Below are 56,044 nucleotides of genomic sequence, written 5' to 3'. Positions count from 1 at the left end.
TTGCTGGCGGCCACGCCGGGCAACCTGCAACCGGCGCTCGACTGGCTCACCGCCACTCTGGGCCTGAACCTGGCCAGCGCCGAACAACTGCTGGATTACCTGGCGCGGGCGCGGCTGGCATTGAGCGCGTTGCCGTCCCAGGACACGTTGATCATGGAGCGGTTTTTCGACGAGTCCGGCGGCACCCAATTGATCATCCACACGCCGTTCGGCAGTCGCATCAACCGCGCCTGGGGCCTGGCATTGCGCAAGCGTTTTTGCCGCACCTTCAACTTCGAACTGCAAGCCGCCGCCAGCGAGGACGCGATTGTATTGTCGCTGTCCACCAGCCACAGTTTTGAGCTGGACGAGGTGTGGCGCTACCTGAACAGCAACACCGCCGAGCACATCCTGACCCAGGCGGTGCTGGATGCGCCGCTGTTCGGTGTGCGCTGGCGCTGGAATGCCGGGGTGGCCCTGGCGCTGCCGCGTTACACCGGCGGGCGCAAAGTGGCGCCGCAGATCCAGCGCATGAAGAGTGAAGACCTGATCGCCAGCGTATTCCCCGACCAGATCGCCTGCCTGGAAAACCTCGCAGGCGAGCGCGAAGTGCCCGAGCATCCGCTGGTGGAACAAACCCTCGACGATTGCCTGCACGAGGCCATGGACAGCGAAGGCTGGCTGGCCCTGTTGCGGCGCATGGAGCGCGGTGAAATCCGCCTGATCAGCCGCGACCTGCCGGCGCCCTCGCCACTGGCGGCGGAGATTCTCAGCGCCCGCCCCTACACCTTTCTCGATGACGCGCCGCTGGAAGAGCGCCGCACCCAGGCCGTGCTCAACCGGCGCTGGAGCGACCCGCAAAGCACCGACGACCTCGGCGCACTGGATGCCGAAGCGATCGCCGGTGTGTGTGAGGAAGCCTGGCCGGCGCCGAATGGCCTGGACGAAATGCATGAAGCGTTGATGAGCTTGGCGTGCATCGCCCAATCCGAGGTCACGCCGCAGTGGGCGCAATGGCTGCAAGCCTTAGCCGAAGGCGGTCGCGCCAACCGCTTGCAGATCGGTAGCGACCAGGCCATTTGGGTGGCCGTGGAACGCTTGAGTTGTTTAAAGGCGATCTACCCGAATGACCTGCCGCTGCTGCCCGGTTTCGATCAGCCCTGGACGTTCGACGAAGCGCTGGTGGAAGTGCTGCGGGCGCGCCTGAGCGGCTTTGGCCCGCTGACGTTGATCGAGATCGCCGCACCATTGGCTTTGCCGGTGGCCGAGGTGTCACAGGCACTCGCGCGGCTGGAAAGCGAAGGCTACGTGCTGCGCGGCCGTTTCAGCCCTGGCGTCAGCGAAGAACAATGGTGCGAACGTCACCTGCTGGCGCGTATTCACCGCTACACGGTCAAGCGCCTGCGTCGGGAAATCGAGCCGGTGGCATTGCAGGATTTCATGCGGTTTCTGTTTGACTGGCAACACCTGTCGGACGGCACTCGCGGCCAGGGCAGTGCGGTGTTGCCGCAGATCATCGCGCAGTTTGAAGGGTACGCCGCGGCCACGTCGGCCTGGGACAGTGATTTGCTCAGCGCACGGATCAAGGATTACTCGCCGAGCTGGCTGGACGACTTGTGCCGCAGCGGCAAGGTGGTGTGGACACGCCTGAGCAACAAGGCTGGCGCAACGGCCTTGCGCAGCACGCCGGTGGTGCTGTTGCCCCGCAGCCAGGTGCCCTTGTGGAGCGGACTGACCGAGGCGCCTGACAGCACTGAGCTATCGCCCAAGGCGCAGAAAGTCCATCAAGCACTGCGGGACAACGGCGCGCTGTTTTTCGATGAGTTGATCCACGAAGCCCACCTGTTGCGCAGCGAACTGGAAACCGCCTTGCAGGAACTGGTGGGCGCCGGGCTGGCGAACGCCGACAGCTTCGCCGGCCTGCGCGCCCTGACCACGCCGGCGAGCAAACGCCAGGCCCGCAGCAGCCGGCGTGGGCGTGGCGCGTTTATCGGCGGGATGGACGATGCCGGGCGTTGGGCGCTGGTCAGGCGTGCGCCGGTGGCAGACGGCACACGCCCGGCGGCACACTCGGCCGAAACGCTGGAGCATGTGGCGATGACCTTGCTGCGCCGCTACGGCGTGGTGTTCTGGCGCTTGCTGGAGCGTGAGGCGGACTGGTTGCCCAGTTGGCGGGAACTGCTGCGCACGTTCCATCGGCTGGAAGCCCGGGGCGAGATTCGCGGCGGGCGGTTTGTGAGTGGTTTGGCGGGGGAACAGTTTGCATTGCCGGAAGCGATTCCATTGCTGCGGGAAGTGCGGCGCAGGCCCCACGATGGAAGCTTGATTGCGGTGTGCGGCGCCGACCCGCTGAACCTGGTGGGCACACTGTTGCCGGGCAGCAAGGTGCCGGCGTTGAGCGGCAACCGGCTGGTGTATCGGGATGGCGTGCCGGCGGCAGTAGAGATTGCCGGCAAGCAACAGGTGTTGTTGGAGCTGGATCAGCAGGAGGCCGGGTTGGTGCGGGAAAAACTGATCAGACACTGAGCCCCGTAGCAGCTGTCGAGCCCAAGCGAGGCTGCGTGGGGCGCGACTCGATTCAGCGCCAGGCTGAGTTTTGGTGTTGCTGCCAACGCAGCCTCGCTTGGGCTCGACAGCTGCTACGGGGTTCGGGTGGTCTGGGCTATTGGGTTCTTGGCTGCTCCGTCAGCACCACCGACGAAGGCGCCTCTTCTTCCGGCTCATCCACCTGCTGCCCGACCCGCTGCGGCAGCATCACCTGCTGTGGATAAGTTTGCGCGAAGTGAACAAAGGCGCAGTTATCCACAAGCTTTTTCAGCCGCTGGTTAAACGCGCGACTCACCGCATATTGCCCGCCCGACACCGTCCGGAACTGCGCCGTCAGCACCACGCCGTTAAGGTCCATCTTGTCGACACCAAACACCTCCAGCGGCCCTTGCAGGTTGTACTTGAGGAACACGTCATCACGGATCGACTGCCCCGCCTCGCGGATCAATTCCACGGCCTTGTCGACGTCGGTGTCATAGGTGAACTGCACCGAGAAGAACGCATAGGCAAATTGCCGCGATTGGTTGGTAACCGCCTTGATCTGCCCGAACGGCACCGAATGCACAAACCCCTTGCCGTCGCGCAGGCGCAGGGTACGGATGGTCAGGCCTTCGACGGTGCCGGCGTGGCCGGAGTCGAGCACCACCCAATCGCCGATCGACAGGGTGTCTTCGATGATGATGAACAGGCCGGTGATCACGTCCTGCACCAGTTGCTGAGAACCAAAGCCAATCGCCAGGCCGACCACCCCGGCACCCGCCAGCAGCGGTGCGACGTTGATCCCAAGATTGGCCATGGTGGTGATCGCGCAGATCACCACCAGGATGATTTTCACCGCGTTGCGCAGCAACGGCAGGATGGTTTTTACCCGCGTGCTGGGCTGGCGGCTGGAGCGTTTGTTGACCGGCGGTTTCAGGGCTTCCTGAATCGCCGTGTCGAGTACCACCCAGAACAGCCAGGTCACCAACAAGATCAAACCAATGCTGCTCAGGGAATCACTGATGGCCCGGCCCACCGAGTTGCGCTGGGCAAATTCAAACAACGACACGCCCCAGATCCGCCCAAGGATTTCGATAAAGGCGATGGCCATCACGATGCGCAACAGCGCGTGCAGCAGGCTAAGGAACCGCTCCTTGTAGGCGCTGCTGCGCTGCACCGCCACTGTGCTGCGGGACTGGAACAGGTGCTGCAATACAGTGCTGAGGAACACCGTACCGATCAGCAGGATCGTGGTGAACAACGCGCAGCGCAGGGCTTTCTGGCTGTCGTCGCCGGCGCCGATCAGGTTGATCGCCGACACCAGCACCATCAGCAGAATCGGCCAATACCACAGGCCGGAAAACACCCGCAGTGATTGCTGCACCGCCGGATGTTTCAAGCGTTGGGCCAGGGGCCGGTTGCGGATCAAATGCGCCACCGGACGACGCAGGCGAATCACCAGCATGCCGAAAATCACCGAGGCAAACAGCCCGGTGAAAATCGCCACGCTGGCGGTGATATTGCCCCCCAACTGGCGGGCAATCTGCGGGCTGGTCAGGGCATCGCTGAGGGCGGCGAGGAAGCCGATCAGGAACAGCGGCTTGGGGCAGTAGTCACGAATAATCCGCACGGCCGGGCGCTTGTGGCCGACGTTGAACATGACAATGACGCACAGCAGGATCGAGGTGGAAAAAATGCCGCTGCTGGTGGCGTAGGCAAAACACAGCGCCAGCGCGCGGCCCACCGAGGTGGGCAGGAAGTGGCTGACGTAAAGCGTTAACGGCAGGCAGATCAGGGCAGGAATCGTGTAGGGAATCAGGTAGCCCAGCAATGCCTGAAGGCGCTGGCGCGGTGCGATATGCCGCTGCTGGCTCAGGCGCCTGACGATAAACCGCCCAAGCAGGGTCAGCACGGCGAAGGCGCCGATCCACACCCCGGACAACACCAGGAAGTCCCCGGCCACGCTCCATGAGGAACGTTCGGACGGCTGGTTGACCAGTTTGTCCACCTCGTCTGCCGCCCGATCGGCCCGCAGGCGCCAGGCGTCGATCAGGTTCTGGTTGAGGTCTAGTTTGTCTTGCACACCATCGATGCTGGAGCTGATGGCGCCGAGCAGGCCGCCTTCCACCAGCAGCTCCGGCTTGGCCGGGGCGGCAGGCGCTGGAGCCGCGGGGGCGGTGGCCGCTTGCAGCGCGCCATTGCCGCAGAACAGCAGCGTGCCGAGCAGTAGCACAGTCTTTAAATTCAACAAAACACCGGGCTCCTTCAGAAGGGTCTGTAAGGAACTGACGGGTTTGGCGGCTGATCGTTCCCCCCGCCCATCGATCCGTGCGTGCCAGGCAAATATCAAATGCCAATACCTGTCTTTTTCCGCACAAGCCGACACCCGAGACTGCGCGCCTGATTGAAACCCACCGGAGTTGCAGCCATGCCCATTGCCTTGCTCGCGCTGACCCTCAGCGCTTTCGCCATCGGGACGACCGAATTCGTCATCGTTGGCCTGTTACCCACCATCGGCGCCGACCTTGGCGTAAGCCTGCCGTCCGCCGGCCTGCTGGTCAGCCTCTACGCCCTGGGCGTGGCCATCGGCGCGCCGGTGCTCACCGCACTGACCGGCAAAGTGCCGCGCAAATTACTGCTGTTGTCGCTGATGGTGCTGTTCACCCTCGGCAACCTGCTGGCCTGGCAAGCGCCGAGTTATGAGTCCCTGGTGTTGGCGCGGATCGTCACCGGCCTGGCCCATGGGGTGTTTTTCTCGATTGGCTCGACCATCGCCACCAGCCTCGTGCCCAAGGAAAAAGCTGCCAGCGCGATTGCGATCATGTTTACCGGCCTGACCGTGGCGCTGGTGACCGGTGTGCCGCTGGGCACGTTTATCGGCCAGCACTTCGGCTGGCGCGAAACCTTCCTAGCCGTTTCGGCCCTGGGCTTGATCGCGTTTATCGGCAGCCTGCTCTATGTGCCGAAAAATATCGCCCACAGCAAACCAGCGTCGCTGTTGCAGCAACTGCAAGTACTGAAACAACCACGGCTGCTGTTGGTGTACGCCATGACCGCGGTGGGGTACGGCGGCTCGTTCATCGCGTTCACCTACCTGGCGCCGATTCTTCAGGACATCAGCGGCTTCAGCGCCAGCACCGTCAGCCTGGTGCTGCTGGTGTATGGCATCTCGGTGGCCATCGGTAACATCTGGGGCGGCAAACTGGCCGACAAACGCGGCCCGATCAGTGCGCTTAAAATCATCTTCGCCCTGCTCGCCGCCGTGTTGTTCGTGTTGACCCTCACCGCCGGCAACCCATGGCTGGCCCTGGCCACTGTGCTGGTGTGGGGCGCGGTCGCCTTCGGCAACGTGCCGGGCTTGCAGGTGTACGTGGTGCGCCAGGCGGAACACCACACGCCGAACGCGGTGGACGTGGCTTCGGGCCTGAACATCGCAGCGTTCAACCTGGGGATCGCCGGTGGTGCATGGGCCGGTGGTTTGATCGTCGCCCACATGGGCTTGATCCACACCGCGTGGATTGGTGCCTCGGTGGTATTGGTGGCCCTGGCGCTGACGGCCTGGAGCGGTCGACTTGACCGCCTGGGGCCGGTGCATGCCGAGAGTTCGACCCGCGTGGTTGGTGGGCACTGATCCGCCGGGATAAAACAAAACAACTGTGGGAGCCGGGCTTGCCCGCGATGGCGGTGGATCAGTGAGATAACTCTCTGCTGACACTCCGTCATCGCGGGCAAGCCCGGCTCCCACATTGGAGTGTGGTGTTGCCCAGCGCCAAACCGTCTGTAGGACCGTCGAAACTTTCTTCCAATCATCGCAGTCACCCTAAAACGGAGGTCACCACACAGCTAACCCACGGGAGTCATCATGGCCGCGATTCATATCGGCATTTCCGGCTGGCGCTACACGCCTTGGCGGGGGGATTTCTACCCCGAGGGCCTGACCCAGAAGCGCGAGCTGCAGTTTGCCTCACGGGCGGTCAACAGTATCGAGATCAACGGCTCGTTCTATGCACTGCAAACACCCAAGCGCTACGCCGAGTGGTATGGCGACACGCCCGAGGGATTTGTGTTCAGCGTCAAGGCGCCGCGCTATATCACCCACATCCTGCGGCTGCGGGAGGTGCACAAGCCGATGGCGAATTTCTTTGCCTCCGGCGTGCTGGAACTCAAGGAAAAGCTCGGGTCGATCCTCTGGCAGTTCCCGCCCAGTTTCAAATTCGACGCGCCGTTGTTTGAGGCTTTTCTGGCCGAACTGCCCACCACTACCGCGCAAGCCGCCGCCCTCGCCCGCCAGCATGAACCCCGCCTGAACGGCAAGGCGAGCATGAAGGCCTACGGCAAAAAGCCGCTGCGTCATGCGGTGGAAATTCGCCATAAAAGTTTTGCCGTACCGGAGTTCGTCGAGCTGCTCGACAAGTATGGCGTGGCCCTGGTGGTGGCGGACACGGCCGGCAAGTGGCCCTATCTGGAAGATGTCACGGCGAACTTTGTCTACCTGCGGTTGCACGGGGACAAAGCGCTGTACGCCAGCGGCTATACGCCCGAAGCGCTCAAGCGCTGGGGTGATCGTATCGAGCGCTGGAGCCAGGGCAAGCAACCGACCGATGCGCAGTTGATCGACCCGCAGCACAAGCCCCGTGCCCGCAAGCAGCGCGAGGTGTTTTGTTATTTCGATAACGACATCAAGGTGCGTGCACCCTTCGATGCGCGCCAGTTGCTGCAGCGTTTTGGCCTGGACCAGCAATTGGCTACCGAACCCGGCAAGCTGCCGGACGCTGGGGTGTTGCCATGACGCACCCAGAGCTGATGCCGACCGCGCCCACCGAAGCCATCACCCGGTTCAGGGTGCTGACGGTCAATACCCACAAGGGTTTCACCGCGCTCAACCGGCGCTTCATCCTGCCCGAGTTGCGCGAGGCGATCCGCAGCGTGGCCGCCGACGTGGTGTTCCTGCAGGAGATCCACGGCACCCACGAGCGCCATCCCAAGCGCTACAGCAACTGGCCGAGCATGCCGCAGTACGAGTTCCTCGCCGACAGCATCTGGCCGCAGTTCGCCTATGGCCGCAACGCGGTGTATCCCCACGGCGACCACGGCAATGCGTTGCTGTCGAAATTCCAGATCATCCGCTATGACAACCTCGACATTTCCCAAAGCGGCCATGAAAGCCGCGGGCTGCTGCATTGCGTGTTGCGCCTGCCGGGTAATGTGCAGGACGTGCACGCCATCTGCGTGCACCTGGGGCTGCGGGAAGTGCACCGCCAGCAGCAACTGCGCCTGATCGCGCAGCGGATCGCCGAGATCCCCGCCGACGCGCCGGTGATTGTCGCCGGTGACTTCAATGACTGGCGCCAGCAGGCAGACCTTGCTCATTGCGGGCTGCGGGAAGTGTTTATCGAAACCCTGGGCAAGCCGGCCCGCACCTTCCCCGCGCGCCTGCCGCTGCTGCCTCTGGACCGCATCTATGTGCGCAACCTCAAGGTGCATCAGCCGCAGGTGCTGACCAGCCGCCCGTGGTCGCATTTATCCGACCACGCGCCGCTGTTGGTGGAGATCGAATTATGAACAGCGCGCCCCTGGAAAAGCTTGCGGTGGAGCATATCGCGACCGACCAACCGCCGGACGATGCAGCAGCCCGGGACCCGGATTATGGCTGGCAGGGAAGCAACCAGATTGAGTTGCTGGAGAACGGCGAGGCTTACTTCCCCAAGGTGTTCGAGGCGATGCGCCAGGCCCAGCGGGAGATCCTGCTGGAGACCTTCATTCTGTTTGAAGACAAAGTCGGCCATGAACTCAAAGGTATTTTGATCGAGGCCGCGCAGCGTGGCGTTAAGGTGGTGGCCAGCCTCGATGGCTTTGGCTGTGGCGAGCTGACGCCAGGGTTTCTCAGTGAGCTGAGTCAGGCCGGCGTGACCGTGCAGATGTTCGACCCGGCGAGCAAGACGCTGGGCTTTCGCACCAACTGGTTTCGCCGCCTGCACCGCAAGATTGTGGTGGTGGATGCCACCGTGGCATTTATCGGTGGGATCAATTTTTCGGCCGACCACCTGGGGGATTTTGGCCCCGAGGCCAAGCAGGATTATGCGGTGCAGGTGCAAGGCGCGGCGGTGGCTGACTTGCACCATTTTGCCCTCGCGCAAAGTGGCCGGCGTGTGCGCAAGCGTCGCGGCTGGCGGCGTGAGCAACGCCCGTCGCCCTGGGCTGCGGGCGAGGGCGATGGTTTGGTGCGGCTAATTTACCGGGACAATCTGCAACACCGTTCCGACATCGAAGAAGCCTACCTGCATGCCTTGCGCAAGGCCCAGCGGCGGGTGGTAATTGCCAACGCTTACTTCTTCCCGGGTTACCGTTTGCTGCGGGAAATCCGTAATGCCGCGCGGCGCGGGGTGCAGGTGCAATTGATCATGCAGGGCCAGCCGGATGTGCTGCTCGCAAAGCTTGCGGCACGCATGCTGTATGACTATTTGCTCAAGGAAGGCGTGGTGATCCACGAGTACTGTCAACGTCCGTTGCACGGCAAGGTGGCGTTGGTGGATGAGCAATGGAGCACGGTGGGATCAAGTAATCTTGACCCGTTGAGCCTGTCGCTGAACCTTGAGGCCAACGTGCTGATTCGCGATCGCGGGTTCAATCAGCAACTGTTCGAACGCCTGGAATACCTGAGCCAGAACCACTGCAAGACCATGCCGGAAAACCGCTCGCCTCGCGGCTGGTTCTGGCGGGTAACCGTGGGCTTCGTGGTGTTCCACGTGCTGCGGCATTTTCCCTCGTGGACCGGCTGGCTGCCGGCCCACAAGCCGAGGTTGAAACCCTTCGTTCATGAGGAGCGTGCGGACCATGACCCAAGCTCACACAGCTGAACAGAACGCCCGCCCGGGGTTTTTCAAACGCTGGAAAAAACCGCTGACCGTGGTGTTTTTCCTGGTGCTGATCGTGCTGTTCACCCTGCTTGCCCGGCGTATCGACTGGAGCGAGGTGTTCGACACCCTCGGCAGTTTCAAGCTGCGCACCTTGCTTATCGCCGGCGCGCTGACCCTGTGCAGTTTCCTGGTGTATTCGTGCTTTGACCTGATCGGGCGCACCTACATCCGCCAGCCTTTGCGCTGGAAGCAGATCCTGCCGGTGGGCATCATCAGCTATGCCTTCAACCTCAACCTGAGTGCCTGGGTGGGTGGCATCGCCATGCGCTACCGGCTGTATTCCCGGTTGGGGGTGAGCAGCGGGAACATCGCGAAAATCCTCGGCTTGAGCCTGGCCACCAACTGGTTTGGCTACATGGCGATTGCCGGCGCGGTGTTCAGCAGCGGGCTGGTGTCGCTGCCGCCGGGGTGGAAGCTCAGCAGTGGCGCGCTGCAAGGCGTTGGCGTGCTGCTGGTACTGGCGAGCCTGGGTTATCTGCTGGCGTGCCGGTTGTCGAAAAAGCGCGCGTGGTCGGTACGCGGGATTGAAATCAACCTGCCGTCGCTGCGCATGGCGGTGTTGCAGCTGGCACTGGGTGCGCTGAACTGGTCGCTGATGGCGGCGGTAATCTTCACGCTGCTGCCCAAGCAACTGGATTATCCAGTGGTGCTCGGCGTGTTGCTGATCAGCAGCATTGCGGGGGTCGTCACGCATATCCCGGCAGGGCTTGGGGTGCTGGAGGCGGTGTTTATTGCCTTGTTGCAACACGAAGCGTCCCGCGGCAGTTTGCTCGCGGGCCTGATCGCCTATCGCGCAATCTACTTCATCCTACCGCTGCTGGTGGCCCTGGTGATGTACCTCGCGGTGGAAGCCAAGGCCAAGGCGCTGCGCGTGAAAAAGACGCCTAAGACTGAATAATGCTCAAGCGTTCGCCCACCACCATCTCGGTGATCCAGTCCACCAGGATCGAGGTGTAGGCCTGCTGCGACACCGGGTCACTCAGGGAGTGATCCGCACCGTCGATAATCCGATGGGTCAGCGAGTGCGTCTGCTGGCAGGCCGCGCGGTAGCTCATGATGGTGGCGTGGGGCACGTGATCGTCGGTTTCCGATTCAACAATCAGCACATCCCCGGTAAATGCCGCGCAGGCGTGCAAGGCGCGATTGGTTTGGGCGTGCACAAACGTGCCGCGGTAATCCATCAGGTCGGCCTTGTCCAGGTCGCGCTTGGGCTTGAGCCACTTCTGGTCGCGGTACAGCGCAGGTACCCGCAGCGCCAGCCAGCGCACGGGGCGCAGCGAGGTGAGGATGGCGGCCAGGTAACCGCCGTAACTGGTGCCCACCACCGCCACCGCCGAGGTGTCGATGGCCGGGTGTGACAGCAGGCGGTCGTAGGCGGCGAGCAGGTCGCGCAGGTTGTCTTCGCGGGTGACGCGCGACAGTGGAATGCCGTTACCAGCATGGCCGCGCAGGTCAAAGGTGAGGCACACGCAACCCAGCCCGGCGATGCCCTTGGCGCGTTCCAGGTCACGCTCCTGGCTACCGCCCCAGCCGTGCACAAACAACACCCCCGGCACTTTCGATTTGGGACTCAGGAACGTCCCGCTCATCTGTTCATCGTCGATATCAATGGCAATGTTTTCGCTTCTAGCCGTCATAAGATTTGACCGTCACATACTTGAGAAGAAAGTCGCTGTTTTCGGCCGGGCCGCGGTACACCTCAATCGCGTCAGCCGGCAGTGGCTGGTCGACGTAGGTTTCTACCGACGAGACGTAAATCGCCCGCAGCCCGGGGTTATTGACGAAGCTTTGCAACGCCGCGACTTCCGCGCTGCTGGCCCCGCCCATACGCCAGGATTGCTCCAGCACACCGCTGCGGCGCTGGCCGTCGCTGTCCAGGCCTTGGGCGATGTCGTAGTTGCGCCGCGAAGCGTAGAACCCCGGGTAGGCTTCATCCGCCGCAGTATCAAACGCCTGCGCTTGCTCGATGGCCAAGCGCACATCGTCAGGTAGCTCGAGCTCAAGCAGGTCTTCGTAGTAGCCCGGTACCACCAGCAGGTTAGAACCACCATAGACCTCCTCGCCCTGCCCGTCCTGGGTCAGGTACTGATCACCGCAGTAGCTGATGACGTGATCGCCGATAAAGCTCTGGCCTACACTGTGAGTGACCACCTGGTGCAAATCCTGCTCCAGTACCACACCGTCAGTGAACAGTTGCGCCGCGTCAGGCCGGGCGAGGATGGCGTCGAATTCGTCGAGGCTGCGGATCACTTCCTGGCCGCGACCGGCGCACGCGTGCACGGGCTTGAGGCGGATCGGCCCGGTGTAGAGCAAGTGGGTGGCCGCCGGCCGCGCGTCTTCCAGGGCGTGCACACTCAGGCCATCAAGTACCACGTTGCGAATACGCTCGGAAAACAGCGGCGACCAGCCTTCAGGGGCCACCGCATTTTTATTCAGCAGCCCGTGGCTGATGGCCTTGGTGCAGATGAAGTCGTGATCGACGTAACCGCCCCACAAGTCTTCGGGGCCTTTGATGCCCAATTGCCGCGCCTGGGCCGCACCGACCAGGGTTTGGGTAGGTAACAGATAAAGGTCGCGCCCACTGTGCAACTCAGGGTCATAGCTGCCGCCATATTTGAGCCCGAGGATCTGCGCCAGCCAGCGGGCCAGGGCGCGGTTGGTTTCGACTTCGTGCAACGGCGCGCCCGGTCGGACCGAGTGTGCCACTACGATTTTCTTGCGCTTTATCGGGGTCATGCGTCCCCCTTGGCTGTCCTGCCATGTGTGTAGGGAGAAGGTTGCAGGGATCAAGCCAAGGCGAGGTTTGTTTAAACTCCTCGATAATCAATCAGTTGCGAGGAAAGCGATAGCACTTGGCCTGTTTTATTCTGCACGAAGTGCTCTGGCAGTCGCGGCGTTCTGCACGATTCAGGCTTGGGCCTTGCTGGGCATTACACCGAAACGGCTGCGGTAGTCGCTTGGCGCCAGCCCAGTGATTTTCTTGAAGGTAGCGCGGAAGGCGCCGGGGTCTTGATAACCGACAGTCCAGGCGATGTGATCAATGGTGCCGTTGGTGAACTCAAGCATCTGCCGCGCCTTGCCCACCCGCAGGTGCTGGCAGTATTCGGTGGGTTTCAAACCCGTGGCGGCGCGGAACCGGCGCAGGAATGTGCGCTCCTCAAGCCCAGCCTGTTGCGCCATCGCGGCCAAGGAAACATCCACCGCGCCACTGGCCTGCAGCCAATGCTGCACCTTTAGAATCGCACCGTCGCCATGGGCCAGGATCGGCGCAAAGTTACTGCCACACTCACTGGCGCTGTCGCTGTGTTCGATCACCAAAAAGCGCGCGGTGCTGGCGGCGATGCTCGGGCCGAGTAAGCGGTCTACCAGGCGCAGACCAAGCTCGGACCAGGCCATCAGCCCGGCGGTGGTGATCAGATCGCCGTCATCGACGATGGGTTTGTCGGCCTCAAGGCGAATAGCCGGGTAACGGCCAGCGAAAGATTTGGCTGACGTCCAGTGCGTGGTGGCGCTACGACCGTCCAACAGGCCGCTTTCCGCCAGCAGGATCGAACCCACGCACACCCCACCCAGGATAGTCCCCGTGCGGTGCTGCTGGCGAAGCCAATCGAGCAACTCGGCAGAAGCCTGCCCCTCGGAGAAGCCCGCGATGGACGGCGGAATCAGCAAGGCGGTCAGCGCCTGCCCGGCGCCCGGCTGGCTGTCGAACACGCGGGCCGGCGCACTGCCTGCCTCGGCCTGCCAATGACTGATACGCAGTGCCGGCAGTTGCTCGGACTGATGCTCGGCGGCAATCCGGCTGGCGACGGCGAACAAGTCAGTCAAGCCATGCACGGCGGCCATTTGCGCACCGCTGTAGATCAGCACGCCAAGTTCGACGATCGCCATTGTCAGTTTTCCCTCTGGTATTGTCGGTGCGGCCAATCCCCAGGCGCTACGCCAGCCACGATACTGGACGCATCAACCATCACAAGGAAACCAAACATGGCCAAGCAAGCGCTCATCCTAATCGATATCCAGAACGACTACTTCCCCCAGGGCAAGTGGCCGCTTGACGGTGTGGACGCGGCGGCAGACAAGGCGCAGCAAGTGCTCCAGGCGTTTCGCCAGGCGGGCGATGCGGTGATTCATGTGCGCCACGAATTCAAATCCGACGATGCGCCCTTCTTCACCCCGGGTTCGCAAGGCGCGCAGTTGCACCCCAAGGTCCTGAACCGGGCCGATGAACCGGTGGTGCTCAAGCATTTCGTCAATGCGTTTCGCGAGACCAACCTGCGGGAGCTGCTGGAACAACGCAGCATCACCGAGTTGGTGGTGGTGGGCAGCATGAGCCATATGTGTATCGACGGCGTGGTGCGCGCGGCGGCGGATCTGGGCTACAGCGTGACCGTGATTCACGATGCCTGCGCCACGCGGGACTTGGAATTCAACGGTACCACCGTACCGGCGGCCCAGGTGCATGCGGCGTTTATGTCGTCGCTGGGGTTTGCGTATGCGAGCGTGGTGTCGGCGGCCCAGTTCCTGGCTGCCGACTGATTACGCTGCTTACCGGGTGGCGATGATGAACAGGCGCGGAAATGGCAGCAGCACGGTGCCATCGCCCAGCGCAGGATAAGCCTTGGTGATCCGCGCCAGGTACTCATCGAGGAAGGCGCTTTTTTCTGCTTCAGTCAGGGGCGCCAGGAACGGACGCAGCGCCGACCCTTTGAACCACTCCACCACCGCAGCAGCGCCTGCGAGCGGATGGTGGTAAGTGGTGCGCCATACATCCACGGTGGAACAGTGTTTGTTCAGCAGCTCAAAGTAGTAGCTCGCGGTATGGCGTTCGTTGTGTTTCACCGCGCTGATCTTGGCAGCCCATGGCCCGTGCGCCGCCACTTCCCGCGCCAGCGTGTGGGCCGGCTCATCGAGGTTGTCGGGCGTTTGCACTGCCAATGTGCCGCCGGGGTTCAACTGATTGATCAGGTGCGGGTACAACGCGGCGTGGTCCGGCAGCCATTGCAGCGAGGCATTGGCGAGGATGACGTCGAACTTCTGCGCGGGGTTCCAGGCGCCGATGTCGGCCAATTCGAAGTTCAGCGTGGGCAGGCGCGTGCGGGCGTCGACCAGCATGTCATCGGAGCTGTCCATGCCAGTGACCAATGCCTGCGGGAAACGATCAGCCAATACTTCAGTAGAGTTGCCCGGGCCGCATCCCAGGTCGACGGCGCTGCGCACATCGCTATCAGGGATGGCCGCCACCAGGTCGCGGACGGGACGGGTGCGCTGTTGTTCGAACATCGAGTATTGCTTGGCTGACCAGGTCATCGCGGCATGCCTTCTTCTGTGAGGAGTGACGACAGCCTAATTCTTGTGATCCATGAGAACAAACGCCAGCATTCATCACCTCCCATACCTCAAAAGTATTCCTATGCTGGAACTCAGGCAGCTCGGCCGTTTGTACCCAGCGTGCTACGCCTGTTCCGGGAAACCCTTGTCGGCGTTTCAGTGGTGCAGGAGGCGCCGCGTATGACCGCGACCCTGAGCCTGGTAGCTGCAGGCCTTGGGGTGTCCATACACGGTTTGCCAAATCCGACTAAAATTATTGTCGACCTGCGCAGGCGTCAGCCCTGCATGGGCGCTCAAGCCAGCCGTGGGATGGCAATGATATGGACCACTATGCCGACGATCTGGCGGAGTTGATCGAGCATTTGGATCTGAGAAACGTGATCCTCTTCGGCTTTTCCACCGGAGGTGGCGAAGTAGCACGTTATATCGCTCGCCACGGCATCGCGCGCGTGGCCAAGGCGGGGCTGGTCTGCTCGGTAACTCCACTGATGTTGAGAACTGAACAAAGAGCGAGCCAATGCTGAATGCTCAGGTTCGCGCAGCAATGAGCACCGCCAGCCCAAAAAAAACCGCGCGGCCCTGTCAGGCGGCGCGGTTTCTTATATTTGCAGCGTGTTGCGTGACTATATCCTAGAACGGAATATCGTCATCAAAGCTGTCGAAGTCGGCCGCTGGCTGAGGAGCTGCCTGCTGTGGCGCTGGACGCGACTCACGCTGTGGCTGCTGGGTTGGCTGCGGACGGGACTGCTGCTGTGGACGCGGTGCCGAGTTGGACATGCCGCCCTGGCCCTGTTGGTCGCCCTGTGGACGGCCGCCCAGCAGTTGCATGGTGCCTTGCATGTCGACCACGATTTCGGTGGTGTAACGCTTGATGCCGTCTTTTTCCCACTCGCGGGTTTGCAGTTTGCCTTCGATGTAGACCTGCGAACCTTTGCGCAGGTACTCACCGGCGATCTCTGCAACCTTGCCGAACATCGACACACGGTGCCATTCGGTTTTCTCGACCTTCTGGCCGGTTTGCTTGTCGGTCCACTGCTCGCTGGTCGCCAGACTCAGGTTGGTCACGGCGTTACCGTTCGGCAAGTAGCGAACTTCGGGATCCTGGCCGCAAGTACCGACCAATATGACTTTGTTAACCCCACGGGCCATAACGTTCTCCTAGGCTGGGCGCGCTGTCGGCACTGGGTTGACCAGTTGCTCGAGCGTCGCGCGATCCAATAATTCGGTGTCCAATTTGATGTAGATGGCGGCTTCTTCAGTGACAACCACAGCATCCGTAACCCCAACGACGGCCTTCAGGCGCTCGACCAGACCGGCTTCGCGGATCGCTTCGGGCGATAACGGCAGGCGCAGGCTCGTCACATAGGGAGGTTCGCGCATGGTAACAGCAAAGGCCAGCCAGAGGGCAGCCAGACCTGCGCATCCCAGGAACACAACCGACAAACCGCCATGCTGGAACATCCAGCCACCCATGATCCCGCCCAGTGCAGAACCGAGGAACTGGCTGGTGGAATACACGCCCATCGCCGTGCCTTTGCCGCCGGCCGGTGAAACCTTACTGATCAGCGAAGGCAATGAAGCCTCCAGCAGGTTGAACGCCGTGAAGAACACCACCGTGCCGATCACCAGTGCCCGCAAGCTGTCGCCGAACTGCCAGAAGAATAGCTCAGTGAGCATCAATGTCGCGACGGCGCCCAAGAGAACTCGTTTCATTTTGCGTTTCTTTTCGCCATAGATGATGAACGGGATCATGGCGAAGAACGAGATCAGCAGCGCGGTAAGGTAGACCCACCAGTGCTGCTCCTTGGGTAACCCGGCTTTTTGCACCAGGGCCAGGGGCAAGGCGATGAAGCTGCACATCAGCATCGCGTGTAATACGAAGATACCTAAATCCAGGCGCAGCAGGTCCGGGTGCTTGAGCGTGGGCAGCAACGCCTGTTTTGCCACGCCCGACTCACGGTGCTGCAACGGCCCCGTGGAGCGCGGCACCATAAAGGCGACGATCACGATGCCGAACAGCGCCATGCCGCCGGTGGCGAGGAACAGGCCATGCAAGCCGAACGCACGGGTCAGCAACGGGCCCACCACCATCGCAACGGCAAACGACAGGCCGATGGTCATGCCGATCATCGCCATGGCCTTGGTGCGATGTTGCTCGCGGGTCAGGTCGGAAAGCAGCGCCATGACGGCGGCGGAAATAGCGCCCGCGCCCTGCAGGACGCGCCCGGCGATCACGCCCCAGATCGAGTCGGCATTGGCCGCGAGCACGCTGCCCAGGGCGAACACGATCAGCCCCAGGTAGATGACCGGCCGGCGGCCGATGCGGTCGGAAATGATCCCGAACGGAATCTGGAACAGCGCCTGGGTCAGGCCATAGGCGCCAATCGCCAGGCCGATCAGGGCTGGGGTCGCTCCTGCGAGATCCATTCCATAGGTCGCCAATACTGGCAACACCATAAACATGCCTAGCATACGGAATGCGAACACCAGGGCCAGACCGCTTGCTGCGCGGGTCTCGCTGCCACTCATGCGTTCGCTGTGGGGATCGTGCATGGATAAACCTCGTGTGAACCGGCGGCGATTCTACCAGTCCCATCGATTGAGAGGGTATATGCGGCGCTTTGCCGCGCAGCTTTCATGTAAGGCTGCACCCGGCACTTTGACAGTGTATATTCATCCAGTCTTTAGCCGTATACTCCTGCATTATTTACGCCCGCCGTGCGAGGCCATCTTGGACAAGATCCTGATTCGTGGGGCTCGAACCCACAACCTGAAGAACATCGACCTGACCCTGCCACGGGACAAACTGATCGTCATCACCGGCTTGTCCGGGTCCGGCAAGTCGTCCCTGGCGTTTGACACGCTGTACGCCGAAGGCCAGCGCCGCTATGTGGAATCCCTGTCGGCCTATGCCCGGCAGTTCCTGTCGATGATGGAAAAGCCTGACGTCGACACCATCGAAGGCCTGTCGCCAGCAATTTCCATCGAACAGAAATCGACGTCGCATAACCCGCGCTCCACCGTGGGCACCATCACCGAAATCTACGACTACCTGCGCCTGCTGTATGCCCGCGTGGGTATCCCCCGCTGCCCGGACCACGACATTCCGCTGGAAGCCCAGACCGTCAGCCAGATGGTCGACCTGGTGCTGGCCCAGCCGGAAGGCGCCAAGCTGATGCTGCTGGCGCCGGTGATTCGCGAGCGCAAGGGTGAACACCTTTCGGTCTTTGAAGAACTGCGTGCGCAAGGTTTCGTACGCGCCCGGATCAACGGCAAGCTCTATGAGCTGGACGAAGCGCCGAAGCTGGATAAACAGAAGAAGCACTCGATTGATGTAGTGGTCGACCGCTTCAAGGTACGCGCTGACTTGCAGCAGCGCCTGGCGGAGTCTTTCGAGACCGCACTGAAGCTGGCGGACGGCATTGCCCTGGTGGCACCGATGGACGACGAGCCCGGGGAAGAAATCATCTTCTCTGCGCGCTTCGCCTGCCCGATCTGCGGCCATGCCATCAGCGAGCTCGAACCGAAGCTGTTTTCCTTCAACAACCCGGCCGGCGCCTGCCCGACCTGTGATGGCCTTGGAGTTAAGCAATTCTTCGACATCAAGCGCCTGGTTAATGGCGACCTCACGCTGGCGGAAGGCGCGATACGTGGCTGGGACAGGCGTAACGTCTATTATTTTCAGATGTTGGGTTCGCTTGCGTCGCACTACAAGTTCAGCCTGGAAGTGCCGTTCAACGAGCTGACGAGCGAACATCAGAAATTCATCCTGCACGGCAGTGGTTCGCAGAACGTCGACTTCAAATATTTGAACGACCGTGGCGATATCGTCAAACGCTCCCACCCGTTCGAAGGCATCGTGCCGAACCTGGAACGCCGTTACCGCGAGACCGAGTCGGCCAGCGTGCGCGAGGAGCTGGCCAAGTTCCTCAGCACCCAACCCTGCCCGGATTGCCGTGGCACGCGCCTGCGCCGTGAAGCGCGGCACGTATGGGTTGGCGAGAAGACCTTGCCGGCGGTGACCAACCTGCCGATTGGCGATGCCTGTGAGTACTTTGGCACGCTGAAGTTGACCGGTCGCCGTGGGGAGATTGCCGACAAGATCCTCAAGGAGATTCGTGAGCGGCTGCAATTCCTGGTCAATGTGGGGCTGGACTATCTGTCGCTGGATCGCAGTGCCGATACGCTTTCCGGCGGTGAAGCCCAGCGGATTCGCCTGGCGAGCCAGATTGGTGCCGGCCTGGTGGGCGTGCTGTACATCCTCGATGAGCCTTCGATCGGCTTGCATCAACGGGACAACGACCGACTGTTGGGAACGCTGAAGCACCTGCGGGACATCGGGAATACGGTGATCGTGGTCGAGCACGATGAAGACGCGATTCGCCTGGCCGACTATGTGGTCGACATCGGCCCGGGAGCGGGTGTGCACGGTGGGCATATTGTCGCCGAGGGCACCCCGGCAGAAGTGATGGCGCATCCTGATTCGCTGACCGGCAAATACCTGTCGGGCCGTGTGAAGATCGCCGTGCCGGCCAAACGCACTCCGCGCAACAAGAAGATGGCACTGCACCTCAAGGGCGCGCGTGGCAACAACTTGCGCAATGTCGACCTGGAAATCCCGTTGGGCCTGCTGACGTGCGTGACCGGTGTATCCGGTTCGGGCAAGTCGACGCTGATCAACAACACACTGTTCCCGTTGAGCGCCACCGCGCTGAACGGCGCGACGACTCTGGAAGCCGCCGCTCACGACAGCATCAAGGGGCTGGAGCTCCTGGACAAGGTGGTCGATATCGACCAGAGCCCGATTGGCCGCACACCGCGGTCCAACCCGGCAACCTACACCGGGCTGTTCACACCCATTCGCGAGCTGTTCGCCGGCGTGCCGGAATCGCGCTCCCGTGGCTACGGGCCCGGCCGGTTCTCGTTCAACGTCAAGGGCGGGCGCTGCGAGGCTTGCCAGGGCGATGGCCTGATCAAGGTGGAGATGCACTTTCTGCCGGACATCTACGTGCCATGCGACGTGTGCAAGAGCAAGCGCTACAACCGCGAAACCCTGGAGATCAAGTACAAGGGCAAGAGCATCCACGAAACCCTTGAGATGACTATCGAGGAAGCCCGGGTATTCTTTGACGCCGTACCGGCCCTGGCGCGCAAGCTGCAGACGCTGATGGATGTTGGCCTGTCGTACATCAAGCTGGGGCAGTCGGCGACCACGCTGTCGGGTGGTGAGGCGCAGCGGGTCAAGCTGTCTCGTGAGCTGTCCAAGCGTGATACCGGCAAGACCCTGTACATCCTCGATGAGCCGACCACAGGCCTGCACTTCGCGGATATTCAGCAACTGCTGGACGTGCTGCATCGCCTGCGTGACCACGGCAACACGGTGGTGGTGATCGAGCACAACCTGGACGTGATCAAGACCGCCGACTGGCTGGTGGACCTGGGGCCGGAAGGCGGCTCCAAAGGTGGGCAGATCATTGCGGTCGGCACACCGGAGCAAGTGTCGGAGATGAAGCAGTCTCACACGGGCTTCTACCTCAAGCCGCTGCTTGCCCGCGATAAGGACTGATCGTTCTGTGCATGAAAAAGCCCCTGTCACTGTGTAAGTGGCAGGGGCTTTTTTGTAGCCGGCGGAATCAGAACTGCGATTGCAGGTAATTCTCCAGGCCAATCAACTTGATCAGGCCCAACTGCTTTTCCAGCCAGTAGGTGTGATCTTCTTCGGTATCATTCAACTGCACCCGCAGGATTTCCCGCGTAACGTAGTCATTGTGCTGCTCGCAGAGCTCGATGCCCTTGCAGAGCGCGGCACGCACCTTGTACTCCAGGCGCAAGTCGCTGGCGAGCATGTCAGGCACCGTGGTGCCGGTGTCCAGGTCGTCGGGACGCATACGTGGCGTGCCTTCGAGCATCAGGATACGGCGCATCAGCGCATCGGCGTGCTGTGCCTCTTCTTCCATTTCGTGGTTGATACGCTCGTAGAGCTCGGTAAAGCCCCAGTCTTCGTACATCCGCGAGTGAATGAAATATTGGTCACGAGCTGCCAGTTCGCCCGTCAGCAACGTGTTGAGGTAATCGATTACGTCGGGGTGACCTTGCATCGTCCTACATCTCCCTGCTTGAAAGTCTGTAGTTTGAACCATGATGACCCGGAGGTCACGGGACCAACGGCAGAAAAGTGAACATTTCCGGTGAAAAGTAGCTGAAATAACGCAAAAACCGCCCAAATGAGGGCGGTTCTGCTTATCGTTTAGAGTTAGTTAAGCGATACACCCAGTGCAGATGCGATCCCTTCTCCATAAGCAGGATCTGCCTTGAAGAAGTACTGCAACTGGCGCTGCACCACATCACTGGAAACACCTGCCATGGCGCCGGCGATGTTGTTGATCAGCAGGGCTTTCTGCTCATCGCTCATCAGGCGGAACAGCGCACCGGCGTGGCTGTAGTAGTCGGTGTCTTCGCGGTGATCATAGCGATCAGCCGCGCCGCTCAGTGCCAATGCCGGTTCAGCGTACTGAGGAGCCTGCTTCGGTGCGTCAGCGTAGCTGTTTGGCTCGTAGTTGGGAGCCGCACCGCCATTAGTGCCGAATGCCATCGAACCGTCACGCTGGTAGCTGTTGACCGGGCTGCGTGGCGCGTTCACCGGCAGGTGCTGGTGGTTGGTGCCTACACGGTAGCGGTGGGCATCAGCGTACGCAAACACACGACCTTGCAGCATGCGGTCTGGCGACAAGCCCACACCTGGAACCATGTTGCTTGGACCGAAAGCCGCCTGCTCAACTTCAGCGAAGTAGTTCATCGGGTTACGGTTCAGTTCCAACTCACCCACTTCAATCAGCGGGAACTCTTTCTGCGACCAAGTCTTGGTCACGTCGAACGGGTTCTCGTAGTGAGCGTTGGCCTGGGCTTCAGTCATGATCTGTATGCACACGCGCCATTTCGGGAAGTCACCGCGCTCAATAGCACCGAACAGATCACGTTGGGCGTAATCAGGGTCAGTACCCGCCAGGCGTGCAGCGTCAGCCGGCGCCAGGTTCTTGATGCCTTGCTTGGTCTTGTAGTGCCACTTAACCCAGTGCCGCTCGCCGCGGGCGTTGATCAGGCTATAGGTGTGGCTGCCGAAGCCGTGCATGTGACGGTAACCGTCCGGGATGCCACGGTCCGAGAACAGAATGGTGACCTGGTGCAGCGCCTCGGGGGAGTGCGACCAGAAGTCCCACATCATCTGCGCACTTTTCAGGTTACTTTGCGGCAGACGCTTTTGGGTGTGGATAAAATCCGGGAACTTGAGCGGGTCACGGATGAAGAACACCGGGGTGTTGTTGCCAACGATGTCCCAGTTGCCTTCTTCGGTGTAGAACTTCAACGCGAAACCACGTGGGTCGCGTTCGGTATCAGCCGAACCACGCTCACCGCCCACGGTGGAGAAGCGCAGGAACGTCGGGGTTTGTTTACCCACGGACTCAAACAGCTTGGCGCTGGAGTACTGCGTGATGTCTTGAGTGACGGTAAAGGTACCGAAAGCCCCCGAACCTTTGGCGTGCACGCGACGCTCAGGAATGTTTTCGCGGTTGAAGTGGGCAAGCTTCTCGATCAGGTGGAAATCGTCGAGCAGCAACGGCCCACGCGGGCCGGCAGAACGGGAGTTCTGGTTGTCGGCAACGGGAGCGCCGCTGGCGGTCGTAAGGGTTTTATTCTGGCTCATGCTCAATCTTCCTCAGGTCAGTCATGGAACTGCCGGCTAATCGGCCTGGGGGGAGTATTGACCAGTAAGGTGTCACCATCAAATTCATTAAATCATGAGCTTCAATAGAATTTAACTAACGAACCATCCAAACAGATAGCCATGACAGTTTTATGAGTTGAGACGTGTTTGGCCGGGGTGTTTCCGGTTTTCTAACGCGCACAAAAAACCGGGCACTAGGCCCGGTTCTTCGTTACAGACTGACGTCTTACTCAGCGGATACAGCTTCACCGCCAACTGGACGATCGATCAGCTCAACGTACGCCATAGGCGCGTTGTCACCAGCGCGGAAACCGCACTTGAGGATGCGCAGGTAGCCACCCTCACGGGTAGCGTAACGCTTGCCCAGGTCGTTGAAGAGCTTACCAACGATAGCTTTCGAACGAGTACGGTCGAAAGCCAGACGGCGGTTAGCCAGGCTGTCTGTCTTGGCCAAAGTGATCAGCGGCTCAGCAACGCGACGCAGTTCTTTAGCTTTCGGCAGTGTAGTTTTGATCAGCTCGTGCTCGAACAGCGACACCGCCATGTTCTGGAACATAGCCTTACGGTGCGAGCTGGTACGGCTCAGGTGACGACCACTTTTACGATGACGCATGGTTCATTCCTTACCAAACTCACGTTCGGTGATTACGACGATCAGGCAGTCGCCTTGTCGTCCTTCTTAAGACTTGCAGGCGGCCAGTTGTCGAGGCGCATGCCGAGGGACAGACCGCGGGAGGCCAGAACGTCCTTGATTTCAGTCAAGGATTTCTTGCCTAGGTTCGGAGTCTTCAACAGTTCTACTTCGGTGCGCTGAATCAGATCGCCGATGTAGTAAATGTTTTCCGCCTTAAGGCAGTTAGCCGAACGTACAGTCAGTTCCAGATCGTCAACCGGGCGAAGCAGGATCGGATCGATCTCGTCTTCCTGCTCGATTACCACTGGTTCGCTGTCACCCTTGAGGTCGACGAACGCAGCCAACTGCTGTTGCAGAATGGTTGCAGCGCGGCGGATAGCCTCTTCAGGGTCCAGAGTACCGTTGGTTTCCAGATCAATAACCAGCTTGTCCAGGTTAGTACGCTGTTCGACACGGGCGTTTTCCACCACGTATGCGATACGGCGAACCGGGCTGAACGAAGAGTCAAGCTGCAAGCGACCAATGCTGCGGCTTTCATCTTCATCGCTCTGACGCGAGTCGGCCGGTTCATAACCACGACCACGAGCTACGGTGAGCTTCATGTTCAGGGCGCCGTTAGACGCCAGGTTAGCGATTACGTGATCGGGATTAACGATCTCGACATCATGATCCAGCTGAATATCGGCAGCGGTAACCACCCCCGAACCCTTCTTCGACAAGGTCAGCGTAACTTCGTCACGGCCGTGCAGCTTGATAGCCAGACCTTTAAGGTTCAACAGGATTTCAATTACGTCTTCCTGTACACCTTCGATGGCGCTGTACTCGTGGAGCACACCGTCAATCTCGGCCTCGACTACTGCACAGCCGGGCATTGAGGACAACAGGATGCGGCGCAGCGCGTTGCCCAGGGTGTGGCCAAAACCACGCTCGAGAGGCTCGAGAGTGATCTTGGCGCGGGTTGGACTGACAACCTGCACATCAATGTGACGGGGTGTCAGGAACTCATTTACCGAAATCTGCATGGATGCACCTATTTTCTAGCCCTTACTTGGAGTAGAGCTCGACAATCAGGCTTTCGTTGATGTCGGCGGACAGATCACTGCGAGCAGGAACGTTCTTGAAAACGCCCGACTTCTTCTCAGTGTCTACTTCTACCCATTCTACGCGGCCACGTTGGGCACACAGATCGAGAGCTTGGACAATGCGAAGTTGATTTTTTGCTTTCTCGCGAATCGCGACCACGTCACCAGCACGAACCTGGTACGACGGGACGTTAACGGTTTGGCCGTTTACGCTGACGGATTTGTGCGATACCAGCTGACGGGATTCGGCACGAGTCGAACCAAAGCCCATACGGTATACAACGTTGTCCAGACGGCATTCGAGCAGTTGCAGCAGGTTTTCACCGGTTGCACCTTTCTTGCCAGCAGCTTCTTTGTAGTAGCCGCTGAACTGACGCTCGAGAACGCCGTAAATACGACGGACCTTCTGCTTTTCACGCAGTTGGGTGCCGTAATCGGACTGGCGACCGCGGCGTTGGCCGTGGATGCCAGGTGCTGCTTCAATGTTGCACTTCGATTCGATCGCGCGCACGCCGCTCTTCAGAAAGAGATCGGTGCCTTCACGACGAGCGAGTTTGCATTTTGGACCAATGTAACGAGCCATTCTTTACAATCTCCTGGATTACACGCGGCGCTTCTTCGGCGGACGGCACCCGTTGTGCGGGATTGGCGTCACGTCGGTGATGCTGGCGATCTTATAGCCACAGCCGTTCAAAGCACGGACAGCAGACTCACGACCTGGACCTGGACCTTTGACGTTGACGTCGAGGTTTTTCAGGCCATATTCCAGCGCAGCTTGACCAGCACGTTCAGCAGCTACTTGAGCAGCAAACGGGGTGGACTTGCGAGAACCGCGGAAACCCGAACCACCGGAGGTAGCCCAAGAAAGCGCGTTACCTTGACGGTCGGTGATGGTCACGATTGTGTTGTTAAAAGATGCATGGATGTGGGCGATGCCATCAACCACTGTCTTTTTAACTTTTTTACGAGGACGAGCAGCAGGTTTTGCCATGATTAATTTCCTGTCGATTCGCGTGGGCGATTACTTGCGGATCGGCTTACGCGGACCTTTACGGGTACGCGCGTTAGTCTTGGTACGCTGACCGCGTACTGGAAGACCACGACGATGACGCAGACCACGGTAGCAACCGAGGTCCATCAAACGCTTGATTTTCATGTTGATTTCGCGACGCAGGTCACCTTCAGTGGTGAACTTCGCCACTTCGCCACGCAACAGCTCAATCTGCTCGTCGCTCAGATCTTTGATCTTTGCGGCTGGGTTTACCCCAGTGTCTGCGCAAATTTTCTGCGCAGTAGTGCGACCAACACCATAGATGTAGGTCAGCGAGATAACAGTGTGCTTGTTATCTGGAATGTTAACGCCTGCAATACGGGCCATTCAGTGGGACTCCAATTGACAGCTACCTACGCCCCGGAAGCCAAGAAATAGGGCGCGAGATAATATCGCTGTAATAACAAATAATCAACCCGGCAGCGCACTAGCTGCCGGGCTTCAAGCGGATCACACTCAGCCTTGGCGCTGTTTGTGACGCGGTTCCGCGCTGCAAATTACTCGAACAACACCTTCGCGGCGAATAATTTTGCAGTTACGGCACAGCTTTTTCACCGATGCACGAACTTTCATCACCAACTCCTCGAACCTTATGGGTACTCAGCGCAACATGCCGCTGCCGTAACCCTTCAGGTTGGCTTTCTTCATCAGGGATTCGTACTGGTGCGAAACGAGGTGCGATTGTACTTGGGACATGAAGTCCATCACAACCACGACGACGATCAGCAACGAGGTCCCGCCAAGGTAGAACGGAACGTTTGCTGCAACCACCAGGAACTGGGGCAACAGGCACACGGCCGTCATATATAGAGCACCGAACATGGTCAAGCGAGTCAGAACGCCATCAATGTAGCGCGCAGACTGCTCACCTGGACGGATACCCGGAATAAAGGCACCGGACTTCTTCAGGTTTTCCGCTACGTCTTTCGGATTGAACATCAACGCCGTATAGAAGAAGCAGAAGAAAATAATCCCTGCACTAAACAGCAGAATATTCAACGGCTGACCAGGAGCGATCGACTGCGAGATGTCCTGCAACCAGCCCATACCTTCAGACTGACCGAACCAGGCACCCAACGAAGCCGGAAACAGCAAAATGCTGCTCGCGAAAATGGCAGGAATAACCCCGGCCATGTTCACTTTCAGCGGCAAGTGGCTGGTCTGCGCAGCAAAGACCTTACGGCCCTGCTGACGCTTGGCGTAGTGAACAGCAATACGACGCTGGCCACGCTCAATGAACACCACAAAACCGATAATCGCTACTGCCAACAAACCGATGGCAACCAGGGCGAAGATATTAATATCACCCTGACGTGCAGACTCGAAAGACTGCCCAATCGCTCTCGGAAGACCGGCAACGATACCTGCGAAAATCAACATCGAGATACCGTTACCAACACCACGCTCAGTAATCTGCTCACCCAGCCACATCATGAACATCGCACCAGCCACAAACGTGGATACCGCGACGAAATGGAAGCCAAAGTCACCAGTGAACGCAACACCCTGCCCGGCCAGGCCAACGGACATGCCGATAGCTTGAACCAGGGCGAGGATGACAGTGCCGTAGCGGGTGTACTGGCTTATCTTGCGACGGCCAGCTTCACCTTCCTTCTTCAACTGCTCCAACTGCGGGCTGACGGCGGTCATCAGTTGCATGATGATCGATGCCGAGATATACGGCATGATCCCCAGTGCAAAGATGCTCATCCGTTCCAGCGCGCCGCCGGAAAACATGTTGAACAAGCTAAGAATGGTCCCCTCATTCTGTCGAAACAGGTCTGCGAGTCGGTCCGGGTTGATACCTGGAACCGGGATGTGTGCGCCTATTCGGTAGACGATAATCGCCAGGAACAGAAAACGCAGACGAGCCCAAAGTTCAGACATACCGCCTTTGCCGAGCGCTGAGAGAGCACCTTGCTTAGCCATTTATTCCTCGAACTTGCCGCCAGCTGCTTCGATAGCCGAACGCGCACCTTTGGTGGCGCCGATTCCCTTGCCGATAGTGACAGCGCGAGTCACTTCACCGGACAGCATGATTTTCACACGCTGTACGTTGACGTTGATCACGTTGGCATCTTTCAGGGTCTGCACGGTAACGATGTCGCCTTCCACTTTGGCCAGCTCGGACAGACGCACTTCTGCGCGGTCCATGGCTTTCAGGGAAACGAAACCGAACTTCGGCAGGCGACGATGCAGCGGCTGTTGACCGCCTTCAAAGCCTGGAGCGATGGTGCCACCGGAGCGGGAAGACTGACCTTTGTGGCCACGGCCACCGGTCTTGCCCAAACCACTACCGATACCACGGCCCGGACGATGCTTTTCGCGACGGGAACCCGGCGCTGGACTCAGATCATTGAGTTTCATCGATTAACCCTCGACACGCAGCATGTAGTAAGCCTTGTTGATCATCCCGCGATTCTCGGGAGTATCAAGTACTTCTACAGTGTGACCGATGCGACGCAGACCCAAACCCTTAACGCACAATTTGTGGTTAGGGATGCGGCCGGTCATGCTTTTGATCAGCGTTACTTTTACGGTAGCCATGATCAGAAGATCTCCTTGACGCTTTTGCCACGCTTGGCGGCAATGGATTCAGGAGACTGCATAGCCTTCAAACCTTTGAAAGTGGCGTGAACCACGTTTACCGGGTTAGTCGAGCCGTAGCACTTGGCCAGAACGTTCTGAACGCCAGCAACTTCGAGGACAGCACGCATAGCGCCGCCAGCGATGATACCGGTACCTTCAGAAGCAGGCTGCATGTACACCTTCGAAGCGCCGTGAGCGGACTTCATTGCGTACTGCAGCGTGGTGCCGTTCAGATCAACTTGGATCATGTTGCGACGAGCAGCTTCCATTGCCTTCTGGATCGCGGCAGGCACTTCACGTGACTTGCCACGGCCGAAGCCAACGCGCCCTTTACCATCACCAACCACGGTCAACGCGGTGAAAGTGAAGATACGGCCGCCTTTAACGGTTTTGGCTACGCGGTTAACTTGAACCAGCTTCTCAATGTAGCCTTCGTCGCGCTTTTGGTCGTTATTTGACATAACTTAGAACTCCAGCCCAGCTTCACGAGCAGCATCAGCCAGCGCTTTCACGCGGCCGTGGTACTTGAAGCCAGAGCGGTCGAAAGCCACTTGCGAGACGCCAGCGGCCTTAGCACGCGTAGCGACCAGCTGGCCAACCTTTGTGGCCGCGTCGATGTTGCCAGTGGCACCATCACGCAGTTCTTTATCCAAAGTCGAGGCGCTTGCCAGGACTTTGTTGCCGTCGGCCGAGATGACCTGGGCGTAGATGTGCTGCGACGAGCGGAACACGCAGAGACGCACGACTTCGAGTTCGTGCATTTTCAGGCGTGCTTTGCGAGCGCGACGCAGTCGAGTAACTTTTTTGTCGGTCATTTGCTATGCCCTACTTCTTCTTGGCTTCTTTACGACGGACGACTTCGTCCGCGTAGCGCACACCTTTGCCTTTGTACGGCTCTGGTGGACGGAAGTCGCGGATCTCAGCGGCCACCTGACCTACCAGCTGCTTATCAATACCCTTGATCAGGATATCGGTTTGGCTTGGGGTCTCAGCGGTGATGCCTTCCGGCAGTTCGTAATCCACTGGGTGCGAGAAGCCAAGGGCCAGGTTCAGAACCGTGCCTTTTGCTTGCGCTTTGTAACCAACACCGACCAGCTGGAGCTTACGCTCGAAGCCTTGGCTTACGCCTTGGACCATGTTGTTTACCAACGCACGAGTGGTACCGGCCATTGCGCGAGTTTGTTGATCGCCATTGCGAGCAGCGAAACGCAGCTCACCAGCTTCTTCAACGATCTCAACGGACGAATGGATGTTCAGTTCCAGAGTGCCCTTGGCACCCTTCACCGAAAGCTGTTGGCCTGCGAATTTTACTTCGACACCGGCTGGCAGCTTAACGGGGTTCTTAGCGACGCGTGACATGCTTATCCCCCCTTAGAACACAGTGCAAAGAACTTCGCCGCCGACACCGGCAGCGCGCGCAGCACGATCCGTCATCACACCTTTGTTGGTGGAGACGATAGACACACCGAGACCGCCACGAACTTTTGGCAGATCATCGACGGACTTGTACTGACGCAGGCCTGGACGGCTAACGCGCTTCACTTCTTCGATGACCGGACGGCCTTCGAAGTACTTCAGCTCGATGGACAGCAGTGGTTTGATTTCGCTGCTGATCTGATAACCCGCAATGTAGCCTTCGTCTTTCAGGACTTTGGCAACAGCTACCTTCAACGTGGAAGATGGCATGCTTACGACGGACTTTTCAGCCATCTGGGCATTACGGATACGAGTTAGCATGTCCGCTAACGGGTCCTGCATACTCATGGCTAGACGCTCCTAATACAAAAAAATTAGCCTTGCGGCCATTACGTTTCGCCGAGAATCTCCGAGCACAAAACACACGGGCTCAGGCGAGCCGCGTATTTTAGACACACTCCGGAAATGAAACAAGCCCCAAAAGGGGCTTGTTCCAGATTCTAGGCCACCGGCGGTCAGTATCTTGCGATCCTGGCCACCGAGACTTCGAAAGTACTTACCAGCTGGCTTTAACCAGACCTGGTACGTCACCACGCATTGCCGCTTCACGCAGTTTGTTACGGCCGAGGCCGAACTTGCGGTAAACGCCGTGTGGACGACCGGTCAGGCGGCAGCGGTTACGCATGCGCGAAGCGCTTGCGTCACGTGGCTGCTTCTGCAGAGCAACTGTCGCTTCCCAACGTGCTTCTGGACTTGCGTTCAGATCAACGATGATTGCTTTCAGTGCTGCACGCTTCTTGGCGTACTTGGCAACCGTGAGCTGACGTTTCAGCTCGCGGTTTTTCATGCTCATCTTGGCCATGGTCCTACTCCAATCAGTTGCGGAACGGGAATTTGAACGCACGCAGCAGAGCGCGGCCTTCATCATCGTTCTTGGCAGTGGTGGTCAGGGTGATGTCCAGACCGCGGAGAGCATCGATCTTGTCGTAGTCGATTTCCGGGAAGATGATCTGCTCTTTAACGCCCATGCTGTAGTTACCACGACCATCGAAGGACTTGGCATTCAGGCCGCGGAAGTCGCGGACCCGAGGCAGGGAGATCGACAGCAGACGATCCAGGAATTCGTACATACGCTCACGGCGCAGAGTCACTTTGACGCCGATCGGCCAACCTTCACGGACTTTAAAGCCAGCGATGGATTTCCGAGCGTAAGTCACAACGACTTTTTGACCGGTGATCTTTTCCAGGTCGGCAACAGCGTGCTCGATGACTTTTTTGTCACCGACTGCTTCGCCCAGACCCATGTTCAGGGTGATTTTTGTAACGCGTGGAACTTCCATCACGTTCGAAAGCTTAAGTTCTTCCTTAAGCTTCGGTGCGATTTCCTTCCAGTAAATCTCTTTTAGTCGTGCCATGGTCTTCTACCTAGCAGTGTTCAAGCATCAACCGCTTTTTGGGTCGACTTGAAGACACGAATTTTCTTGCCGTCTTCTACTTTGAAACCAACGCGATCAGCCTTGTTGGTTTCGCCGTTGAAAATGGCGACGTTAGAAGCGTCCAGTGGAGCTTCTTTTTCGACGATACCGCCTTGTACGCCCGACATCGGGTTAGGCTTGGTATGACGCTTAACCAGGTTCAGACCACCGATAACCAGACGGTTATTGGCGAGAACCTTAAGCACCTTACCGCGCTTACCTTTGTCTTTGCCGGCGATCACGATGATCTCGTCGTCACGACGAATCTTTTGCATGTCGGATCTCCTTACAGCACTTCTGGGGCGAGCGAGACGATCTTCATGAACTTCTCAGTACGAAGTTCACGGGTCACTGGCCCAAAGATACGGGTGCCGATCGGCTCTTGCTTGTTGTTCAGAAGAACAGCAGCGTTGCCATCAAAGCGGATAATGGAGCCATCAGCACGACGTACGCCGTGACGAGTGCGGACTACAACAGCAGTCATCACTTGGCCTTTTTTCACTTTACCGCGAGGAATTGCTTCCTTCACGGTAACTTTGATGATGTCACCGATACCAGCGTAACGACGATGGGAGCCACCCAGCACCTTGATGCACATAACGCGGCGTGCGCCGCTGTTATCGGCCACATCGAGCATGGATTGAGTCTGAATCATATAATTTCTCCGACCCCTAGTCCTTAGACTTCCACAGCGCGTTCGAGAACATCAACCAGTGCCCAAGACTTGGTCTTGGCCAGCGGACGAGTTTCACGAATAGTGACTTTGTCGCCGATGTGGCACTGATTGGTTTCGTCGTGCGCGTGCAGCTTAGTCGAACGCTTAACGTATTTACCGTAGATCGGGTGCTTTACGCGACGCTCGATCAGAACGGTGATGGTCTTGTCCATTTTGTCGCTGACAACACGGCCAGTCAGCGTACGGACGGTTTTTTCGGCTTCAGCCATGATTACTTACCTGCCTGCTGTTTGAGCACAGTCTTCACGCGAGCGATGTCACGCTTAACTTGCCGGAGCAGGTGAGACTGCCCCAACTGGCCAGTTGCTTTCTGCATACGCAGATTGAACTGGTCGCGCAGCAGGCCGAGCAGTTGCTCGTTAAGCTGCGGCGCGTCTTTTTCACGAAGTTCATTCGCTTTCATCACATCACCGTCCGTTTAACAAAGGCGGTGGCGAGCGGCAGCTTTGCAGCAGCCAGGGCAAAAGCCTCACGCGCCAGCTCTTCAGTTACACCCTCGATTTCATACAGGACTTTACCTGGCTGAATCTGGGCAACCCAGTACTCCACACTACCCTTACCTTTACCCATACGAACTTCGAGGGGCTTTTTGGAAATAGGCTTGTCCGGGAATACACGGATCCAGATCTTGCCGCCACGTTTAACGTGACGGGTCAGTGCACGACGCGCTGACTCGATCTGACGAGCGGTGAGACGACCACGAGCTACAGACTTCAGCGCATATTCGCCGAAGCTGACTTTGCTACCGCGCTGAGCCAGACCACGGTTGTGGCCTGTCATCTGCTTGCGGAACTTCGTACGCTTTGGTTGCAACATTTGGCGTACCCCTTACTTAGCAGCTTTTTTACGAGGCGCTGGTGCTTGTGGTTTCAGTTCTTCTTGGCGACCACCAATTACTTCGCCTTTGAAGATCCAAACCTTTACACCGATCACACCGTAAGTGGTGTGAGCTTCGTAGTTGGCATAGTCGATGTCGGCACGCAGGGTGTGCAGTGGCACACGACCTTCGCGATACCATTCAGTACGTGCGATTTCAGCACCGCCGAGACGACCGCTCACTTGGATTTTGATGCCTTTGGCACCAATGCGCATGGCGTTCTGTACGGCGCGCTTCATAGCGCGACGGAACATTACGCGACGCTCCAGCTGCTGAGCTACGCTCTGCGCAACCAGCATACCGTCGAGCTCCGGCTTGCGGATCTCTTCGATATTGATGTGCACAGGCACACCCATTTGCTTGGTCAGGTCCTGACGCAGTTTCTCAACATCTTCACCTTTCTTCCCGATAACGATACCTGGACGAGCGGTGTGGATGGTGATACGTGCAGTTTGAGCAGGACGATGGATATCGATACGGCTCACGGACGCGCTTTTTAGTTTGTCTTGGAGATACTCACGCACCTTCAGATCAGCGAACAAGTAGTCCGCATAAGTCCGACCGTCTGCGTACCAGACGGAGGTGTGCTCCTTGACGATTCCCAGGCGAATGCCAATGGGATGTACTTTCTGACCCATCTCTTCGACTCCGTTACTTGTCAGCAACCTTGACAGTGATATGGCAAGACCGCTTGACGATGCGATCAGCTCGGCCTTTGGCACGAGGCATGATGCGCTTCAGCGAACGCCCTTCGTTGACGAAAACGGTGCTGACCTTAAGGTCATCAACGTCTGCGCCTTCGTTATGCTCGGCGTTGGCTACGGCCGACTCCAGCACTTTCTTGATGATCTCGGCGGCTTTCTTACTGCTGAAAGCCAACAGGTTGAGCGCTTCGCCCACCTTCTTCCCGCGGATCTGGTCGGCGACCAAGCGGGCTTTCTGGGCGGAGATTCGAGCGCCCGACAACTTAGCGGCTACTTCCATCGTTCCTTACCCCTTAACGCTTGGCTTTCTTGTCTGCCACGTGCCCACGATATGTGCGGGTACCGGCAAACTCGCCTAGTTTGTGGCCGACCATGTCTTCGTTCACGAGAACTGGAACATGTAGGCGACCGTTATGCACTGCAATGGTCAAGCCGACCATTTGTGGCAGGATCATCGAACGACGCGACCAGGTTTTCACCGGTTTGCGATCGTTCTTTTCCGCCGCCACTTCGATCTTCTTCAGTAGGTGAAGATCAATAAAAGGACCTTTTTTCAGAGAACGTGGCACTGTCGTATCCCTCTATTTACTTGCGACGACGGACGATCATTTTGTCGGTACGCTTATTACCACGAGTCTTCGCGCCCTTAGTCGGGAAGCCCCATGGCGATACCGGATGACGACCACCAGAGGTACGACCTTCACCACCACCGTGTGGGTGGTCAACCGGGTTCATGGCAACACCACGAACGGTTGGGCGAACGCCACGCCAGCGTTTGGCACCAGCTTTACCCAGCGAACGCAGGCTGTGCTCGGAGTTCGAGACTTCGCCCAGGGTCGCACGGCACTCAGCCAGTACTTTACGCATTTCACCAGAGCGCAGACGCAGGGTCACATAGACACCTTCACGAGCGATCAGCTGAGCCGAAGCACCAGCGGAACGAGCGATTTGCGCGCCTTTACCCGGCTTCAATTCGATGCCGTGTACGGTGCTACCAACTGGAATGTTGCGCAGTTGCAGAGCGTTGCCCGGCTTGATCGGTGCCAAGGCACCTGCGATCAGCTGGTCACCAGCACTCACGCCTTTAGGGGCGATGATGTAGCGACGCTCGCCATCTGCGTACAGCAGCAGAGCGATGTGAGCAGTACGGTTTGGATCGTATTCGATACGCTCGACAGTGGCAGTGATGCCATCTTTGTCGTTGCGACGGAAGTCGACCAGACGATAATGCTGCTTATGGCCACCACCGATGTGACGAGTGGTAATGCGACCATTGTTGTTACGACCACCAGTCTTCGATTTCTTCTCGAGCAGCGGTGCGTGAGGAGCGCCTTTATGCAGCTCCTGGTTGACCACCTTGACCACAAAACGGCGGCCAGGGGAAGTCGGTTTGCATTTAACGATTGCCATGATGCACCCCTTCCTTACTCAGCACTGCTGCTGAAATCGAGATCTTGGCCTGGCTGAAGGGAGATAACTGCCTTCTTCCAGTCATTACGCTTGCCCAGACCGCGAGCAGTGCGCTTGCTCTTACCCAGAACATTCAGGGTAGTAACACGCTCTACTTTCACGCTGAACAGGCTTTCGACGGCCTTCTTGATTTCCAGCTTGGTTGCGTCAGTTGCAACCTTGAAAACGAACTGGCCTTTCTTGTCAGCCAGAACCGTAGCCTTTTCGGAAACGTGCGGGCCAAGCAGAACTTTAAATACGCGTTCCTGGTTCATCCCAGCAGCTCCTCGAATTTCTTCACGGCCGACACGGTGATCAACACCTTGTCGTATGCGATCAGACTAACTGGATCGGAACCTTGCACGTCACGTACATCGACGTGTGGCAGGTTGCGAGCAGCCAGGTACAGGTTCTGATCAACAGCTTCGGACACGATCAGGACGTCAGTCAGGCCCATGCCGTTCAGCTTGTTCAGCAGATCTTTGGTTTTCGGCGCTTCAACAGCAAAGTCCTGAACCACGACCAGACGATCAGTACGCACGAGTTCAGCAAGGATGGAGCGCAGTGCTGCGCGATACATCTTCTTGTTGAGCTTCTGGGTGTGATCCTGTGGACGTGCTGCGAAAGTGGTACCGCCGCCACGCCAGATTGGGCTACGGATAGTACCGGCACGAGCGCGGCCAGTACCTTTCTGACGCCAAGGGCGCTTACCGCCACCACGAACGTCGGAACGGGTCTTTTGCTGCTTGCTACCTTGACGGCCGCCGGCCATGTAGGCCACGACTGCTTGGTGAACCAGCGTCTCGTTGAATTCGCCGCCAAATGTCAGTTCGGAAACTTCGATCGCTTGAGCGTCATTTACATTTAATTGCATGTCAGCTTCCCCTTAACCGCGAGCCTTGGCCGCTGGACGTACAACCAGGTTGCCGCCAGTAGCGCCAGGAACAGCACCCTTGACCAACAACAGATTGCGTTCAGCGTCGACGCGCACTACTTCGAGGGACTGCACGGTCACGCGCTCAGCGCCCATATGACCGGACATTTTTTTGCCCTTGAATACACGACCAGGAGTCTGGCACTGGCCAATAGAGCCCGGGACGCGGTGGGAAACGGAGTTACCGTGAGTGTTGTCTTGGCCACGGAAATTCCAACGCTTGATCGTACCCTGGAAGCCTTTACCCTTGGACTGACCGGTTACATCAACCAGTTGACCAGCGGCGAAGATTTCAGCGTTGATCAGATCGCCAGCCTGGTAGTCGCCGTCTTCGAGACGGAACTCCATGACAGTACGACCAGCTGCAACGTTTGCTTTAGCGAAGTGACCTGCTTGAGCAGCAGTCACACGCGAAGCACGACGCTCGCCGACAGTGACTTGCACTGCACGATAGCCATCGGTTTCTTCAGTTTTAAACTGGGTGACGCGATTCGGTTCGATCTCAATGACCGTGACCGGAATGGAGACACCTTCTTCGGTGAAAATACGGGTCATACCGCATTTACGACCGACTACACCAATAGTCATGTTGTAAACCTCATGAGTGTACGGGGCTTTCACCCGCTATGGCCGCCCATTTCAGAGCGTTACACGACTAAGACCCAAGTCTTAGCCGAGGCTGATCTGTACTTCCACACCGGCCGCCAGATCAAGCTTCATAAGTGCATCAACGGTTTTATCCGTTGGCAGGACGATGTCCAGCACGCGCTTATGAGTACGGATCTCGTACTGGTCACGCGCGTCTTTGTTGACGTGCGGGGAGACCAGAACGGTGAACCGTTCTTTACGGGTAGGCAGTGGAATTGGACCACGCACTTGAGCACCAGTACGTTTCGCGGTTTCCACGATTTCCTGGGTGGATTGGTCGATCAGTTTGTGGTCAAAAGCCTTCAACCTGATACGAATTTGCTGATTTGCCATTGGATTTCAGACTCCGGCTGCTATTCCCAGCGAGCGCAACACGCCCGTTAAAAGGAGGCGCAATTCTATAGACGCCCCATATGGGTGTCAACTCAATAAAAAAGCCCCCGCTAAGCGGGGGCTTTTTCAAGTCATCACTTATTAAGCGATGATTTTGGCTACGACGCCAGCGCCGACGGTACGACCGCCTTCACGGATAGCGAAACGCAGACCATCTTCCATTGCGATGGTTTTGATCAGGGTGACAACCATTTTGATGTTGTCGCCTGGCATTACCATTTCAACGCCTTCCGGCAGTTCGCAGTTACCGGTCACGTCAGTGGTCCGGAAGTAGAACTGTGGACGGTAGCCTTTGAAGAACGGAGTGTGACGACCGCCTTCTTCTTTGCTCAACACGTACACTTCAGCTTCGAAGGTAGTGTGCGGCTTAACCGAACCTGGCTTGACCAGAACCTGGCCACGCTCAACGTCGTCACGCTTGGTACCACGCAGCAGAACGCCGCAGTTCTCGCCTGCACGACCTTCGTCGAGCAGTTTACGGAACATTTCAACACCGGTGCAGGTGGTGACAGTAGTGTCACGCAGACCAACGATTTCCAGTGGATCTTGAACCTTAACGATACCGCGCTCGATACGGCCAGTCACAACAGTACCGCGACCAGAGATCGAGAATACGTCTTCGATTGGCATCAGGAACGGTTTGTCGATCACACGAACTGGGTCTGGGATGTAGCTGTCCAGAGTCTCAACCAGTTTCCGTACGGAAGTGGTGCCCATTTCGTTGTCGTCTTTGCCTTCCAGAGCCATACGAGCAGAACCGATGATGATCGGAGTGTCGTCGCCTGGGAAGTCGTAAGTGCTCAGCAGATCGCGCACTTCCATCTCAACCAGTTCCAGCAGTTCAGCGTCGTCTACCAGGTCAGCCTTGTTCAGGTAAACCACGATGTACGGAACGCCAACCTGACGGGACAGCAGGATGTGCTCACGGGTTTGTGGCATCGGACCATCAGCGGCCGAACAAACCAGGATCGCGCCGTCCATCTGGGCAGCACCGGTGATCATGTTCTTCACATAGTCAGCGTGACCTGGGCAGTCAACGTGAGCGTAGTGACGGATCAGCGAGTTGTATTCAACGTGAGCGGTGTTGATGGTGATACCACGAGCTTTTTCTTCTGGCGCGCTGTCGATCTTGTCGAAGTCAACGATAGCCGAACCGAAAATTTCGGAGCAAACACGAGTCAGAGCAGCAGTCAGCGTAGTTTTACCGTGGTCGACGTGACCGATGGTGCCAACGTTGACGTGCGGTAGGGAACGATCAAATTTTTCTTTAGCCACGACAATTAACTCCTTGCCTAAAGGACTGAATCAGCCTTGTTTTTTGGATACAGTTTCAGCGATGTGCGCCGGAGCTGTGTTGTATTTTTTGAATTCCATAGAGTAGCTTGCGCGACCCTGAGACATGGAACGAACGTCGGTCGCATAACCGAACATCTCGCCCAACGGAACCTCGGCACGAATCACTTTGCCGGAAACCGTATCTTCCATACCCAAGATCATGCCGCGACGACGGTTAAGGTCGCCCATCACGTCACCCATGTAGTCTTCAGGCGTAACGACTTCTACTGCCATGATTGGCTCAAGCAACTCACCACCGCCCTTCTGGGCCAGTTGCTTGGTAGCCATGGAAGCAGCCACCTTAAACGCCATCTCGTTGGAGTCGACGTCGTGGTAAGAACCGTCAAAAACGGTCGCCTTCAGGCCGATGAGCGGATAGCCGGCAACAACACCGTTCTTCATCTGCTCTTCGATACCCTTCTGGATAGCCGGGATGTATTCCTTAGGAACAACACCGCCCACTACTTCGTTCACGAATTGCAGACCTTCCTGACCTTCATCAGCAGGAGCAAAACGGATCCAGCAATGACCAAACTGGCCACGACCGCCGGATTGACGAACGAATTTGCCTTCGATTTCGCAGTTCTTCGTGATGCGCTCACGATAGGAAACCTGAGGCTTACCGATGTTGGCTTCGACGTTGAACTCACGGCGCATCCGGTCAACCAGGATGTCCAGGTGAAGCTCGCCCATGCCGGAGATGATCGTTTGACCAGTCTCTTCATCAGTCTTGACGCGGAAAGATGGATCTTCCTGAGCAAGTTTGCCCAGAGCGATACCCATTTTTTCCTGGTCATCCTTGGTCTTAGGCTCAACGGCAACCGAAATAACCGGCTCCGGGAAGTCCATGCGAACCAGGATGATTGGCTTGTCAGCGTTGCACAAGGTTTCACCAGTGGTGACGTCCTTCATGCCGATCAAGGCCGCGATGTCGCCAGCGCGTACTTCCTTGATCTCTTCGCGGGCGTTTGCGTGCATTTGCACCATACGACCCACGCGCTCTTTCTTGCCTTTGACCGAGTTGATCACGCCGTCGCCGGAGTTCAACACGCCCGAGTAAACGCGGACGAAGGTCAAGGTACCCACGAATGGGTCAGTGGCAATTTTAAATGCCAGAGCGGAGAACGGTTCTGCGTCGTCTGCATGACGCTCCAGCTCGATAGTCTCGTCATCCGGGTCAGTACCCTTGATGGCAGGAATATCCACTGGTGCCGGCAGGTAGTCGATCACAGCATCGAGAACCAGGGGAACACCCTTGTTCTTGAACGAGGAACCGCAAACAGCCAAGACGATCTCACCAGCGATAGTACGCTGACGCAGAGCAGCCTTGATTTCCACGTTGGTGAGTTCTTCACCTTCGAGGTACTTGTTCATCAGCTCTTCGTTGGCTTCGGCCGCAGCTTCAACCATGTTGTTGCGCCACTCGTCAGCCAATTCCTGCAATTCAGCAGGGATAGGCTTGCGAACAGGAACCATACCTTTGTCAGCGTCGTTCCAGTAAACAGCTTCCATGGTTACCAGATCGATCTGGCCCTGGAAGTTGTCTTCGGAACCGATAGCCAACTGGATTGGCACTGGGGTGTGACCCAGACGCTGCTTGATCTGACCGATCACGCGCAGGAAGTTCGCACCAGCACGGTCCATCTTGTTGACGTAAACAAGACGTGGAACGCCGTATTTGTTGGCTTGACGCCATACGGTTTCCGACTGAGGCTCAACACCCGAGGTACCGCAGAACACAACGACAGCGCCGTCGAGTACGCGCAGGGAACGTTCAACTTCAATGGTGAAGTCTACGTGGCCCGGGGTATCGATTACGTTGAAGCGGTGCTCATCCTTGTACTGCTTCTCGGAACCTTTCCAGAAGGCGGTAATAGCAGCAGAAGTAATGGTAATACCACGCTCCTGCTCCTGAACCATCCAGTCTGTGGTCGCGGCGCCGTCATGCACCTCGCCCATCTTGTGACTTTTGCCGGTGTAAAAAAGGACGCGCTCGGTGGTGGTGGTTTTACCAGCATCCACGTGAGCGACGATACCGATGTTACGGTAGCGACTAATCGGAGTAGTACGAGCCATAAAGCCCTCGCAAAATTAGTGAAGCTAGAATTAGAAGCGGTAGTGCGAGAAAGCTTTGTTAGCTTCAGCCATACGGTGCACGTCTTCACGCTTCTTAACAGCAGCACCTTTACCTTCAGCAGCGTCCAACAGTTCGCCAGCCAAACGCAGGGCCATAGACTTCTCGCCGCGCTTACGGGCGAAGTCCACCAACCAGCGCATTGCCAAAGCGTTACGACGGGACGGGCGAACTTCAACCGGAACCTGGTAAGTAGCACCGCCTACACGGCGCGACTTCACTTCGACCAGCGGAGCGATGGCGTCGAGAGCTTTCTCGAAGATTTCCAGGGGGTCGCTGTTCTTGCGTTCTTTAACCTTTTCCAGCGCGCCATAAACGATACGCTCGGCAACGGCTTTCTTGCCGCTTTCCATCACGTGGTTCATGAACTTGGCCAGGATTTGGCTTCCGTATTTTGGATCGTCAAGCACTTCGCGCTTGGCTGCTACGCGTCTTCTTGGCATGGATAAGCCCTCAAACGGTCTTCAGGTTCGCTCGGAATTAGTGCCCTTTCGGGACGCCTCCGACCTTACTCTTATCGACTCAGAAAATAAGATGATTCAGTTTTACAAAAAGCCGCTACTACTTAGGCTTCTTGGTACCGTACTTCGAACGACCCTGGTTACGACCTTTAACGCCGGAAGTATCCAAGGAGCCGCGTACGGTGTGGTAACGAACACCTGGCAAGTCTTTTACACGACCGCCGCGGATCAGTACCACGCTGTGTTCTTGCAGGTTGTGGCCTTCACCGCCGATGTACGAGGAAACCTCGAAACCGTTGGTCAGGCGCACACGGCATACTTTACGCAGTGCCGAGTTAGGTTTTTTCGGCGTAGTGGTATACACGCGAGTGCATACGCCACGACGTTGCGGGCAGTTCTGCAGCGCAGGCACGTCGGATTTCTCGACGATACGCTTACGCGGCTGACGTACCAGCTGGTTGATAGTTGCCATCTACTAGCTCCACTGTTGTCTTGCGACGCTATTGTCTTGCAAGAAAAGCAAAATGGCAGGAACGAATTCCCGCCAAATTTAGGGGTACAAGAGTCTAAAGAGGATCTTGTCCCCAGTCAAGGCAAGGCCCCGACCTCCCCCTCCATCGAACCGGGACAATTCTGTCTCGATCCGACGAACGGGGCTGCCAGGGCCCGGTCTTATTTACCGCAGAACTCAGTTACCGCTTGAGTTCAGTGCTTCGGTCAGTGCAGCTTCCACTTCACTGGCGCTTACGCGCAGCGGCTTGTCGAGTTCACGGCGGCGCTTACGCTCGCTGTGGTAGGCCAAGCCGGTACCGGCCGGGATCAGACGACCCACAACCACGTTTTCTTTCAGGCCGCGCAGGTAATCGCGCTTGCCGGTTACCGCTGCTTCGGTCAGTACGCGAGTGGTCTCCTGGAAGGAGGCCGCCGAGATGAACGACTCAGTGGACAACGACGCCTTGGTGATACCCAGCAACACACGAGTGAATTTGGAAACGAATTTCTCGTCGCCTGCCAGACGCTCGTTCTCTACCAGTACGTGAGTCAGTTCCATCTGGTCGCCCTTGATGAAACTCGAATCGCCGGATTCAGCGATTTCAACTTTACGCAGCATCTGACGCAGGATGGTCTCGATGTGCTTATCGTTGATCTTCACGCCTTGCAGACGGTAAACGTCCTGGATCTCGTTAACGATGTACTTGGCCAGCGCACTCACACCCAGCAGACGCAGGATGTCGTGTGGATCGCTCGGGCCGTCGGAGATAACTTCGCCGCGGTTTACCTGTTCGCCTTCGAAGACGTTCAGGTGACGCCACTTCGGAATCAGCTCTTCGTACGGATCGCTACCGTCGTTCGGGGTAATGACCAGACGGCGCTTGCCCTTGGTCTCTTTACCGAACGCGATGGTGCCGCTGACTTCAGCCAGAATCGACGCTTCTTTCGGACGACGAGCTTCGAACAAGTCGGCAACACGCGGCAGACCACCGGTGATGTCACGGGTCTTCGAAGTTTCTTGCGGGATACGAGCGATAACATCACCGATCGCGATCTTCGCACCATCCGCAACACCGACCAGGGCGTTGGCTGGCAGGAAGTACTGAGCGATAACGTCAGTGCCTGGCAGCAACAGATCCTTGCCGTTGTCATCAACCATCTTCACAGCAGGACGGATATCCTTGCCTGCAGCTGGACGGTCTTTGGCGTCGAGTACTTCAATGTTGGTCATACCGGTCAATTCGTCAGTCTGACGCTTGATCGTGATGCCTTCTTCCATGCCCACGTAGGTCACGGTACCTTTCATTTCGGTAACGATTGGGTGAGTGTGCGGGTCCCACTTGGCCACGATTGCGCCAGCGTCGACCTTGTCACCTTCTTTAACCGAAATCACAGCACCGTACGGCAGCTTGTAACGCTCACGCTCACGACCGTAGTCATCAGCGATTGCCAGCTCACCGGAACGGGACACAGCAACCAGGTGGCCATCCACTCGCTCAACGTGCTTCAGGTTGTGCAGACGGACGGTACCGCCATTCTTCACCTGAACGCTGTCGGCTGCGGAGGTCCGGCTTGCCGCACCACCGATGTGGAACGTACGCATGGTCAGCTGGGTACCCGGCTCACCGATGGACTGGGCAGCGATAACGCCGACCGCTTCACCGATGTTCACCTGGTGACCACGAGCCAAGTCACGGCCGTAGCACTTGGCGCAAATGCCGTAGCGGGTTTCGCAGCTGATCGGCGAGCGAACAATCACTTCGTCGATGCTGTTGAGCTCGATGAACTCGACCCACTTCTCGTCTACCAGAGTGCCGGCAGGAACGATGATTTCCTCGGTACCTGGCTTGAATACGTCACGGGCGATGACTCGACCCAGTACGCGTTCACCCAACGGCTCTACAACGTCGCCGCCTTCGATGTGCGGAGTCATCAGCAGACCGTGTTCGGTACCGCAGTCAACTTCAGTCACAACCAAGTCTTGCGCAACGTCTACCAGACGACGAGTCAGGTAACCGGAGTTAGCGGTTTTCAACGCGGTATCCGCCAGACCTTTACGAGCACCGTGAGTCGAGATGAAGTACTGAAGTACGCTCAAACCTTCACGGAAGTTCGCAGTAATCGGCGTTTCGATGATGGAGCCGTCCGGCTTGGCCATCAGGCCACGCATACCGGCGAGCTGACGGATCTGCGCAGCAGAACCCCGTGCGCCCGAGTCGGCCATCATGTACATCGAGTTGAACGACTCTTGATCGACTTCCACGCCATGACGGTCGATAACGCGCTCTTTCGAGAGGTTCGACATCATTGCCTTCGACACTTCGTCGTTGGCCTTGGACCAAAGGTCGATCACTTTGTTGTACTTCTCGCCCTGGGTTACCAGGCCGGAGGCGTACTGGCTCTCGATCTCTTTCACTTCATCGGTAGCAGCACCGATGATGGCGGCTTTCTCGTCCGGGATAACGAAGTCGTTAACACCGATGGAAACGCCGGAAATGGTCGAATAAGCAAAACCGGTGTACATCAACTGGTCAGCGAAGATAACGGTCTCTTTCAAACCAACCACGCGGTAGCACTGGTTGATCAGCTTGGAGATCGCCTTTTTCTTCATTGGCTGGTTGACCACGTCGTACGACAGGCCAGGTGGAACAACCTGGAACAGCAGCGCACGGCCGACAGTGGTGTCGACGATACGGGTGTTCTTGACGCTGCCACCGTCACGATCGTTGATGGTTTCGTGGATGCGGACTTTAACCTTGGCATGCAGTGCGGCTTCGCCGGCACGGAACACACGGTCAACTTCCTGCAGATCCGCGAACACACGACCTTCGCCCTTGGCGTTGATCGCTTCACGAGTCATGTAGTACAGACCCAATACAACGTCCTGCGACGGAACGATGATTGGCTCACCGTTGGCTGGCGACAGGATGTTGTTGGTCGACATCATCAACGCACGCGCTTCCAACTGGGCTTCCAGTGTCAGCGGTACGTGCACGGCCATTTGGTCGCCGTCGAAGTCGGCGTTGTACGCAGCACAGACCAGAGGGTGCAGCTGGATAGCCTTACCTTCGATCAGTACCGGTTCAAACGCCTGGATACCCAGACGGTGAAGGGTCGGTGCACGGTTGAGGAGAACCGGGTGTTCGCGGATCACTTCAGCGAGAACGTCCCAAACCTCTGGCAGTTCGCGCTCGACCATTTTCTTGGCGGCCTTGATGGTGGTCGCGAGACCACGCATTTCCAGCTTGCCGAAAATGAACGGCTTGAACAGCTCGAGAGCCATCTTCTTCGGCAGACCGCACTGGTGCAGACGCAGGGTCGGGCCAACGGTAATTACCGAACGACCGGAGTAGTCAACACGCTTACCGAGCAAGTTCTGACGGAAACGACCTTGCTTACCCTTGATCATGTCAGCCAGGGATTTCAGAGGACGCTTGTTGGAACCTGTGATAGCGCGGCCACGACGACCGTTGTCGAGCAGGGCATCGACCGCTTCTTGCAACATACGCTTTTCGTTGCGCACGATGATGTCCGGAGCGGACAGGTCGAGCAGACGCTTCAAGCGGTTGTTACGGTTGATCACGCGACGGTACAGGTCGTTGAGGTCGGAAGTTGCGAAGCGACCGCCATCCAACGGTACCAGCGGACGCAGATCTGGCGGCAGAACCGGCAGAACGGTCAGCACCATCCACTCTGGCAAGTTGCCGGAACCCTGGAAGGCTTCCATCAACTTCAGACGCTTGGACAGTTTCTTGATCTTGGTTTCGGAGTTGGTTTGCGGAATTTCTTCACGCAGGCGGCCAATCTCGTGTTCCAGGTCGATAGCGTGCAGCAGTTCACGGACAGCTTCGGCACCCATGCGGGCATCGAAATCGTCGCCGAACTCTTCCAGCGCTTCGAAGTACTGCTCGTCGTTCAGCAGCTGACCTTTTTCAAGGGTGGTCATGCCTGGGTCGATAACGACATAGCTCTCGAAGTAGAGAACGCGTTCGATATCACGCAGGGTCATGTCCATCAGCAAGCCGATACGGGACGGCAGCGACTTCAGGAACCAGATGTGGGCAACCGGCGAAGCCAGCTCGATGTGCGCCATGCGCTCACGACGAACCTTGGCCAGTGCAACTTCAACGCCGCACTTCTCGCAGATCACACCACGGTGTTTCAAGCGCTTGTACTTACCGCACAGGCACTCGTAATCCTTTACCGGGCCAAAGATCTTGGCGCAGAACAGGCCGTCACGCTCAGGTTTGAACGTACGGTAGTTGATGGTTTCCGGCTTTTTAACTTCACCGAACGACCAAGAACGGATCATCTCAGGCGATGCCAACCCAATACGGATGGCGTCGAACTCTTCGACTTGACCCTGGTTTTTCAGCAAATTCAGTAGGTCTTTCAAGGCCTTTCCTCCTGGCGGAGCAGAGAGCGGGCTAAACAGCCCCGCTCTCGATTCGCGTCACGTGTTATTCGGTTTCCAGATCGATATCGATGCCGAGGGAACGAATTTCTTTGATCAACACGTTGAAGGACTCGGGCATGCCCGGCTCCATACGGTGATCGCCGTCCACGATGTTTTTGTACATCTTGGTCCGACCGTTCACATCGTCCGACTTCACTGTGAGCATTTCTTGCAGAGTGTAAGCAGCACCGTATGCTTCCAGTGCCCAGACCTCCATCTCCCCGAAACGCTGACCACCGAACTGAGCCTTACCACCCAGCGGCTGCTGGGTAACCAGGCTGTACGAACCGGTAGAACGAGCGTGCATCTTGTCGTCTACCAAGTGGTTCAGCTTCAGCATGTACATGTAGCCAACAGTAACCGGGCGCTCAAACTTGTTGCCGGTACGGCCGTCGAACAGCTGCATCTGGCCGCTTTCTGGCAGGTCTGCCAGTTTCAGCATGGCCTTGATTTCGCTTTCCTTGGCACCGTCGAACACCGGGGTAGCCATTGGAACGCCGCCGCGCAGGTTCTTCGCCAGGTCCAGGATTTCCTGGTCGGTGAAGGTGTCCAGCTCTTCGTTGCGACCGCCGATCTCGTTGTAGATCTCGTGCAGGAACTTACGCAGGTCAGCAACCTTGCGCTGCTCTTCGATCATACGGTTGATCTTCTCGCCCAGACCTTTGGCCGCGAGGCCCAGGTGGGTTTCGAGGATCTGACCAACGTTCATACGCGAAGGTACGCCCAACGGGTTGAGGACGACGTCGACCGGGGTGCCATTGGCATCGTGCGGCATGTCTTCAACCGGCATGATCACGGAGACCACACCTTTGTTACCGTGACGACCGGCCATCTTGTCGCCCGGCTGGATGCGGCGACGGATTGCCAGGTAAACCTTGACGATTTTCAGCACGCCTGGAGCCAGGTCATCGCCCTGCTGCAGTTTGCGCTTCTTGTCTTCGAACTTGTCGTCCAGCAGACGGCGACGATCAACGATGTAGGCCTGGGCCTTCTCGAGTTGCTCGTTCAGAGCGTCTTCAGCCATGCGCAGTTTGAACCACTGGCCGTGCTCAAGACCGTCGAGTACTTCGTCGGTGATGTCCTGACCTTTCTTCAGGCCCGCGCCGCCTTCAGCCTTGTGGCCTACCAGGGCGGAACGCAGACGTTCGAAGGTCGCGCCTTCAACGATACGGAACTCTTCGTTCAGGTCCTTGCGGATCTCGTCGAGTTGAGTCTTCTCGATGGACAGTGCACGAGCATCACGCTCAACGCCGTCACGGGTGAAGACCTGTACGTCGATGACAGTGCCCTTGGTACCGGTAGGTACACGCAGGGAAGTGTCTTTAACGTCGCTGGCTTTTTCACCGAAGATGGCACGCAACAGCTTCTCTTCCGGAGTCAGCTGGGTCTCGCCTTTCGGAGTGACCTTACCTACCAGGATGTCGCCTGCGCCAACTTCAGCACCTACGTAAACGATACCGGCTTCGTCCAGCTTGTTCAGTGCAGCTTCACCCACGTTCGGGATGTCTGCAGTGATTTCCTCTGGCCCAAGCTTGGTGTCACGTGCCACACAGGTCAGTTCCTGAATGTGGATCGTGGTGAAGCGATCTTCCTGAACCACACGCTCGGACAGGCAGATGGAGTCTTCGAAGTTGTAACCGTTCCAGGCCATGAACGCGATGCGCATGTTCTGACCCAGTGCCAGCTCACCCATATCGGTGGAAGGACCGTCTGCCATGATGTCGCTGCGCTGAACCCGATCACCCTTGCTCACCAGCGGACGCTGGTTGATGCAGGTGTTCTGGTTGGAGCGGGTGTATTTGGTCAGGTTGTAGATGTCGACACCGGCTTCGCCCGTTTCAACTTCGTCATCGGCAACACGAACCACAATACGGCTGGCATCAACGGAGTCGATCACGCCGCCACGACGAGCCACGACGCAAACGCCGGAGTCACGGGCTACGTTTCGCTCCATGCCGGTACCTACCAGCGGCTTGTCAGCACGCAGGGTCGGTACAGCTTGACGCTGCATGTTGGAACCCATCAACGCACGGTTGGCGTCATCGTGTTCCAGGAACGGGATCAGCGACGCTGCAACAGAAACTACCTGCTTGGGCGATACGTCCATCAAGGTGACGTCTTCCGGCGCCTTGACGGTGAACTCGTTCAAGTGACGAACAGCTACCAGCTCGTCGATCAGCATTTTCTTGTCGTTCATCGTGGCCGAAGCCTGAGCGATCACGTGATCAGCTTCTTCGATGGCGGACAGGAACACGATCTCGTCGGTGACCAGAGCGTCTTTCACCACACGGTACGGGCTCTCGAGGAAGCCGTACTGGTTGGTGCGCGCATAAGCGGCCAGGGAGTTGATCAGGCCGATGTTCGGACCTTCCGGCGTTTCAATCGGGCATACACGACCGTAGTGAGTAGGGTGTACGTCACGCACTTCAAAGCCTGCACGCTCACGAGTCAGACCGCCCGGGCCCAGTGCGGAAACACGGCGCTTGTGGGTGATCTCGGAGAGCGGGTTGTTCTGGTCCATGAACTGCGAGAGCTGGCTGGAACCGAAGAACTCTTTCACCGCCGCAGCCACTGGCTTGGCGTTGATCAGGTCTTGCGGCATCAGGCCTTCGCTTTCGGCCATCGACAGACGCTCTTTGACCGCACGCTCAACACGTACCAGGCCAACGCGGAACTGGTTCTCGGCCATTTCGCCTACGCAGCGAACACGACGGTTACCCAGGTGGTCGATGTCATCGACGATGCCTTTACCGTTACGGATGTCGACCAGGGTCTTCAGTACCGCGACGATGTCTTCCTTGCACAACACGCCCGAACCTTCGATCTCGGTACGACCGATACGACGGTTGAACTTCATCCGGCCGACCGCAGACAGGTCATAGCGCTCAGGGCTGAAGAACAGGTTGTTGAACAGGGTCTCGGCAGCGTCTTTGGTTGGTGGCTCGCCAGGACGCATCATGCGATAGATCTCGACCAGCGCTTCCAATTGGTTGCTGGTGGAGTCGATCTTCAGGGTGTCGGAGACGAACGGACCGCAGTCGATGTCGTTGGTGTACAGGGTCTCGATGCGAACAACCTGGGACTTGGCAATCTTGCCCAGAATCTCGGTGTTCAGCTCGGTGTTGCATTCAGCCAGGATTTCGCCGGTGGCCGGGTGCACGATGACCTTGGCGGTGGTGCGACCCAGGACGTAGTCCAGAGGCACTTCCAGCGTCTTGATACCGGCTTTTTCGATCTGGTTGATGTGGCGCGCGGTAATACGGCGGCCGGCTTCAACGATGACCTTGCCTTTTTCGTCCTGGATGTCCAGAACGGCAATCTCACCACGCAGGCGCTGAGGCACCAGTTCCAGGCTGAGGGTTTCACCGCTCACATGGAATACGTTAGTGGTATAGAAGGCGTCCAGCACTTGCTCGGTGGTATAGCCGAGCGCGCGCAGCAATACCGAGGCCGGCAGCTTGCGACGACGGTCGATACGTACGAACACGCAGTCTTTCGGGTCGAACTCGAAGTCCAACCACGAACCACGGTACGGAATGATCCGCGCGGAGTACAGGAGCTTGCCGGAGCTGTGCGTCTTGCCGCGGTCGTGGTCGAAGAACACGCCCGGGGAACGGTGCAGCTGGGAAACGATAACACGCTCGGTACCGTTGATAACGAAGGTACCGTTCTCAGTCATCAGGGGGATTTCACCCATGTAGACTTCTTGCTCTTTGATGTCCTTGATCGCTTTGTTCGACGACTCTTTGTCGAAGATGATCAGACGGACTTTTACCCGCAAAGGTACGGCGTACGTAACACCGCGCAACACGCATTCTTTGACATCAAATGCCGGTTCGCCCAGGCGATAACCGACGTACTCCAGCGCAGCATTGCCGGAGTAGCTGATGATCGGGAAAACGGATTTGAAGGCCGCATGCAGGCCCACGTCGCGGAACTGATCTTTAGTCGCTCCCGCCTGCAAGAATTCACGATACGAATCCAGCTGGATAGCCAGAAGGTACGGGACATCCATGACGTCCGGCAACTTGCTAAAGTCCTTGCGGATACGTTTTTTCTCAGTATATGAGTAAGCCATCAGCGTTCCCCAGCTTGGTCACCTGCTTGTTTGGCCCCTCCCGACGGGAGCAGCCAGAAAATCTTGCAAACCCCATGGTTTGCGCCACCGCATCGGGTGGTTACAGCTCGTTAGAGGCGACGACCGAGTCGATTGCCAATAACGGAAAAAGGCCGGTGGCAAGAGCCACCAGCCATCAGCCTTCAGCTTAACGCTTGGGCTGGAGACGCAAGGTCGATGCTTACTTCAGCTCGACTTTAGCGCCTGCTTCTTCCAGAGCAGCCTTGGCTTTGTCAGCTGCGTCTTTCGCAACAGCTTCCAGAACCATGCTTGGAGCAGCGTCAACTACAGCCTTGGCTTCTTTCAGGCCCAGACCGGTCAGTTCACGAACTGCCTTGATCACGTTTACTTTCTTCTCGCCGGATTCCAACAGCATAACGTTGAATTCGGTTTGCTCTTCAGCAACAGCAGCTACAGCGGCTGGGCCAGCGGAAGCAGCGGCAGCGGAAACGCCGAATTTTTCTTCGAAAGCTTTGATCAGCTCAACAACCTGCAGAACCGACATTTCAGCTACGGCGTTGAGGATATCGTCTTGGGAGATAGACATTGCTGTAATTCCTGAATTGGGGGACGGCCTACGCGGCCATCGAAATAAACAAAAATACGCGAGAGGAAGCGCTCAGCCTTAGGCTGCGGCGGCTTCTTTTTGCTCGCGAACTGCGGCCAGAGTACGAGCCAACTTGCTGGTAGCGCCTTGAATCACGCTCATCAGCTGAGAAATAGCTTCGTTACGGGTCGGCAGTGTTGCCAGTACGTCGATTTGGTTAGCTGCGAGGAACTTGCCCTCGAACGCAGCTGCCTTGATCTCGAACTTGTCGTTACCCTTAGCGAATTCCTTGAACAAACGGGCAGCAGCGCCTGGATGATCGGTGGAGAACGCAATCAGGGTCGGGCCTGTGAACACGTCGTTGAGGACACTGTATTCAGTGTCAGCAACAGCGCGCTTTAGCAGGGTGTTACGTACAACACGTACGTATACGCCAGCTTCACGAGCCTCTTTACGGAGTCCGGTCATAGCGCCTACTGTCACACCACGGGCATCAGCCACGACAGCGGACAGAGCAGCTTTGGCAGCCTCGTTGACTTCAGCGACGATGGCCTTCTTGTCTTCGAGATTAATTGCCACGGGTTTAACTCCTGCTTGTTACCGTTTCATCTGGCCTAGGCCGGATGTCGTTTTGGTGTCTGATTCGGTAAGGAACCGGGAGCACCATCTGCGTAGGCTTGTGGTTTAAGACTTGCGTCGCCTACGGTCTTGGATAGCCCCCGCCAGGCAGGGACCCCAATCTTTCAACTGGCGCAATTACTTGCGCCAATTTGTGTCTTATACGTCCAGCGAGCCTTGGTCGATGACCAGACCTGGGCCCATAGTGGTGCTCAGGGTAACGCGCTTGACGTAGATACCTTTCGAGGAAGCTGGCTTGATACGCTTCAGATCAGCGATCAGGGCTTCAACGTTTTCCTTCAGCTTGACGGCATCAAAGCCGACTTTGCCAACGGAGGTGTGAATGATGCCGTTTTTGTCGGTGCGATAACGAACCTGACCAGCCTTGGCGTTTTTAACCGCGGTGGCTACGTCTGGCGTTACGGTGCCGACTTTAGGGTTAGGCATCAGGCCACGTGGACCGAGGATCTGACCCAACTGACCTACAACGCGCATTGCATCCGGGGAAGCAATTACGACGTCATAGTTCAGGTCGCCGCCTTTCATTTCGGCAGCCAGGTCGTCCATGCCAACGCGATCGGCGCCGGCGGCCAGAGCAGCTTCAGCTGCTGGGCCTTGGGTGAAGACAGCAACACGTACAGTCTTGCCAGTACCGTGTGGCAGCACAGTAGCGCTACGAACGACCTGGTCGGATTTACGTGGGTCAACACCCAGGTTTACAGCAATGTCAACAGACTCGCTGAACTTGACAGTCGACAGCTCGGTCAGCAGAGCAGCAGCGTCTACAAAGTTGTAGGACTTGCCCGCTTCGATTTTGCCGGCGATAGCCTTTTGGCGCTTGGTCAGCTTAGCCATTACACACCCTCCACGTTAAGGCCCATGCTACGAGCAGAACCGGCGATGGTACGCACGGCTGCATCCATATCAGCTGCAGTCAGATCCGCGTTTTTGGTTTTCGCGATTTCTTCCAGCTGAGCACGGGTCACGGTGCCAACCTTAACGGTGTTAGGACGAGCGGAACCGCTAGTCAGACCAGCAGCTTTCTTCAACAGAACCGAAGCCGGGGTCGACTTGGTTTCGAAGGTGAAGCTACGGTCGCTGTATACAGTGATGATCACTGGAGTCGGCAGACCTGGCTCAATACCCTGAGTACGGGCGTTGAAAGCCTTGCAGAATTCCATGATGTTCACGCCGTGCTGACCCAGAGCTGGACCAACAGGTGGGCTTGGGTTGGCCTGAGCGGCCTTCACTTGCAGCTTGATGTAAGCGGTAATCTTCTTGGCCATGAGGCACTCCAATTACGGGTTCGAACGCCTCGAAAGGCTCCCCGGTTACTTGCGCGTTTATCCCAGTGACGACAAAACCCCACAGCCTAAGGCTGCGGGGTTGGGATGCTTGCCCAGCTAGACTTTTTCGACCTGGCTGAACTCTAGCTCTACCGGAGTAGAGCGACCGAAAATGAGCACTGCCACTTGGATCCGGCTCTTTTCGTAGTTAACTTCTTCGACAGTGCCGTTAAAATCTGCAAACGGACCATCTGTGACACGAACAACCTCACCCGGCTCGAACAACGTCTTCGGCTTGGGCTTGTCGCTACCATCAGCAACACGACGCAGAATCGCTTCTGCTTCTTTGTCGGTGATCGGCGCAGGCTTATCAGCGGTACCGCCGATGAAACCCATGACGCGAGGAGTGTCCTTGACCAAGTGCCAAGTACCCTCATTCATGTCCATCTGAACCAGCACGTAGCCAGGGAAGAACTTGCGCTCGCTTTTGCGTTTCTGGCCATTACGCATTTCAACCACTTCTTCAGTGGGAACCAGAATTTCGCCGAAGCCATCTTCCATGCCTGCCAGCTTTACGCGCTCTAGCAAAGAGCGCATGACATGCTTCTCGTAACCCGAGTAAGCATGCACAACGTACCAACGCTTAGCCACGGGACACCCTTAGCCAACAATCAAGGAAACAAGCCAGCCGAGCAGGGAATCAAGCCCCCACAACAGCAACGCCATAACCAGAACAACAGCTACCACAATCAACGTGGTCTGCGTGGTTTCTTGGCGAGTCGGCCAAACGACTTTACGGATCTCGGTACGAGCTTCCTTTACCAGGACCGCAAACGACTTACCTTTGGCAGTCTGCAGGCCAACAAAGGCAGCAACAGCAGCAAGGGCGAGCAATGCGAGGACACGGTACAGGATCGGCGACGCAGAGTAGTACTGGTTGCCGACAACGCCTACGACCACAACAGCGACTACTACAAGCCACTTGAGCAGATCGAAGCGAGAGCCTTGAGCTTCAGCCTTAGGAGTCATCTATGAAGATCCTGTGAAAAGAAAGCCAGACACACCAAGTGAATCTGGCAGGTCAGGAGGGAATCGAACCCCCAACCTACGGTTTTGGAGACCGTCGCTCTGCCAATTGAGCTACTGACCTAAAACAAAATCAGGCCGACAATTATGCCGATCTGAAAAAGACTTTACAACAACAAACCCCTGCAGACCTGAAACCTACCCAAACAAACCGTGAGAAAGAGCAGAATCAACCAGAGGAAGCTGTTAAAACAAAGGCAGATATTTTCATATCTGCCTTGTTATATGGAGCTCTTGAGCGGATTTGAACCGCTGACCTCACCCTTACCAAGGGTGTGCTCTACCAACTGAGCTACAAGAGCGAAACAACTTGCACAACCTGCAAACTTGGAGCGGGTAGCGGGAATCGAACCCGCATCATCAGCTTGGAAGGCTGAGGTTCTACCACTAAACTATACCCGCGGAGCTTGCAGCTCACGCTAAAATGGTGGAGGGGGAAGGATTCGAACCTTCGAAGTCGTAGACGTCAGATTTACAGTCTGATCCCTTTGGCCGCTCGGGAACCCCTCCTAAGCGAGCCGGCATTCTACATCATGCCAGCCTTCTGTCAACCACTTTCTCATTTAAAAATATGAGGTTAGCTGCGTTGACCTTCGCTTCACCTTGTTGACCCTAAAGGTCTTCACTGCGAAGCGGGCGCCATTCTATGCAAACTATTCGAAGGTTGCAATGCCTTCGCACGGCATTATTTTATGTTTTAACTCATTGAATTCATTAGCAAGGTTTTCAAAGGGCAGATCATCAGCCAGGCGCCTGCTTTCAGGGGCTACTCGCAGCCAGTATCCGGAGGCATCAGGCAGGTTCAGGGATTGCAGCTTGACCTTGATGTCCAGGCTTGTAAGGCGCTGTTCAACCGACTGAAGCTCTTTCTGATCGGCCAGGCCGCCGATATACAGGCACGCAGGCTGCGCCTCAGGCGCTTTTGCCCGGTCTCTGCGCACCATCGCGTCAGCCGACTCGCTTAACAGCCGGATATCTTGCTGTGAGCCGCGATAGAGAGCCAGTGGCGTGACATCTTTGGCGCGCAAGGGAGCCTCCTGCTGATGCCAGACGTAATAGAAGACATTGAGGACCAGCAAAAGCAGAAACAGCCAACGCATAAAAACCTCAGGACAAAGGGCACGCCATCGCCAAACCAACAAAAACCAGATCCGGGACAAGCCTGCCGTGCGGCACAGCGTCAGCCACCAGCTCAGCATCCCCGCCCGTAAGGAAGACGGTGAAGTCCGTGCCCCAATAGCTTCGAGCCAACTCCAACTGAGTCAGCACAAACCCTCTCAGCATGAGCGTACAGCCGCGCTCTACCGCCTCTACGGTCGTACGACCGGGAGACAGGACCTCAAGGGCACGCTCTGCGGCAATATCGTCATAACGTATTTTGCGGGTATGCGTTCGCAGCTGGTTGCGCATCAGCGGCATGCCGGGACAAATAAAGCCTCCGAGATGCTCACCGTTCGCAGTAATGAAGTCTGCTGTCGCCGCAGTACCAAAATCGAGCACCAGGCATGCACCCGAAGCCAATTGAAACCCACCCAGCATAGCGAGCCAACGATCCAGGCCCAGGCGCTCGAAGTCTTCGTACCCGTTTCGCAGCCCACCCATTTGCCTTGCTGAAGCCGCACAGAGTACGTTGACGCCAAACGCCGCTACCAGGGCCGATACCAACTGGCTCGTCTCATCCGAAGCACGAACACTTACCAGCCGGCAATCCTTTAACGCGAGCCCCGCAAGCGCAACCAGGCTGTCGATCAGCGAGGCATCCGAACCAGCGATACCTTCAGCAAAGATGCGCACGTGATCCGGCTCGATAACGCGCCATTTGATAAAGCTATTGCCACAGTCGAGCTCAAGTATCATCACGCAACCTCAGGCTTAACTCACCACCGCTATATATTTTCTCGACACCATCCACGCTCAACCGTAGCGCACCCTGCCCATCGATCCCCAATACCACTCCATCAATCTGGTTCACACCCGCAATGAGCGATACAGGCCGACCTTGCCATAAATGGTTCTGCTCCCACTCCTTCTGAATGGCGCAAAAGCCAGAAGCCTGGTGGCGGTCAAGATAAGCCTGCAGTTGCACGCCAAGGCGCGCCACCAGGTAGTTACGATCAACAGCACTGCCGGTCTCCAACTGTAAGGAAGTCCATTGCTGATCGACCTCGTCGGCCTTCTGCATATTCACATTAATGCCAATACCCAGGACGACATGGCAAACATCAGCGGGGTCCCCAACCAACTCCAAGAGAATGCCGGCGATCTTTTTCTGCCCTACTAAAACGTCGTTTGGCCACTTCAACCCGGCAGTGCGAACACCCGCATCCCGCAACGCCTGCATGACTGCCAGTCCGACGACGAGGCTCAGGCCCTCCAACTGGCGCATACCGCCATCGATACGCAACACCAGGCTGTAGTAGACGTTTTGAGCGAAGGGACTGACCCACCTCCGGCCTCGCCTTCCCCTTCCAGCAGTTTGCTGCTCTGAAAGCACGAGAAACGGCGCAGTGCGACCCGCCTCGACCAGGCGCAATGCCTCGGCATTTGTCGAGTCAATGGAGTCAGAAATATGAACAGGCCATGCAGGACCCGGAACATGCCGAGCAATTTCATCAGCACTTAAAAACACCAGAGGCGAAGCCAACTGATACCCCCTGCCGCGGACTTTATGGATAGGTAGATTCAATTGCGCCTCAAGATGCTGAAGCTGCTTCCACACAGCACTGCGACTGACACCCAGGGCAGCACCAAGCGCCTCCCCGGAGTGGAATCGACCATCTTTTAGAAGTTTCAACAACGTCAGCATGCAAGTCTCGCCTCACAATGAGGCACGCATGATAGCCATGCATAAGGCCATTGCATAGAAAGGCAGGACTTTAGCATTTATGCGCGGGGGCATCTGATAGCCCGTGTAACCGTCGAAGTTTTTCGCGAGCACGCTCTGTCCAACAAACCGCGCAAAAACAAAACCCCTGATTGCGTTAGCAATCAGGGGTTCTGGAATTTAATCTTGACGATGACCTACTCTCACATGGGGAAACCCCACACTAC

60 protein-coding genes, 4 tRNA genes and 1 pseudogene (1 of these 65 cut by a window edge) are annotated in these 56,044 nt (G+C 57.6%); 9 read left to right on the top strand and 56 right to left on the bottom strand.

The annotated features are described in order from the left end of the window. On the top strand, positions 1–2,505 hold the 3' portion of the coding sequence (locus tag ACZRN6_RS21345) for an Lhr family helicase (protein WP_464008781.1). Its footprint begins 1,776 nt before the window's first position; only the last 2,505 of its 4,281 coding nucleotides appear in the window; its start codon lies off the left edge, out of view; its stop codon occupies positions 2,503–2,505. A 136-nt stretch (positions 2,506–2,641) separates the two neighbouring features. On the opposite strand, the gene ACZRN6_RS21340 is transcribed toward ACZRN6_RS21345, so the two are convergent. Next, positions 2,642–4,756: a mechanosensitive ion channel family protein gene (locus ACZRN6_RS21340; protein ID WP_464008780.1), complete on the bottom strand. Its 2,115-nt coding sequence runs from the start codon at positions 4,754–4,756 to the stop codon at positions 2,642–2,644. Between the two features lie 177 nt (positions 4,757–4,933). On the opposite strand from ACZRN6_RS21340, the gene ACZRN6_RS21335 reads away from it, so the two are divergent. The 5 genes from ACZRN6_RS21335 to ACZRN6_RS21315 all read left to right on the top strand — a co-directional run bounded on the left by ACZRN6_RS21335 (position 4,934) and on the right by ACZRN6_RS21315 (position 10,320). Then, positions 4,934–6,136, top strand: coding sequence for an MFS transporter (locus ACZRN6_RS21335; protein WP_464008779.1), 1,203 nt, complete (start codon positions 4,934–4,936; stop codon positions 6,134–6,136). A 231-nt stretch (positions 6,137–6,367) separates the two neighbouring features. Then, the gene (locus ACZRN6_RS21330; protein ID WP_464008778.1) at positions 6,368–7,294 is read left to right on the top strand and encodes a DUF72 domain-containing protein; all 927 of its coding nucleotides are present in this window, start codon (positions 6,368–6,370) and stop codon (positions 7,292–7,294) included. Next, on the top strand, positions 7,291–8,067 hold the full coding sequence (locus tag ACZRN6_RS21325) for an endonuclease/exonuclease/phosphatase family protein (protein ID WP_322147785.1): 777 nt from the start codon (positions 7,291–7,293) through the stop codon (positions 8,065–8,067). The genes ACZRN6_RS21330 and ACZRN6_RS21325 overlap by 4 nt, the downstream gene beginning before the upstream one ends. Further along, positions 8,064–9,362 (top strand): cardiolipin synthase ClsB, encoded by a 1,299-nt coding sequence (clsB, locus tag ACZRN6_RS21320; RefSeq protein ID WP_464008777.1) that lies wholly within the window; start codon positions 8,064–8,066, stop codon positions 9,360–9,362. The genes ACZRN6_RS21325 and clsB overlap by 4 nt, the downstream gene beginning before the upstream one ends. Further along, a complete protein-coding gene (locus tag ACZRN6_RS21315) occupies positions 9,340–10,320 on the top strand; it encodes a lysylphosphatidylglycerol synthase domain-containing protein (RefSeq protein ID WP_464008776.1) in 981 nt (326 codons plus the stop codon). Before clsB ends, ACZRN6_RS21315 begins: the two co-directional genes overlap by 23 nt. Here the strand turns inward: ACZRN6_RS21315 and ACZRN6_RS21310 are convergent. From ACZRN6_RS21310 to ACZRN6_RS21300, 3 genes are all read right to left on the bottom strand, one after another. After that, a complete protein-coding gene (locus ACZRN6_RS21310; RefSeq protein ID WP_464008775.1) occupies positions 10,307–11,059 on the bottom strand; it encodes an alpha/beta hydrolase family protein in 753 nt (250 codons plus the stop codon). The two genes, ACZRN6_RS21315 and ACZRN6_RS21310, sit on opposite strands and share 14 nt — an antisense overlap. Beyond that, positions 11,049–12,158 (bottom strand): DUF3182 family protein, encoded by a 1,110-nt coding sequence (locus ACZRN6_RS21305; protein ID WP_464008774.1) that lies wholly within the window; start codon positions 12,156–12,158, stop codon positions 11,049–11,051. Before ACZRN6_RS21305 ends, ACZRN6_RS21310 begins: the two co-directional genes overlap by 11 nt. Before the next feature lie 171 nt (positions 12,159–12,329). Beyond that, on the bottom strand, positions 12,330–13,310 hold the full coding sequence (locus ACZRN6_RS21300) for a GlxA family transcriptional regulator (RefSeq protein ID WP_322147791.1): 981 nt from the start codon (positions 13,308–13,310) through the stop codon (positions 12,330–12,332). Between the two features lie 96 nt (positions 13,311–13,406). On the opposite strand from ACZRN6_RS21300, the gene ACZRN6_RS21295 reads away from it, so the two are divergent. Then, positions 13,407–13,958 (top strand): cysteine hydrolase family protein, encoded by a 552-nt coding sequence (locus ACZRN6_RS21295; protein WP_464008773.1) that lies wholly within the window; start codon positions 13,407–13,409, stop codon positions 13,956–13,958. Between the two features lie 9 nt (positions 13,959–13,967). Here the strand turns inward: ACZRN6_RS21295 and tam are convergent, their stop codons facing one another. After that, on the bottom strand, positions 13,968–14,729 hold the full coding sequence (gene tam / locus ACZRN6_RS21290; protein ID WP_464008772.1) for a trans-aconitate 2-methyltransferase: 762 nt from the start codon (positions 14,727–14,729) through the stop codon (positions 13,968–13,970). Positions 14,730–15,034: 305 nt separating this feature from the next. Between tam and ACZRN6_RS21285 the strand changes: the two are divergent. Then, a pseudogene (locus ACZRN6_RS21285) lies at positions 15,035–15,253 on the top strand (alpha/beta fold hydrolase); the annotation flags it as partial. A 127-nt stretch (positions 15,254–15,380) separates the two neighbouring features. Here ACZRN6_RS21285 and ACZRN6_RS21280 read toward each other — a convergent pair. Next, positions 15,381–15,899: a single-stranded DNA-binding protein gene (locus ACZRN6_RS21280; protein WP_003210042.1), complete on the bottom strand. Its 519-nt coding sequence runs from the start codon at positions 15,897–15,899 to the stop codon at positions 15,381–15,383. A gap of 9 nt (positions 15,900–15,908) precedes the next feature. Further along, positions 15,909–17,303: an MFS transporter gene (locus tag ACZRN6_RS21275; protein WP_322147794.1), complete on the bottom strand. Its 1,395-nt coding sequence runs from the start codon at positions 17,301–17,303 to the stop codon at positions 15,909–15,911. 178 nt (positions 17,304–17,481) lie between these two features. On the opposite strand from ACZRN6_RS21275, the gene uvrA reads away from it, so the two are divergent. Beyond that, positions 17,482–20,316: an excinuclease ABC subunit UvrA gene (gene uvrA, locus ACZRN6_RS21270; RefSeq protein WP_322147795.1), complete on the top strand. Its 2,835-nt coding sequence runs from the start codon at positions 17,482–17,484 to the stop codon at positions 20,314–20,316. 67 nt (positions 20,317–20,383) lie between these two features. On the opposite strand, the gene bfr is transcribed toward uvrA, so the two are convergent. The 49 genes from bfr to birA all read right to left on the bottom strand — a co-directional run bounded on the left by bfr (position 20,384) and on the right by birA (position 55,799). Continuing rightward, on the bottom strand, positions 20,384–20,848 hold the full coding sequence (gene bfr / locus ACZRN6_RS21265) for a bacterioferritin (protein ID WP_177082985.1): 465 nt from the start codon (positions 20,846–20,848) through the stop codon (positions 20,384–20,386). A 155-nt stretch (positions 20,849–21,003) separates the two neighbouring features. Continuing rightward, the gene (locus tag ACZRN6_RS21260; protein ID WP_464008771.1) at positions 21,004–22,452 is read right to left on the bottom strand and encodes a catalase; all 1,449 of its coding nucleotides are present in this window, start codon (positions 22,450–22,452) and stop codon (positions 21,004–21,006) included. A 247-nt stretch (positions 22,453–22,699) separates the two neighbouring features. Then, positions 22,700–23,086, bottom strand: coding sequence for a 50S ribosomal protein L17 (gene rplQ / locus ACZRN6_RS21255; RefSeq protein ID WP_003210053.1), 387 nt, complete (start codon positions 23,084–23,086; stop codon positions 22,700–22,702). Between the two features lie 41 nt (positions 23,087–23,127). Continuing rightward, positions 23,128–24,129, bottom strand: a complete 1,002-nt coding sequence (locus ACZRN6_RS21250; RefSeq protein WP_003176403.1) for a DNA-directed RNA polymerase subunit alpha — start codon at positions 24,127–24,129, stop codon at positions 23,128–23,130. 22 nt (positions 24,130–24,151) lie between these two features. After that, positions 24,152–24,772, bottom strand: coding sequence for a 30S ribosomal protein S4 (rpsD, locus tag ACZRN6_RS21245; protein ID WP_003210056.1), 621 nt, complete (start codon positions 24,770–24,772; stop codon positions 24,152–24,154). Positions 24,773–24,790: 18 nt separating this feature from the next. Continuing rightward, positions 24,791–25,180 (bottom strand): 30S ribosomal protein S11, encoded by a 390-nt coding sequence (rpsK, locus tag ACZRN6_RS21240; RefSeq protein WP_002555466.1) that lies wholly within the window; start codon positions 25,178–25,180, stop codon positions 24,791–24,793. Positions 25,181–25,210: 30 nt separating this feature from the next. Continuing rightward, complete coding sequence (gene rpsM / locus ACZRN6_RS21235) at positions 25,211–25,567, bottom strand: 30S ribosomal protein S13 (protein ID WP_003210063.1); 357 nt, start codon at positions 25,565–25,567, stop codon at positions 25,211–25,213. A gap of 129 nt (positions 25,568–25,696) precedes the next feature. Next, positions 25,697–25,813 (bottom strand): 50S ribosomal protein L36, encoded by a 117-nt coding sequence (rpmJ, locus tag ACZRN6_RS21230; RefSeq protein WP_002555468.1) that lies wholly within the window; start codon positions 25,811–25,813, stop codon positions 25,697–25,699. A gap of 27 nt (positions 25,814–25,840) precedes the next feature. Next, positions 25,841–27,169, bottom strand: a complete 1,329-nt coding sequence (secY, locus tag ACZRN6_RS21225) for a preprotein translocase subunit SecY (RefSeq protein WP_003210064.1) — start codon at positions 27,167–27,169, stop codon at positions 25,841–25,843. Then, on the bottom strand, positions 27,170–27,607 hold the full coding sequence (gene rplO / locus ACZRN6_RS21220; protein WP_003210066.1) for a 50S ribosomal protein L15: 438 nt from the start codon (positions 27,605–27,607) through the stop codon (positions 27,170–27,172). 3 nt (positions 27,608–27,610) lie between these two features. Further along, positions 27,611–27,787, bottom strand: coding sequence for a 50S ribosomal protein L30 (gene rpmD / locus ACZRN6_RS21215; RefSeq protein ID WP_003186033.1), 177 nt, complete (start codon positions 27,785–27,787; stop codon positions 27,611–27,613). A gap of 2 nt (positions 27,788–27,789) precedes the next feature. After that, positions 27,790–28,290, bottom strand: a complete 501-nt coding sequence (gene rpsE, locus ACZRN6_RS21210) for a 30S ribosomal protein S5 (RefSeq protein ID WP_003186035.1) — start codon at positions 28,288–28,290, stop codon at positions 27,790–27,792. Positions 28,291–28,293: 3 nt separating this feature from the next. Beyond that, on the bottom strand, positions 28,294–28,644 hold the full coding sequence (gene rplR / locus ACZRN6_RS21205) for a 50S ribosomal protein L18 (RefSeq protein ID WP_003186037.1): 351 nt from the start codon (positions 28,642–28,644) through the stop codon (positions 28,294–28,296). A gap of 10 nt (positions 28,645–28,654) precedes the next feature. Then, the gene (rplF, locus tag ACZRN6_RS21200) at positions 28,655–29,188 is read right to left on the bottom strand and encodes a 50S ribosomal protein L6 (RefSeq protein WP_003176412.1); all 534 of its coding nucleotides are present in this window, start codon (positions 29,186–29,188) and stop codon (positions 28,655–28,657) included. Between the two features lie 12 nt (positions 29,189–29,200). Then, the gene (rpsH, locus tag ACZRN6_RS21195; protein WP_003186040.1) at positions 29,201–29,593 is read right to left on the bottom strand and encodes a 30S ribosomal protein S8; all 393 of its coding nucleotides are present in this window, start codon (positions 29,591–29,593) and stop codon (positions 29,201–29,203) included. A 208-nt stretch (positions 29,594–29,801) separates the two neighbouring features. Next, entirely contained in the window at positions 29,802–30,107 is a 306-nt protein-coding gene (gene rpsN, locus ACZRN6_RS21190; RefSeq protein ID WP_003176414.1) for a 30S ribosomal protein S14, read from the bottom strand. A gap of 13 nt (positions 30,108–30,120) precedes the next feature. After that, a complete protein-coding gene (gene rplE / locus ACZRN6_RS21185) occupies positions 30,121–30,660 on the bottom strand; it encodes a 50S ribosomal protein L5 (protein WP_003176415.1) in 540 nt (179 codons plus the stop codon). Positions 30,661–30,680: 20 nt separating this feature from the next. After that, positions 30,681–30,995: a 50S ribosomal protein L24 gene (gene rplX, locus ACZRN6_RS21180; protein WP_003176416.1), complete on the bottom strand. Its 315-nt coding sequence runs from the start codon at positions 30,993–30,995 to the stop codon at positions 30,681–30,683. Between the two features lie 11 nt (positions 30,996–31,006). After that, complete coding sequence (gene rplN / locus ACZRN6_RS21175) at positions 31,007–31,375, bottom strand: 50S ribosomal protein L14 (RefSeq protein ID WP_002555479.1); 369 nt, start codon at positions 31,373–31,375, stop codon at positions 31,007–31,009. A gap of 23 nt (positions 31,376–31,398) precedes the next feature. Continuing rightward, positions 31,399–31,665, bottom strand: a complete 267-nt coding sequence (rpsQ, locus tag ACZRN6_RS21170) for a 30S ribosomal protein S17 (RefSeq protein WP_003176419.1) — start codon at positions 31,663–31,665, stop codon at positions 31,399–31,401. A gap of 2 nt (positions 31,666–31,667) precedes the next feature. Continuing rightward, positions 31,668–31,859 (bottom strand): 50S ribosomal protein L29, encoded by a 192-nt coding sequence (rpmC, locus tag ACZRN6_RS21165; RefSeq protein WP_008030901.1) that lies wholly within the window; start codon positions 31,857–31,859, stop codon positions 31,668–31,670. After that, positions 31,859–32,272, bottom strand: a complete 414-nt coding sequence (gene rplP, locus ACZRN6_RS21160) for a 50S ribosomal protein L16 (protein ID WP_045057467.1) — start codon at positions 32,270–32,272, stop codon at positions 31,859–31,861. The genes rpmC and rplP overlap by 1 nt, the downstream gene beginning before the upstream one ends. Before the next feature lie 12 nt (positions 32,273–32,284). Beyond that, positions 32,285–32,971, bottom strand: coding sequence for a 30S ribosomal protein S3 (gene rpsC, locus ACZRN6_RS21155; RefSeq protein WP_003176422.1), 687 nt, complete (start codon positions 32,969–32,971; stop codon positions 32,285–32,287). Positions 32,972–32,984: 13 nt separating this feature from the next. Continuing rightward, on the bottom strand, positions 32,985–33,317 hold the full coding sequence (gene rplV / locus ACZRN6_RS21150) for a 50S ribosomal protein L22 (RefSeq protein WP_003210077.1): 333 nt from the start codon (positions 33,315–33,317) through the stop codon (positions 32,985–32,987). 13 nt (positions 33,318–33,330) lie between these two features. Further along, positions 33,331–33,606 carry a 30S ribosomal protein S19 gene (gene rpsS, locus ACZRN6_RS21145; RefSeq protein ID WP_003232420.1) on the bottom strand — a complete coding sequence of 92 codons (276 nt, stop codon included), beginning with the start codon at positions 33,604–33,606 and terminating at the stop codon, positions 33,331–33,333. A gap of 16 nt (positions 33,607–33,622) precedes the next feature. Next, positions 33,623–34,447, bottom strand: a complete 825-nt coding sequence (gene rplB / locus ACZRN6_RS21140) for a 50S ribosomal protein L2 (protein WP_032884535.1) — start codon at positions 34,445–34,447, stop codon at positions 33,623–33,625. A 14-nt stretch (positions 34,448–34,461) separates the two neighbouring features. Next, positions 34,462–34,761 carry a 50S ribosomal protein L23 gene (gene rplW / locus ACZRN6_RS21135; RefSeq protein WP_002555488.1) on the bottom strand — a complete coding sequence of 100 codons (300 nt, stop codon included), beginning with the start codon at positions 34,759–34,761 and terminating at the stop codon, positions 34,462–34,464. Further along, entirely contained in the window at positions 34,758–35,360 is a 603-nt protein-coding gene (gene rplD / locus ACZRN6_RS21130; RefSeq protein WP_003210082.1) for a 50S ribosomal protein L4, read from the bottom strand. Before rplD ends, rplW begins: the two co-directional genes overlap by 4 nt. A 12-nt stretch (positions 35,361–35,372) precedes the next feature. Further along, a complete protein-coding gene (gene rplC / locus ACZRN6_RS21125) occupies positions 35,373–36,008 on the bottom strand; it encodes a 50S ribosomal protein L3 (protein WP_003194649.1) in 636 nt (211 codons plus the stop codon). Between the two features lie 81 nt (positions 36,009–36,089). After that, positions 36,090–36,401 carry a 30S ribosomal protein S10 gene (gene rpsJ / locus ACZRN6_RS21120; protein WP_003210084.1) on the bottom strand — a complete coding sequence of 104 codons (312 nt, stop codon included), beginning with the start codon at positions 36,399–36,401 and terminating at the stop codon, positions 36,090–36,092. A 141-nt stretch (positions 36,402–36,542) separates the two neighbouring features. Then, positions 36,543–37,736 carry an elongation factor Tu gene (gene tuf, locus ACZRN6_RS21115; protein ID WP_048724879.1) on the bottom strand — a complete coding sequence of 398 codons (1,194 nt, stop codon included), beginning with the start codon at positions 37,734–37,736 and terminating at the stop codon, positions 36,543–36,545. Positions 37,737–37,766: 30 nt separating this feature from the next. Further along, positions 37,767–39,872 carry an elongation factor G gene (fusA, locus tag ACZRN6_RS21110; protein WP_322147855.1) on the bottom strand — a complete coding sequence of 702 codons (2,106 nt, stop codon included), beginning with the start codon at positions 39,870–39,872 and terminating at the stop codon, positions 37,767–37,769. A 30-nt stretch (positions 39,873–39,902) separates the two neighbouring features. Further along, complete coding sequence (rpsG, locus tag ACZRN6_RS21105) at positions 39,903–40,373, bottom strand: 30S ribosomal protein S7 (protein ID WP_002555493.1); 471 nt, start codon at positions 40,371–40,373, stop codon at positions 39,903–39,905. A 118-nt stretch (positions 40,374–40,491) separates the two neighbouring features. Next, positions 40,492–40,863, bottom strand: coding sequence for a 30S ribosomal protein S12 (rpsL, locus tag ACZRN6_RS21100; protein ID WP_002555494.1), 372 nt, complete (start codon positions 40,861–40,863; stop codon positions 40,492–40,494). Positions 40,864–41,079: 216 nt separating this feature from the next. Further along, positions 41,080–45,279, bottom strand: a complete 4,200-nt coding sequence (rpoC, locus tag ACZRN6_RS21095) for a DNA-directed RNA polymerase subunit beta' (protein WP_076016467.1) — start codon at positions 45,277–45,279, stop codon at positions 41,080–41,082. 64 nt (positions 45,280–45,343) lie between these two features. Continuing rightward, positions 45,344–49,417: a DNA-directed RNA polymerase subunit beta gene (gene rpoB, locus ACZRN6_RS21090; protein WP_076016468.1), complete on the bottom strand. Its 4,074-nt coding sequence runs from the start codon at positions 49,415–49,417 to the stop codon at positions 45,344–45,346. Between the two features lie 220 nt (positions 49,418–49,637). Continuing rightward, positions 49,638–50,003 (bottom strand): 50S ribosomal protein L7/L12, encoded by a 366-nt coding sequence (gene rplL / locus ACZRN6_RS21085; protein WP_088424408.1) that lies wholly within the window; start codon positions 50,001–50,003, stop codon positions 49,638–49,640. 78 nt (positions 50,004–50,081) lie between these two features. Continuing rightward, positions 50,082–50,582: a 50S ribosomal protein L10 gene (rplJ, locus tag ACZRN6_RS21080; protein ID WP_322147861.1), complete on the bottom strand. Its 501-nt coding sequence runs from the start codon at positions 50,580–50,582 to the stop codon at positions 50,082–50,084. Between the two features lie 198 nt (positions 50,583–50,780). Beyond that, positions 50,781–51,476: a 50S ribosomal protein L1 gene (gene rplA / locus ACZRN6_RS21075; protein ID WP_322147863.1), complete on the bottom strand. Its 696-nt coding sequence runs from the start codon at positions 51,474–51,476 to the stop codon at positions 50,781–50,783. Continuing rightward, positions 51,476–51,907 (bottom strand): 50S ribosomal protein L11, encoded by a 432-nt coding sequence (gene rplK, locus ACZRN6_RS21070; protein WP_003210097.1) that lies wholly within the window; start codon positions 51,905–51,907, stop codon positions 51,476–51,478. Before rplK ends, rplA begins: the two co-directional genes overlap by 1 nt. A 117-nt stretch (positions 51,908–52,024) precedes the next feature. Then, positions 52,025–52,558: a transcription termination/antitermination protein NusG gene (nusG, locus tag ACZRN6_RS21065; protein WP_003176436.1), complete on the bottom strand. Its 534-nt coding sequence runs from the start codon at positions 52,556–52,558 to the stop codon at positions 52,025–52,027. 9 nt (positions 52,559–52,567) lie between these two features. Then, positions 52,568–52,936: a preprotein translocase subunit SecE gene (secE, locus tag ACZRN6_RS21060; protein ID WP_076016471.1), complete on the bottom strand. Its 369-nt coding sequence runs from the start codon at positions 52,934–52,936 to the stop codon at positions 52,568–52,570. 45 nt (positions 52,937–52,981) lie between these two features. Continuing rightward, positions 52,982–53,057: transfer RNA gene (locus ACZRN6_RS21055), tRNA-Trp, on the bottom strand. A gap of 162 nt (positions 53,058–53,219) precedes the next feature. Further along, positions 53,220–53,295 (bottom strand) — tRNA-Thr (locus ACZRN6_RS21050). A 26-nt stretch (positions 53,296–53,321) separates the two neighbouring features. Further along, positions 53,322–53,395 (bottom strand) — tRNA-Gly (locus ACZRN6_RS21045). 23 nt (positions 53,396–53,418) lie between these two features. After that, positions 53,419–53,503 (bottom strand) — tRNA-Tyr (locus ACZRN6_RS21040). A 143-nt stretch (positions 53,504–53,646) separates the two neighbouring features. Beyond that, positions 53,647–54,093 (bottom strand): hypothetical protein, encoded by a 447-nt coding sequence (locus ACZRN6_RS21035; RefSeq protein WP_322147866.1) that lies wholly within the window; start codon positions 54,091–54,093, stop codon positions 53,647–53,649. 7 nt (positions 54,094–54,100) lie between these two features. Then, complete coding sequence (locus ACZRN6_RS21030; RefSeq protein WP_322147868.1) at positions 54,101–54,850, bottom strand: pantothenate kinase; 750 nt, start codon at positions 54,848–54,850, stop codon at positions 54,101–54,103. Further along, positions 54,840–55,799, bottom strand: a complete 960-nt coding sequence (gene birA / locus ACZRN6_RS21025) for a bifunctional biotin--[acetyl-CoA-carboxylase] ligase/biotin operon repressor BirA (protein WP_464008770.1) — start codon at positions 55,797–55,799, stop codon at positions 54,840–54,842. Before birA ends, ACZRN6_RS21030 begins: the two co-directional genes overlap by 11 nt. Between the last annotated feature and the right edge of the window lie 245 nt (positions 55,800–56,044).

Source organism: Pseudomonas sp. A125, from assembly GCF_055409485.1.
Note: the sequence above shows the minus strand (reverse complement) of the source record. Positions and strands in the feature narration are given on the sequence as shown.

Excerpts from the sequence above, each read along its gene's own strand:
- ACZRN6_RS21335 (WP_464008779.1), top strand. The coding sequence starts at position 4,934 with ATGCCCATTGCCTTGCTCGCGCTGACCCTCAGCGCTTTCGCCATCGGG.
- ACZRN6_RS21330 (WP_464008778.1), top strand. The coding sequence starts at position 6,368 with ATGGCCGCGATTCATATCGGCATTTCCGGCTGGCGCTACACGCCTTGG.
- ACZRN6_RS21325 (WP_322147785.1), top strand. The coding sequence starts at position 7,291 with ATGACGCACCCAGAGCTGATGCCGACCGCGCCCACCGAAGCCATCACC.
- clsB (WP_464008777.1), top strand. The coding sequence starts at position 8,064 with ATGAACAGCGCGCCCCTGGAAAAGCTTGCGGTGGAGCATATCGCGACC.
- ACZRN6_RS21315 (WP_464008776.1), top strand. The coding sequence starts at position 9,340 with ATGACCCAAGCTCACACAGCTGAACAGAACGCCCGCCCGGGGTTTTTC.
- ACZRN6_RS21310 (WP_464008775.1), bottom strand. The coding sequence starts at position 11,059 with ATGACGGCTAGAAGCGAAAACATTGCCATTGATATCGACGATGAACAG.
- ACZRN6_RS21305 (WP_464008774.1), bottom strand. The coding sequence starts at position 12,158 with ATGACCCCGATAAAGCGCAAGAAAATCGTAGTGGCACACTCGGTCCGA.
- ACZRN6_RS21300 (WP_322147791.1), bottom strand. The coding sequence starts at position 13,310 with ATGGCGATCGTCGAACTTGGCGTGCTGATCTACAGCGGTGCGCAAATG.
- ACZRN6_RS21295 (WP_464008773.1), top strand. The coding sequence starts at position 13,407 with ATGGCCAAGCAAGCGCTCATCCTAATCGATATCCAGAACGACTACTTC.
- tam (WP_464008772.1), bottom strand. The coding sequence starts at position 14,729 with ATGACCTGGTCAGCCAAGCAATACTCGATGTTCGAACAACAGCGCACC.
- ACZRN6_RS21280 (WP_003210042.1), bottom strand. The coding sequence starts at position 15,899 with ATGGCCCGTGGGGTTAACAAAGTCATATTGGTCGGTACTTGCGGCCAG.
- ACZRN6_RS21275 (WP_322147794.1), bottom strand. The coding sequence starts at position 17,303 with ATGCACGATCCCCACAGCGAACGCATGAGTGGCAGCGAGACCCGCGCA.
- bfr (WP_177082985.1), bottom strand. The coding sequence starts at position 20,848 with ATGCAAGGTCACCCCGACGTAATCGATTACCTCAACACGTTGCTGACG.
- ACZRN6_RS21260 (WP_464008771.1), bottom strand. The coding sequence starts at position 22,452 with ATGAGCCAGAATAAAACCCTTACGACCGCCAGCGGCGCTCCCGTTGCC.
- rplQ (WP_003210053.1), bottom strand. The coding sequence starts at position 23,086 with ATGCGTCATCGTAAAAGTGGTCGTCACCTGAGCCGTACCAGCTCGCAC.
- ACZRN6_RS21250 (WP_003176403.1), bottom strand. The coding sequence starts at position 24,129 with ATGCAGATTTCGGTAAATGAGTTCCTGACACCCCGTCACATTGATGTG.
- rpsD (WP_003210056.1), bottom strand. The coding sequence starts at position 24,772 with ATGGCTCGTTACATTGGTCCAAAATGCAAACTCGCTCGTCGTGAAGGC.
- rpsK (WP_002555466.1), bottom strand. The coding sequence starts at position 25,180 with ATGGCAAAACCTGCTGCTCGTCCTCGTAAAAAAGTTAAAAAGACAGTG.
- rpsM (WP_003210063.1), bottom strand. The coding sequence starts at position 25,567 with ATGGCCCGTATTGCAGGCGTTAACATTCCAGATAACAAGCACACTGTT.
- rpmJ (WP_002555468.1), bottom strand. The coding sequence starts at position 25,813 with ATGAAAGTTCGTGCATCGGTGAAAAAGCTGTGCCGTAACTGCAAAATT.
- secY (WP_003210064.1), bottom strand. The coding sequence starts at position 27,169 with ATGGCTAAGCAAGGTGCTCTCTCAGCGCTCGGCAAAGGCGGTATGTCT.
- rplO (WP_003210066.1), bottom strand. The coding sequence starts at position 27,607 with ATGAAACTCAATGATCTGAGTCCAGCGCCGGGTTCCCGTCGCGAAAAG.
- rpmD (WP_003186033.1), bottom strand. The coding sequence starts at position 27,787 with ATGGCTACCGTAAAAGTAACGCTGATCAAAAGCATGACCGGCCGCATC.
- rpsE (WP_003186035.1), bottom strand. The coding sequence starts at position 28,290 with ATGTCAAATAACGACCAAAAGCGCGACGAAGGCTACATTGAGAAGCTG.
- rplR (WP_003186037.1), bottom strand. The coding sequence starts at position 28,644 with ATGACCGACAAAAAAGTTACTCGACTGCGTCGCGCTCGCAAAGCACGC.
- rplF (WP_003176412.1), bottom strand. The coding sequence starts at position 29,188 with ATGTCACGCGTCGCTAAGAACCCCGTTAAGCTGCCAGCCGGTGTCGAA.
- rpsH (WP_003186040.1), bottom strand. The coding sequence starts at position 29,593 with ATGAGTATGCAGGACCCGTTAGCGGACATGCTAACTCGTATCCGTAAT.
- rpsN (WP_003176414.1), bottom strand. The coding sequence starts at position 30,107 with ATGGCCAAGATGAGCATGAAAAACCGCGAGCTGAAACGTCAGCTCACG.
- rplE (WP_003176415.1), bottom strand. The coding sequence starts at position 30,660 with ATGGCACGACTAAAAGAGATTTACTGGAAGGAAATCGCACCGAAGCTT.
- rplX (WP_003176416.1), bottom strand. The coding sequence starts at position 30,995 with ATGCAAAAGATTCGTCGTGACGACGAGATCATCGTGATCGCCGGCAAA.
- rplN (WP_002555479.1), bottom strand. The coding sequence starts at position 31,375 with ATGATTCAGACTCAATCCATGCTCGATGTGGCCGATAACAGCGGCGCA.
- rpsQ (WP_003176419.1), bottom strand. The coding sequence starts at position 31,665 with ATGGCTGAAGCCGAAAAAACCGTCCGTACGCTGACTGGCCGTGTTGTC.
- rpmC (WP_008030901.1), bottom strand. The coding sequence starts at position 31,859 with ATGAAAGCGAATGAACTTCGTGAAAAAGACGCGCCGCAGCTTAACGAG.
- rplP (WP_045057467.1), bottom strand. The coding sequence starts at position 32,272 with ATGTTGCAACCAAAGCGTACGAAGTTCCGCAAGCAGATGACAGGCCAC.
- rpsC (WP_003176422.1), bottom strand. The coding sequence starts at position 32,971 with ATGGGTCAGAAAGTACATCCCATTGGCATTCGCCTGGGAATCGTCAAG.
- rplV (WP_003210077.1), bottom strand. The coding sequence starts at position 33,317 with ATGGAAGTAGCCGCTAAGTTGTCGGGCGCTCGAATCTCCGCCCAGAAA.
- rplB (WP_032884535.1), bottom strand. The coding sequence starts at position 34,447 with ATGGCAATCGTTAAATGCAAACCGACTTCCCCTGGCCGCCGTTTTGTG.
- rplW (WP_002555488.1), bottom strand. The coding sequence starts at position 34,761 with ATGAACCAGGAACGCGTATTTAAAGTTCTGCTTGGCCCGCACGTTTCC.
- rplD (WP_003210082.1), bottom strand. The coding sequence starts at position 35,360 with ATGCAATTAAATGTAAATGACGCTCAAGCGATCGAAGTTTCCGAACTG.
- rplC (WP_003194649.1), bottom strand. The coding sequence starts at position 36,008 with ATGACTATTGGTGTAGTCGGTCGTAAATGCGGTATGACCCGTATTTTC.
- rpsJ (WP_003210084.1), bottom strand. The coding sequence starts at position 36,401 with ATGGCAAATCAGCAAATTCGTATCAGGTTGAAGGCTTTTGACCACAAA.
- fusA (WP_322147855.1), bottom strand. The coding sequence starts at position 39,872 with ATGGCTCGTACTACTCCGATTAGTCGCTACCGTAACATCGGTATCGTC.
- rpsG (WP_002555493.1), bottom strand. The coding sequence starts at position 40,373 with ATGCCAAGAAGACGCGTAGCAGCCAAGCGCGAAGTGCTTGACGATCCA.
- rpsL (WP_002555494.1), bottom strand. The coding sequence starts at position 40,863 with ATGGCAACTATCAACCAGCTGGTACGTCAGCCGCGTAAGCGTATCGTC.
- rpoB (WP_076016468.1), bottom strand. The coding sequence starts at position 49,417 with ATGGCTTACTCATATACTGAGAAAAAACGTATCCGCAAGGACTTTAGC.
- rplL (WP_088424408.1), bottom strand. The coding sequence starts at position 50,003 with ATGTCTATCTCCCAAGACGATATCCTCAACGCCGTAGCTGAAATGTCG.
- rplA (WP_322147863.1), bottom strand. The coding sequence starts at position 51,476 with ATGGCTAAGCTGACCAAGCGCCAAAAGGCTATCGCCGGCAAAATCGAA.
- rplK (WP_003210097.1), bottom strand. The coding sequence starts at position 51,907 with ATGGCCAAGAAGATTACCGCTTACATCAAGCTGCAAGTGAAGGCCGCT.
- secE (WP_076016471.1), bottom strand. The coding sequence starts at position 52,936 with ATGACTCCTAAGGCTGAAGCTCAAGGCTCTCGCTTCGATCTGCTCAAG.
- ACZRN6_RS21035 (WP_322147866.1), bottom strand. The coding sequence starts at position 54,093 with ATGCGTTGGCTGTTTCTGCTTTTGCTGGTCCTCAATGTCTTCTATTAC.
- ACZRN6_RS21030 (WP_322147868.1), bottom strand. The coding sequence starts at position 54,850 with ATGATACTTGAGCTCGACTGTGGCAATAGCTTTATCAAATGGCGCGTT.
- birA (WP_464008770.1), bottom strand. The coding sequence starts at position 55,799 with ATGCTGACGTTGTTGAAACTTCTAAAAGATGGTCGATTCCACTCCGGG.